This is a genomic window from Albibacillus kandeliae, assembly GCF_003116585.1.
Taxonomy (GTDB): Bacteria; Pseudomonadota; Alphaproteobacteria; order Rhodobacterales; family Rhodobacteraceae; genus Albibacillus; species Albibacillus kandeliae.
In genome coordinates, this window is the sequence record NZ_QEHM01000010.1 from 169,623 (window position 1) to 224,080 (window position 54,458).

Here is a 54,458-nt window from a genome sequence, read left to right on the forward strand (position 1 = left end):
TCTACGTGATGGGGCTGGTGCTGAACGTGGGCATGGGCCTCAGCAACCGGGTGATGCCCTCGCTGCCGGTGTTCTTCGTCGCCGGACCGCTGCTGATGGCGGCGGGTATCTTCGTTCTCGTCCTCTCCTCGCCCTACATGCTAAAGACCTGGCTGGACCACTTTGCCAACTGGGTCGGCCAGCTGACTTTCTGAGGGGCCGGGGATGGCGGAAGATACCGAGGACAAGCACTCAAAGACCGAAGACCCGACCCCGCGAAAGCTGAAGAAAGCGCGGGAACAGGGCGACGTCCCTTCGTCCAAGGAAGCCGGCACCGCAATGACCTTTCTGGTCATGCTGGCCCTGACCCTCCTGCTGCTTCCCACGGTCATTCCGCCGCTTGTCGGGGTCCTGTCCCGCGTGATCCAGGCGTCAGGGACCGCGACCATCGGCGAGGAAATGGCAGGTCTCCGCGACATAGCCCTCGTGGCCGGACCGCTCATGGGGGGCATCGGCACCGTCATGGCGCCGGTTCTGGGCGCCCTCATCGTCAGCGCCCTTGTCGCCGTCGCGATCCAGGGCGACACCGTGGTCGCGGCGGAACGCATCCGTCCGAAGCTGTCCAAGCTCGACCCGCTCCAGGGTCTCAAGCGCATGTTCTCGCTCGATTCCCTCGTCGAGTTCGCCAAGAGCGTCTTGAAGGTTCTCGTGGTCGGCAGTGTGGCGGTCTGGATTTCCTACCACGCGGTCGCCGGAATCTGGCAGAGCGAGTCCTTCCTGCCGGAATTCATCGTCGGCTACCTCCAGCACTACGTCGCCCTGCTGCTGGGTATCGCAGCCGTCTTCGCCACGGCGGTGGCCCTCGCCGACATCATCTACAAGCGCATGCGCTGGATGGCGAAACAGCGGATGACGATCAAGGAAGTCCGCGACGAACTGAAGGAGAGCGAGGGCAACCCCCTGATCAAGGGCAAACGGATGGAGATCCGCCGCCGCCGCGCCCGCCAGCGCCTGCGGCAGGCCGTGCCAGAGGCAACGGTGGTTCTCACCAACCCGACCCACTATGCCGTGGTGCTGCGGTATGAGCCGGGCGAGGACATGGCGCCGATCTGTACCGCCAAGGGTGCCGACCTGATGGCGGCCCAGATCCGTAAGCTTGCCCATGACTCCGAGGTGCCGGTCGTCGAGAACCGCCCGCTGGCGCGCGCGCTGTTCGATGTGGCCGAGATCGACAAGGCGATCCCGACCGAACACTGGCAAGCCGTCGCCGAAATCATCCGCTACATCCTCGACCTGCGCGACAACATCAGCCGTGACGCGCCCGCCGGATCCAGCCTGCGCGACGACTGATCGCCGGGCGGTCCGGCCCAAACGAAAACAGCGCCCCGTAGGGCGCTGCTTCGGATCACGAGGCCAATCGTGGATCAGAGTTTCAGGTTGTCGAGCCTCTGGTCGCCCGGCAGTTTCGAGCGCTCGAGGATGATGCGAGAGATCGCGCGGGCCCGGGTCGGGTTCAGCTTGGCGAGGATCGGCGCCGCGTCCCGTTCCGGCATCGTCCCCAGCACCATGACGGAAACCTCGATGTCGAGATCGTCCATGATCGCCGCGGCTTCCTTCGGTTTCATCGCCGAATAAAGCGCGACCAGCCGGTCGACGTCGTCGGTCTGCGCCTTCTTGACCTTCGCGAGGAGGTCTTCCAGCTCACCCTTCAGGTCCGAAAGCTGCGTCTGGTCCATCTGCAGCTTCTCTTCGGCCAGCTCGATCTCGGCCTGCCGCTCGGAAAGCCGGGTCTTCTGCTGGTCAAGCAGCTCCCGTTCCTCCCGCATCGCGTCCAGCATCGCCTCCGGCGTCTGTTCGCATTGCTGCGGGGCAGGGGCCTCGGCTGCCGGAGCTGCGGGGGCCGCAGGCGCGGCGTTCCCGGCAGCGCTGGCTGCCGAAACAAAGAGCGAATCCGGGTCGACCGGGGCCTCGGGCGAAAGCAGCGAAGTCGCCGTCTTGGCCGCGCCGGCAAGGACCAGCGCACCCAGCATCAGCGTGATGGGACGGGGCCGGATCATGCCTCACGGCTCCGCACGGTGTCGAAGAAGCTGCGCACCAGGTCCGCCTTGCCGCTGACCGAGGCAACCCCGGCGGGGCGTGCAGAAGGGTGACGCGAGCTCCGGAAGGCCGGTGCCGGGTCTTCGCGCAGCATGCTGGAGCGATGGAACTCCGGCTTGCGCTGGCCCATCGTCTCGAGCGAGTCGGCGACCGATTTCATGGCGCTGACCGAGTCTTCCGACTTGTCCACCGCGGCAGAGAAGGCGCCGACGACCGGCTCCAGGTCACGCAGCAGGGCGACGAGGCGGCGGACGCGTCGATCGACCAGCCATGCATAGGCAAGTACACCGGCAAGAAGGGCGAGAATCGAGAAATCAATCAAAAGCGACATCTTGGGGGTCTTCCTTTTCGCTGTAATCGCGTGTGATCCGCAGGGCCACCGCACCGTTGCGGCGCCGGCCCACGGCGGCAGTGAACATCTTGAGGTCGGTACAGGTGACCGTCACTTCGTGGTCGGTTTCGATACCGAGGTCGATGACCTGTCCGGGCTGCCATGCCAGCACCTCGGTCAGCGACAGCTTGGGTTCCGTCAGCAGCGCGTCGATGGTGACGCTGGTGCCCTGCAGCGTGTTCGTCAGCAGTTCGCGCCACGAGCTGTCCCCGCCAAGCTGGCCGCCGCGGAAGGGTTGGGCAAGGACGGGGCGTACTTCTTCGAAGGCGGAATGCGGGATCAGGAAGGTGATGTCGCCGCTGCGATCTTCCAGCGAGATGTTCATGGTGATCCGGGCGCAGGGCGAGGTCGGCGGCGCAAGCACCAGCGCCTGCGGGCTGCCCTCGATCCGCTCGATCTCGAAGCTGACCTCGCAGAGCTGGGCAAAGGCATCGACGAGCGAGTTCAGCACGGTCTGGCAAAGCCGCTGACCCAGGCGCTTCTCGATGGCGGAGTAGGCGCGCGGATTCCATGTCGACTGGGTCGCGCCGCGCCCGCCCAGCATGATCTCCAGCGTCGCGAACAAAAGGTTGGGGTCCAGCACCACGCCGATGGAGCTTTCCCACGGCAGCACCTTCGACACCATGGCCAGACCGCTCGGCGGCAGGCTGTCCTGGGCCTCGCCGCAGGACATGTACTCGAAGGCGCCAAGCGTGGCTTCCGCCGTCGCACCCGAGCAATAACTCTTCATCACCGGGCCGAGGTCCAGCGCAAAGCGATCGAACATGACCTCCATCAGCGGCAGCCGCTGGTGATTGCTGCGTGCGCTGCGGATGATCTGCTCTTCGATCCGGTCCGACAGCGGGCTCTCGGCGATGTCGTCCACGGCAGGAGAAAGGGATGTGTCGGTTTCGGTCATGGCGTCACTGTACGATGAGGTCTGAGACCAGCATTTCCTGCGGCGCGTCGCTCTCCGTGATGGTACGGGCGCGGCGCAGCAACTCCTGTTTCACGGTGATCAGTCCCAGCGAGCCCTGCAGGTCGCGCTCGCTCAGCTGGCGCAGGTAGTCCTGGAAACTGTCGCGCAGGAACAGGCGGCGCTCTTCCACGCGTTCGGCTCCCTCGGCACGTTCGTCGTAGACCAGCGCGATGTTCAGTTTCATGAACCGGCTGGTGGTGCGGCCTGTCGCGGTGGTCGAGTTGATGTTGACGATGATTTCCTTGAACGGCGTCACGGCCATCTCGTTGGGGTCGGTCGCAGGCGCCGCACCGTGCCCGCCGCCATGATCGCCCCCTTCGGCCGAGTCCGAGTCCGCCTCGTCATGGCCCGCGCCATCCAGGCTGACCTGTTCTGTCTGGCCCGCTCCGAGTCCGAAGGCCGCAAGGGCGCCGTCGACTCCCAGTGACATCACCAGGCCGCCAGCCACGCCACCCACGCACAGCAACGCGAGAACGCCGCCCAGGGCAATCTTGATGCCGAGGGACATGCCGCGTTTTTCGTCGTTGTCTGGCTCCTGTGCCATCCGGACTCCGTTCACATGATTAAGTTATGAATAATATCGCAACCGGAGCTTGAATTAGCAAGTATAAATTTGCGTTCTTTGCTTGATTTCCAAGAATAGTTTGGGTTAACTAAACATGAAATCTATTGGCGGTACGCGAACTGGGGCCGGGCACATTGAAGTCTTTGCTGAATAATCTGAAATCCTTGGGGCAGGCCCGCTTGATGATGCTCGGCGGAACCGGCTTTGCCCTGCTCCTTGCGCTATTCTTTGGGATGCGGCTGGTCATGGCGCCGGATTTCGTTCAGCTTTACGGGGGGTTGTCCCCTTCGGCCGCCAGCAGCGTCGTGGATACGCTCGAGCAGTCGGGCTTCAACGTCAAGCTCAGCGACAACGGCGCGACAGTCAGCGTCCCTCGCGAATCGCTGCCCCGGGCCCGCATGGCATTGGCCGATGCGGGGCTTCCCTCCGACGGCACCCCCGGCTGGGAGCTCTTCGACGAATCGAGCGGGCTGGGCATGAACTCCTTCCTGCAGCGGGTGAACCGCCTGCGTGCTCTCGAGGGCGAGCTGTCGCGCTCGATCCAGACCATCGACGGCGTCGCGGCGGCCCGCGTGCACCTGGTCCTGCCCGAGCGTGAGGCCTTCTCGCGTCAGCGCCCCGAGCCGAGCGCCTCGGTCATCGTGCGCGGAACCGCCAGCCACCAGATCAGCCGGCGCCAGGGCAATGCCATCCGCGCCCTCGTCGCAGCGGCGGTGCCCGACCTCTCGGCGAATCGTGTGACCGTGCTCTCGGCCAGCGGGGAAACCATCCTCTCCGAGGAGGGCGACGGGGCAGGCGAGACCACCCTGCAGTCCGTGCGCGCCGGTATGGAAGAACGCATGGCGCAAAGCATCGCCGCGATCCTTCAGGCCCGCGTCGGCGCGGGCAACGCGCGGGTGCAGGTCAACGTCAATCTCGACTCCGAGCGCAAGGTGGTCCGGCAGGAGAGCTACGATCCGTCTCAGCGTGTCGTCCGCTCGACCGAAACGCAGGAAGAGTCCCGCGACGACCGCGATCTCGCCTCTGGTGAAGTCGGTGTGAACCAGAACATTCCGGCCGAACTGGCGAACGACGGCGGCGACCTGGCGGGCGAGCGCAAGTCGAGCGAACGGACCCGCGAGATCGTGAACTACGAGATCGGCAAGACCGAGAGCGAAACCGTCCGCGAGCCGGGCGAGGTGCAGCGCATCTCGGTGGCCGTCCTCGTCAACGGCATCTACAACGTCGCCGACAACGGCACCGTCTCCTACGAAGAGCGCAGCCCGGAAGAGCTGGCCCGCCTCGAAGAATTGGTGAAATCCGCCGTCGGCTTCGACGAGGCGCGCGGCGACAGCGTCTCGGTCGACAGCCTCCGCTTCATGGACTACTCGATGGACGTGGGCGACCCGGTCGGGCAGAGCTTCTCGCAGCTCGTTGCCGACAACTTCACCTCCATCCTTCGCGGCATCATGGCGCTTGCCGTGATCGGCACGGTCGTCGGCTTCGGCGTGCGACCCCTGATGCGCCAGGTGCAGTCGCTCGGGCCCGAACCGCAACTTGCAGGGGCAGGCGGCCCGGCCGGGCTCCTCGGCTCCGGTGCGCTCGAGGCAGGGCAGGCGGCCCAGCTGGCCGACATGTCCCAACCTCAGGCGATCCAGCAGGCCGCGCCGCAGGTGCTCCAGCCGCAGCGCACGACGCAGGTGCTGCCGGTGGCACGCCCGTCGCACGAACTGGTTCACCTCTCCTCGGTGCAGGGCGGGGTCGAACGTGGCTGGATCGACACCGTGACCGCGACTCTGGAAAGCCATCCGGAAGAGTCGCTGCGGGTCATCAAGTCCTGGCTGGCTGAGGACCTGTAAGAAATGGGCGTGGTATTCGACCGCGATTTCGACACCGAGATCGAACAGGAGCGGGCAGAGCGGCGCCGCCTCGAGCGCGCCTGCTACACGCCCGAAGACCTCGAGGCCGCGATGGTCCGCGCCCGGCAGGAAGGCTTCGATGCCGGCCGCCGCGTTGGCAAGGCCGAGGCCGAAGCCACCGCGGCCGAAAGCGATCAGCGCCGCCAGTCCGAGGCGGTGGAGGCGGTTGCGACGCATGTCGACGACCTGATGCGCGGCATGGACCGTCACGTGGCAACGCTGGAGCGGCAGGTCCTGACCTTCGTTCTCGCGGTCTTCGAAAAGATCTTTCCCGAGGTCATGTCGGGCCGGGGTGCCGCCCGCGCCGAAGCCGAGGCGCAATCGGCGCTGGAACTCGCACTCGGAACGTCGAGCCTGCAGATCTTCCTCCCCCCCGAAGAGCGCGAGGGCATGGGTCAGCGGCTCGAACAGGCCGCCCGCGAGCTTGGCCACGAAGGCCGCGTCGAGGTTCTTGGCGATCCCTCCCTCAAGCCCGGAGATGCCCGGATCGAGTGGGACAACGGCTTCATGCAGTACAGCTTCGACCTGATCTGCAACCGCATCCTGACCGCGCTGCGCGCAGCATCGCTTCTGCCCGAAGCACATGACGACGACCCTGCCGAGACCCAGGCGCAGATTTCCCACGAGGAGTGAGCAGCATGACTGACGAACCCGAAGACAACAAAACCAACGGCGCGGGCACTTCCGACAACGAGGCTTACGGCGACATGACCGAAGTAATTGATCCCGAGGCTGCTTCGCAGTCCGAGGGAGGTGAACACCGCTCGGAAGGGCGCAACATCGACGCGATGCTGAACGTCGGCCTGCAGGTGCAGATCATCCTCGGCCGCAGCCGGATGCCGATCTCGCAGCTGCTCAAGCTGTCGCGTGGCTCGATCATCGAACTGGACAAGAAGATCGGTGAACCGGTCGAGGTAATGATCAACGACCGGCTCGTGGCCAAGGGCGATCTCGTCAAGATCGCGGGCGACCGGCTCGGCGTATCGCTGACCGAGATCGTCAAAGACTACATGCCCGGCGAGTGACCTGAATGCTCCGGACCGGCCCTGCGATGCGCTCTTGCCTGACAGTCATGCTGCTGTCGGCCCTTGTGCTGTGGGCCGCGCCTGCCGGGGCGCAGGAAGGGGGCGCAAGCCTGCTCTCGACCATCACCGGCGCGCTCAGCAACGCTCCGGCGGGGTCCGACGAACGCGCATCGCTCTCGGGGCGCATCATCCAGCTGATCGCGGTGATGACCGTCCTCTCGATCGCGCCGGGCCTGCTGGTGGTGATGACCAGCTTTACCCGTTTCGTGATCGTCTTCTCGATCCTGCGCACCGCCCTCGGCCTGAACCAGACCCCGCCGAACATGGTGCTGTCCTCGATGGCACTGTTCATGACCTTCTTCGTCATGCAGCCCGTTCTCGAGGACGCGTGGGAGGGTGGCATCCAGCCGCTGCTGAACAACTCGATTACCGAGGAGCAGGCGGTCGAGCGGATCGGCGAACCGTTCAAGCGGTTCATGTTCGTCAATACCCGCGAAAAGGACATCAGCCTTTTCAATGACATCGCGGCACGGAGCGATCAGGCGGCCCCGCCGACAGCGGCGCCCGAGTCCGCCGAGGATGTCAGCTGGCGCGTGCTGGTCCCGGCCTTCGTGATCTCGGAGCTGCGCCGCGCCTTCTCGATCGGCTTCCTGCTCTACCTGCCGTTCATCGCCATCGACCTGATCATCGCCTCGATCCTGATGAGCGCGGGCATGATGATGCTGCCGCCGGTCATGGTCTCGCTGCCGTTCAAGGTCATCTTCTTCGTGCTGATCGACGGCTGGTACATGCTCGCCGGCAGCCTGATGGAAAGCTACGTGCCCACGGGGCTAAACTGACAGATTTCGACAGGCCGGCGTCGGACCGGGCCGGAACAACAAGGAGGGAAGGGACATGGCGGTAGCAAGTCTGAAGCGGAATACCGATATGACGGAAGCCCCGCGCCGCAAGCGCCTGAAGGGGCCCGAAAAGGCGGCAATTCTCTTCCTCTGCCTCGGCGAGAGCCGCGGGTCCGAACTGATGCAGAAGCTCGACGAGGTGGAGATCCAGAAGATCACCCGCGCCATGTCTCGCCTCGGGGTCATCGACTCTCCTCAGGTCGAGAAGGTGATGGCCGAATTCGTCGAGAGCGCGGCCAACGGCGGCGCCATCGTCGGCTCCTTCTCGGTGGCCGAGCGTCTGCTGCGGAACTTCCTGCCCGAGGACCAGGTCAATTCGATCCTCAAGGATATCTCTGGCCCGCTCAAGGAACGCGATCTCTGGGACCGCTTCAGCGGCATCAACGAGAACGTCATCGCCAGCTACCTCAAGGGCGAACACGTGCAGACCGCCGCCGCGATCCTTTCGAACGTCAAACCGGATGTCGCCGCCCGCGTTCTTCCCCTGCTGGAACCGGAAAAGATGCAGGACGTGATCGAGCGCATGATCAAGATGGAGACGGTGCCCGGCGACCTGATGCACGAGATCGAGGAAACGCTGAAATCCGACCTGCTCGGTTCGGCGCTCGAGGCGTCGGATGCGGACAACCAGCAGCACATGGCCGAGCTGCTGAACAAGTTCGACCGCGACCTGTTCGAACAGATTTCGCCGGTGCTGGAAGAGCGGGTGCCCGACGCGTTCAACGCGATCAAGCAGAAGATGTTCACCTTCGACGATCTGGTCAAACTTGATGGCATGTCGCTGGCACGCGTCATGCGGGGTGTGCCGGGCAACACGCTTCCGCTCGCCCTGCGCGGGGCCAGCAAGGAAGTCCGCGATTACTTCCTCGAAGTGCTTCCCGGCCGTTCGCGCGACATGCTGGTGGACGAGATGGCCAACATGGGCCCCGTCCGTGGCAAGCAGGTCCGCGAGGCCCAGTCGGTCATGGTCGACTACGCCAAGGAGCTGGCCGAGGAAGAAGTCATCGCGCTGCCGTCGGATGACGAGGATGACGATTTCATCGATTGATCCGGAGTGCGGTTACTTTTCGTTAACCATCTGGAACAACATGATAAATTCGAATATGTGATTGTTTCGCGCGCGAAACATTTTTCCGGCAAGGCATTGATTTCGCGAGGGCGCAGGCTCTCGCGAAATTGCGTTAGCGGTAGACCTTGAAGGCGGAGAGATCGATCTCGGCCACGTCGATGATCGCCGAGAGCAGGCTGGTCGACGACGATGTGCCGGACAGCAGCTGCACGGCGGCGTTGTTCGAGGTCGCCGTTCCGTCCACCGCGTCGCGGATCACCACGTACTTCGTCACCAGCTTCTCGACATACTCCGGGTCCTGAAAATCCTCGAAGTTCAGTTTCTCGGCGATGATCTTTGCCTGCTTGTCGATGTCGAGCTGGGCAAATTCGTCGGGCAGGCTCAGGACGGTGCGGATGAACTCCGCCATGTCCTCGTCCTTGAGGATGTCATAGGCCGAGTCGATGTCGGCGGCTTTGTTCCGGAATTCGATCGCGGTGGCGAGAGTTTCGTTGTCCTCGGCCACAGTGTTGATGATCTGGTAGTCGACGTACTGCTCGGGCAGGTCGTCTTCGAGACTGTTGATCCGCGACTGGAGGGTGGCGAAGCCGCTCGTGCCGTTGCCGAGCAGCTGGTACATCGTCTGCAGTCGCTCGTCCTCGGTCGTGCTGATCGCCGATTCCTCGTCGCTCGCGTCGCTGGTCAGGAAATCGTAGAGATCCGAGGTGGAGAACTCACCCTCTTCCAGTGAGAAGGCGCTGCTGATGAAGGCGACGGCGAACTCGTCAGCAAGCAGATCTTCCAGCGAGTCCGCGTTGGCCCAGGATGCTTTGAAGGCCGTGATCGTCTCGGTGTATTCCGAAGAATTGTAGAGATAGTCGAGCGTGTCCTCGTCCAGCTCGTTGACATCGAAGCCGATGTACTGGGTCAGGAACTGGTTGATGACGTTTTTTTCAGTGGTTGCCTTGGCGGTGTAAAGGTTTCCGACACCATCGGTGCCAAAGCCCAAGGCATTGTAAAGAGACGTAAATCTCTCATCGTTCATCTTGTTGACGAGCGAACTGGAGTCATCCGCGTCACTCTTGAGGATCTTCTCGATCATCGCCTTGCCGTAGATGTAGTCCTCGAGATCGAAGGACTTCATGACAAAGCTGTAGACCTCGTAGTCGTCCAGCAGATCGTCCACGCTGGTGATGCTGGCGATCCGTTCCTCGAATGAACTGATGGCGCGGCTGTGCTGGGCCGTGTTCTCGATCACCGTCCGTTCGGACTGTTCAAGCGCATCGTAGATCTTGAGCGCCGTCAGGGAGGACATGCCGGAAATAGGGATCATGCTTCAGCTCTTTGAAAATCGGACGGCTCGCTGTCCTCGTCGGTGCCGGCCTGGTCGGAGTCTTCGTCGTCAACCGGCGCGATGTGCTTCAGCAGGACCTGTTCGTACTTCATGACCGGACGCAGCTCTCGCAGCGCCTTGTAGTAATCGCCCTTGCTGACGTAATTCGCCGCCTCGAAGACATGCTGGACATGCGGCGGTCCAAAGACCGTGGCGAGCCCTGCCATGTTTTTCTGGATTGCGGGGACCAGTTTTTCGCGCAGGTCGGCGCGGGTGAGGGCGGTCTGGACGAGGTAGTAGACCTTGGACACCACAGTTACGGCGGCCTTGGAGTCCAGCAGATCCTTGCCGCGGATCACGTCTGCCATCTCTTCGATGACGATGGTGTGGCGTCGGCCCGAGTTTCTCATCACGCAGCCGTTTACGACAAAGCGTTCGTAAGGTTTGAGCGTGAGTTTGAGAGCCATGGGTCAGACGCTTTCCCGGAAGACCTGTCCGCTGAGTGCTACGATGATGTTGTTGTTGACCGTGGTCAGGGCCCGAACACCGGCGCGGCCGCCGAGGATGCCCGAGGAAGTTTTCTCCACCCAGTTCGCCAGCGAGATCAGCGAGGCGCGAAGGTCGGCCGGCAGCTGGTTCTCGGGGAGGGTGAGGTCGTATTTCATGGCGGACCAGATTTTTTGATTTTCCGCGATAGCCTCGCGCAGACCGGAGGACAGGACCGTCAGTCTCACGAAAGAGCTTTCTGCGCTGTCATATTCTTCTGCGAACTGTTCCATCCGTCCGGTTATCGTTGTCAGGAGGCGCCTTTCGATTTGGCGTGGAGATTCTACCTCACGAAGCGTACGGCGATACGCGGTGATGCTCATAGTCAGCCCTTCCATACCGCAACATATTGTGCGGTTTATGTTTTTTGGCGCTCTCCGTTATTCGGAAAGTCGTTCCTGCCTCATTGTGAAAGGGCCCGAATGGTGGGCCCTCCCAAATTTTGTAGTGCTGAGCGGAGCATAAGCCCCGCCCAGGCCCCTGTCACTATTACTGGAACAGGCTGAGGATGTTTTGCGGGTTCGAGTTCGCAATAGACAGCGACTGGGTCGCCAGCTGTTGCTGAACCTGCAGCGACTGCAGTCGAGCCGCTTCCTCTTCCATGTCCGCGTCGACCATCGAACCAACACCCGAATCCAGGTTGTCGGTCAGAGTGCCGAGGAACTCTTTCTGGGTTTCGATTGCGGTTTCCGCGATACCCAGAGCCGTTGCCGAAGCGATGGCTGCGTTCAGTGCGGATTCTGCGGTCTGCAGAGCGACTTCCATCAGCGCGGTGGTCGAAGCGGCGGTCAGGTCGATCGACGCCAGGGTCGACATGATCGCACCCAGATCCTGTTCGTTGAACGTGATCGTGGTGGTCGAGATCGAACCGGTCGAGCTGCGGCTGATACCGGTCACGACGGTGACGGTACCCGAACCATCCACCAGGCTGTCGCCGTTGAAGCTGGACTGCGAGATGGTGGTGCTGATCGAAGCGATCAGCGAGTCGAGTTCTGCCTGAACGTCAGCGCGGGTTTCCGCGGTGCCGCCCTGAGCAAATGCAACGCGCTCGGCGAACTCAGTTGCCAGATCCTGAACGGTTTCTGCGCCCAGACGAGCGGTCGAAACGGAGTTCATCTGAAGCGTCAGAGCTTCGTCGATCGCCTTGTACATGGACGAGTCGCTGCTCATGGTCTCGGAGATCGAGTAATAAGCCGCGTTGTCCTTGCCCGAGGAGATCTTGAGACCCGAGCTGATACGGCTCTGGGTTTCGTCGAGTTGCTTGTTGATGTTGTTCAGGGTCTGCAGGGCGTTCATTGCAGACGTGTTCGTGAGAATAGAGGACATTTTCTGCTCCTACTTAAGTGTTCACGTAATCGTCTTTCTGACGAAAACGGGACTGGCCCGTGAAAGGGCAGATTGGAGCGGAAGGTTAAAGCCGGGTTAAAAACTAGATCGACTGATCGACCTGTTGCGGGCCGGCCACATCTCCTTTTCGGAGAGTGCCAGTCGATTCATACAACCCGCCGAGACCATGCCGTTCCCGGATGTTCGCCACTTCACGCGCGGCGCGGGCGGTGGCCTGGGTCATACGGTCGAGCAAACTGTGGTCTTTCTTCAGGAGAACGTGCAGTTCCTGGATTTGTTCCCGGAGCTTTCCCGCTTCCGTGCCGCCCTCGGCCAGCTTGTCCTCGACAAGGTCGTTGACCTCTTCGAGTTCCTCCAGCAGCGCGGCTTTCTCGGGATAGAGCTCGCGAACTTTTTCCAGCTTGCCGGCGGCGATGGCCGAAACTTCGTCATGCAGGAGACGCGTCAGACGTTCGATGATCTGGTTGGGGGCGCTCATTCCTTGGACTCCAAAAGGGCAGCTTGCGATTGGCGATAGGCTGCGATGGTGTTCTCGATGCTCTGGGCGATGCCGATGGTGCCTTGGCCGGCGATCTGGTCGGCATAGGCCCGCGCGAGGAAGCTGCGCCAGGTTTCTTCGGCATGGCCGCCGCCGAAATCCCCGATGTCGACACTGTTGAGCATGTCCTCGACGGTTTCGGTGAGGAAGACGGCTTCGAATTCGCGCGCCGCACTCTTGGCCGCGTCGGGGGCGATGGCGCCCGGCTGTGCGACCATCTTGGCGTTGACCTGGTGAACCACCATTGCCGTCTTGCCGCTGATATCCATGTCGCTGTCTCCGCGATCAGATGATTTCGAGGTCGGCGTGCAGGGCGCCGGCCGCCTTGATCGCCTGAAGGATCGAGATTGTCTGGGTGGCGCTCACGCCGATCGCGTTCAGACCATCCACCAGACGTTGCAGGCTGACGTCCCCCTCGAGGATCGAGAACTGGACTTCCTGCTGGTTCACCTCGACGGAGGTCTCGGGAACCACAACCGTGGTGCCGCCAATCGAGATCGGTTCCGGCTGACTGACTTGCATGTCTTCGCGAACAATGACCGTCAGGCCACCCTGACTGACCGCGACTTCATCAATGCGAACGTGAGACCCGATGACGATTGTTCCGGATCGGGCGTCGATCACCACCTTGGCGGCGGTATCGGGCTGAAGCTCGACATTCTCGACCACGGCCATCAACTGGGGCACGTTCTGCTTGTTGGTAAGGTTGATCTCGACGGTGCTCGGGTCCAGCGGCACCGCGCGGTTGCCTCCGAGCTCTTCGTTGATTGCGTCTGCCATGCGGACCGCGGTGGTGAAGTCCGGGTTGCGCAGGGCGATGCGGATCGAATTCATGTCGTTCAGATCAAAGTCGATCTCGTTTTCGACGGTGGCCCCGTTCTCGATGCGGGCGACCGTCGGCACGCCCTCGACGATGGAGGCGTTGATGCCCTGGGCGGCGAAACCGGCGACCGCGATGGGGCCCTGGGCCACGGCATAGACCTCGCCATCGGCGCCGGTCATGGGGGTTACGACGAGTGTGCCGCCGCGCAGAGAGGTCGCATCGCCGAGTGACGAAATGACCACGTCGATGGTCGAGCCGCGCCGGGCGAAGGGCGGCAGCATCGCGGTGACCATCACGGCAGCGGTGTTCTTGGTCTTGATGGTGTCTTCGGACAGGTTGCCGACCCCGAGGCGCTCGAGCATCCCCTCGATGCTCTTCTCGGTGAAGGGACTGTTGCGCAACGTATCACCGGTGCCGTTGAGGCCGACGACGAGGCCATAGCCGACCAGCTGGTTTTCCCGCACGCCCTCGAAATGGGCGATGTCCTTGACCCGCACGTCTGCGCGCACGCCGGTCGAAACGGCTGCGGCGAAGACGACAACGGTCAGAATGGACTTAAGGAAATGTCGCATGGGCAGGCCTGAGCGCTTTCTCGAGATCATAAACTCTTTCATGATTTAAACGATGAAAGAAGAAGGAAATCAAGCATAGACTTCTACATATTCAAATATAGCCATGATTAGTGTTGACTGCTATTCGAGTTTGTTCTTATGGTAACCATGATCCGCGCAGAACGGCGCGGCGACAGACGCAGGGGGTTCAATGCACGTCTACCTCTACTCAGCCAAGGGACGGCGGCAATCGCTTCTGGACGAGCTGAATTCCGTCCGCATGACGCCGGTGGAGATCGGTCCGCAGTTCTTTCGCGGTGACCTGCGGTTGCTGAACCGTGCCGGTGGCGACAGTCACGCCTTCCTGCTGTCGGCGGGGCCGGACCTGATCGGACAGATCCTCAAGCTGCGCCGTGCGGGCTGCGAGCATCCGATCCTGGTGCTGCGTGAAGCCGCGAATGCCGAGGATTCCGCCCATGCGTTGGACGCGGGTGCGGATGACGACGTGGTGATGCCGGTGAATGCGGTCGAGCTTCGGGCTCGTATCAATGCCGTTCTGCGCCGTGCGCACGGGCATTCGGCCGACAGCGTGACGCTGGGCGAGGTGACGGCCTATTTCGACGGGCGCGATCCCGAGGTGAGCGGTCAGCGGGTCAAGCTGTCACGCCGCGAGCATGCGATCTTCCAGCAGCTGGTGCTGAACGCGCGCAAGGTCATCTCGAAGGCGGCAATCTACGATGCGGTCTATGGCATGGCCGAGGACCAGCCGTTCGACAAGGTTATCGACGTCTACATCTGCAAGATCCGCAAGAAGATCGGGCAGGCCGCGGTCTCGGGGCATGATTACATCGAGACTGTGCATGGGCGCGGCTACAAGCTCGATCTGGACGATGACGCCGCGGTGACGGGCGCCATGTCCAGCAGCGTGGGGCTCGATCTGCCGCGCATGGCGGCGAACTGATCAGAGGTAGTTGAGCAGCGACAGGCTCGAGAGCCGGGACGTGACGGTGTAGCTCGTCTCCAGTTGAGTCTGGAGCTGCGTCAGACGCGTTGCCGCCTCGTACTCGTCCACCCCTTCGAGATCGTCGAGCTGGGTCGTGTAGATCGTGATCAGGTCCTCTTGCGAGGTGATCGTGCTCTCGACCCGCGCCTGCTGGGTGCCCAGCTTGGTTTCCGCGGCGAGCATGGCGTTGATGCCGTTGGACAGCGCATTGGCGGCCTCGGTCACGTAGGCCGAATAGGCTTCGCTGTCTTCGATCGTGGAGACGTCGATGCTGGCGAGCATCGCGAGCCCGCGGTAGATCTCGGTAAAGGCGGCATCGTTGGCCTGAACGCCGTAGCTGATCGTCTCTCCATCGTCGATCCGTGCCTGGACCCGGGTCGTCGGGTTGCCGGAACCGTCAAGCGCCTCTGCGCCGCCGTAGAAGGTCGACTCGTACTGCAGATTGGGGTCCGCGTTGGAGCTGTCGAAGACGGAGACGATCTGCGTGATCATCGAGCTTGCGTCGGCGGCGGAGGTCGGGCCGGTGCCAACGATGCCGGCGATCACGTCGGAGGGGGAGAGGCCGGTTTCGCTGCTGGTCTGGTTCCAGTAGTTCAGCGCGGTCTCGCCGTCCTCGATGCCGGTGAACAGCGACCCATCCTGATAGCTGGAGTTGGCAAGGCCGATGAACTGTTCGAGCGCGGCGAGGGCACTTGCCTGAAGCTCGGACGCGCTGGTCGTCTTGCTCTCGGTGTTGCTGACGACGACCGAGAGAAGGTCTTCGGTGATGCTGCGCATCTCTTTCATCGTGGTCGCCATCACGTCCATCTTGGCTGCGACCACGGTGTTCGAGTCCACGTAGGACTCGGTCCGGCTGATCTGGTTGCGCAGCATCAGCGAGTTGGAGGCCCGGGTGCCGAGGTCGGCGTAGATGTTGGCGCGTGTGCCGGTCGTCACTTCCTGCTCGGCCTTGGCCAGCGCCTGCGTCAGCGTGGCGGTGGAGCGGCGACGGGTCAGTGAGGACTGGAGTGTTGCTACGTTGGCGATCAGGTTGGTCATCGGCCGGATATTCCCGTCAGGTTGCCTCGAGGAGGGCGTCGAGCATGGCGACTAGCGTGCTGACGACCTGCGTGTTCGCGGCGTAACTTTGTTCGATCAGAAGCAGTTGCTGCAGTTCGTCGTCGATGTTGACGCCCTGCGCGTTCAGCCGGGCGGTGTCGATCGCGGCGGCGGAGGTTGCCAGTTCTTCGTAGGACGTTTCGGCTTCGGCAACGACGTTCTGCTGAGTGGCCACCATGAGCGAGGCGTACTCGACCAGCGTCGCGTTGGAGGTGATGCCGGCGGCGGTGTCGAACGACTGGTCCGTGCTCATCGCGTCGATGAAGGCGCCGATCTGGCTGGATTCCCCCGATGTGCCCTCGGTCGTTGCGCTCATGCCGTCACGGATGCGCCACAACTCGCCGCCCTCTTCGGGCACCACGGCGCTGTTGACCGAGATACGTGCCGCGAGTCCTGTGAGGTTGGACGAGTCGTAGGCGGCGCCGGCATCGGTGAACAGACCGGCATCGCCGGTCGAGAGCGAGGCGTCGGCCTGCTCGAAGGTCACGATGACGGCGCGGGCAAATTCATCGAGCTGGAGCTGCATCTGTGGCAGCGTTTCGTTCAACAGCTCGATGTTCCCCGCGATCTTGCCTTCGTTGATGCCTGCGCGATTGGGCGGGGTGATGTCTTGGCCATCGGCGGAAAGGGTGCCGGTGGTCTGGTCGAAGCTCAGTTCAAAGCTGGTCTCGCCTTCGACCAGGCGAAGTCCGCCGGTGGTGTAGACGCTGACCCGGCCGGAGCTGTCGGTCTTGGTCGAGAAATCCATGAACTCGGAAAGCTGGTTCAGCTTGCCGTCGAGCTGGTCCTGCAGCGTGGCGTAGGTGTCCGACCCTTCCTGTGCGAGCGCGATGCGCCGGTTCAGGTTGGCCACGTCTGCCAGCAGTTCGTTGGCGTCGGTGATGTCGGACTGGAGGTCCTTCGTCGCCGCCGCGGCAGTGTCCGAGATCGTCTCGGACAGTTCGTTGAGACCTTCCGCCAGATCCTGCGCCGCCTGCACGACCGAGGCCTGCAGGGTGGTGTCCGACGGGTCGTTGTAGAGCTGATCGAGGCTGGTCTGCAGATCGGTCAGCATCTGCACCGGCGAGCTGGCATCGTCGACCTCGCCCAGGGTGGCGCTGTAGACGGTGAGGCCGGAGGCGATGGTGTCCTGCTTCGACATCGCCGCGATCTCGTCGCGGTACATCGCGGAGAGCGAGGAATCGACGGCGCGGTTGACGCTGGTCGCCACCGCCGCGCCGGTCGACGTGGTGGTCACGCTCAGGCTGCGCCGGCCATAGTTCTCGCTGCCCGCGTTGGCGATGTTGGTCGAAACCGTCGACGCCTGCTGCGACGAGGTAATCAGCCCCGAACGGGCGATGTTGAACGCGCTGGTGATACTCATATTCGGCGGACTTTCCGGTTACCTGCCTCAGCGTTTCAGGTTGGTCGTCTCGTCCATCATCTCGTCGACGGTCGTGATGATCTTGGCGTTGGACGAATAGGCGCGCTGGGTCTGGATCAGCTGGGTCAGTTCCTCGGCGAGTTCGACGTTCGAGCTTTCCAGGGCGCCGGATTCGATGGTGCCGGCGGTGCCGCTGTTGGCCTGCTGCAGGTTGAAGTTGCCGGACGAGGCCGTGGTGATGTAGGCGTTGCCGTTCACCATCGCGAGGCCGTCGGGGTTGGTCACCACGGCCAGCGGAATGTTGTAGAGCAGGCGGCGCGAGCCGTTGTCGAAGATGCCGTAAAGGTCGCCGCTCTCGTCGATTTCGAAGCGGGTCATGGTGCCGGAGGCATAGCCGTCCACATCGGCGGAGACGGTCTGGTCGCCACCGGAGAACTGGGTGATCCCGTCGGATTCGCCGATCGAGCCGACGCTGATGGTGAGGGATTGCGGGGTCGTGCCATTGGCGACGGTGACCGATGCCACGCCGGTCGCGGTGTCGAAGGCAAAGGCGGCGGGGGCCGTCGCGTTCGAGGTCACGTTGGTATAGCTCAGCGGAGTGCCTGCGGTGCCGCTGCTGTCGGAGAAGGTGACGTCGACGGTGCCGAGGCTCTGGCCGTCGTAGGAGAGTTCCATCGTCCAGACGTTGTCGGTGGTGGTGGGGGTCCACGACACCGAGACTTTTTCTTCCGCGCCAAGCGAATTGTAGAAGGACAGGGACGAGGTGTAGGAGGTGCCGGTGTCGGCGCCGGTGCCGGTCAGTTCCGACGCGAGGTTGCCCGAGAGGCTCATCTCGGTGCTGGCCTGGCCAACGATGGAGGTGTTGGCGACGTTGACGGTAACCAGGTCGCTGGTTGTCGTCCGGTCCACGTTCCCGAGGCTGCCGTCGCTGTTGTAGGCGTAGCCTGCAAGGTAGTAGCCCGCCGCGTTCACGAGGTTCCCCTCGTCGTCGACGGTGAACGAGCCCGCGCGGGTCAGGTAATAGTTGCTGGCCGAAGTCTCATTGGCGCTGCGCGAGACCACGAAGAAGCCGTTGCCGCTGATCGCGAGATCAGAATCGCTGTCGGTGGAGCGGGTCGCGCCCTCGACGGAGATCTCGTTCTTGGTGACCGCGAGGACGCTGGCCGATCCGGGGCTGACGTTACCGGAGCTCGAAGCAGAGGTTACCATCTGCGAGAAGCTGCGGCGGTAACCGTCGGTATTCGCGTTGGCGATGTTCGACGAAATGTTCCCGACCGAGGCCGAATTCGCCAGTAGACCGCTGACCCCTGTCTGCATCGCGTTCGAAATACTCATGGTTCCCCCGTTGTCCGGTGTTACGACTTGGCAGGGGAAACATATGTTTCAATCTTTTCTTGGCGGTTAAAGAATTGGGAAAAGTTTGAAAAAGGCGAATCTTGTTCGCGACTTCGTCAATTCTTGTCGCTCTCGATCGTGTCCAAGCTGTCGAGGGTGCGCAGGGTTTCGTCCGCGCGTTCGACCCGCTGGTTGGCTGACGCTTCGCGCAGCGGCAGCAGCGCGGGCGCTTCTTCGGTGAAGCCGCGGGCGATGTAGAGCCACTGGGGGCTTTCGGTCAGGTCGGGGAAGCGGCGGACGAGTGCGTCTGCGGTCTGCTTGTCGCCCGAGCGGTGCGCGGCGAGCAGGAGCCGGATGGCGTCGCCAAAGCGGACATGCTCGGCGCTGCGGTCGAGGATCTCGGCGTAAGCCGTCTTGGCGCTGTCCCAGTCGCCCTCGCCGAAATAGGCCGAGGCGCGCAGGCGCAGGTAGTGCAGCGTGGGGGAGGCCAGTTCGGTGCCGACCACGTTCTTGGGTTCGTCCTGATCGGTGTAGAGCTTGGCCTTGAGCAGGTTGAGCCTGTCGTTCAGCTCGGCGTCGGTGGTCAGCAGGCCCTCGGCAAGGACATAGGCGACCTCGTCGAGCTGTCCGCCCTGATAGAGCGCTTCGGCCTGCTTGAGCTGGAGGAGGTCGAGCCGGTGGTCCTCCACCTCGGTCAGGCCGAGATCCCGGCCGACGAGAAGGTAGTCGCGGGTCTCGCGGAATTCGTCGGCGGCGACCACGGTGGCGCCCTTGTCGAGGAAGTAGTCGGCCAGACGCTCGGTCTGATCACCGAAGCCGGGTTCGAAGCGATAATCGGGCGAAATCTTCTGGTGTCCGTCGAGGAAAGCGGAGAGCGACATCCGACCGGCGGCGCCGTCGTCATAAAAGGTCGTCCACAGACTGCGCGATTGCTGCCGGGCCAGCGGTGCCGCGTCGCTGTCGGGATAGCGCGACATGATGGTGGCGAGCGCTTCGAGCGCGGCGACCTTGTCGCCCATTTCGAGGTCGAGCCCGACCATGAGCTGCAACAGCCGGATGGCATGAACATCACCGGTCCATGCGCGCCGGGCCTGGTCCATCAGCACGCGTGCCTCCTGCTGGGGCAGGGTGCCGGTGCTGAGTCCGAGCTCGATGATCGCGACCCGCGCGCGGTGCGCCCAGAGGTCCCAGCCGGTGCTGGCCTCGCGGTAATAGTCGAAAGCGGCCACGAGGTCGTCGCCGGTCTCGGCCACGCGGCCGAGCAGGTAGTTGTAGGAAGGCGATTTTTCGAGCGCGGGGAATTCCGAGAAGCGGCTGGCCAGGTCGCGGGCCACGGGCCAGTCGCGGGCTTCGACGGCGACATCGAGCAGATCGGGCAGGACGGTGCGCCGCAGTTCGGGCGAGAGGGTGTCGATCAGGCTGGCCGCCCGGTCGATGTGTCGCGCGGCAGCCTCGAAGTCATCGCGGCGGTGGTAGTAGAGCACTTCGAACAGCGGCTGGTCCTTCCAGTCGCCATGATCCTCGCCCAGCATGGCGGCGGCACGTTCGGGCATCTCGACATTCCGGGTGTCGAGCAGGGAGAGCGCAAGGGTCAGCCCGTCGCGTTGTGCCGCGTAGGCGGGGGGGAGGGTGTTGTCGAGCCCGGACAGGACCGAAAGCCCCTCGGGCGCCATCACGTAGGCGAGATAGAATTCGGCGAGGTCGAGCAGCGCCTTGATCTCGGCGTTCGACTGCTCGGGAACTGACATCGGATGCCGGCTGGCGCCTTCGCCGGCCTCGTCCCGGGCCGATGTGAGGTCATCCTGAAGACGGCGCCGGGCGTCAATGAACCCATCCTTGCCAAAGCGGGTGAGGCGCAGGACCGGTGCCGGCCCTGCGGTGCCGTGTTCCGCCGCGGCCTCGGCGTCATGCGCCCCGGACGATGCCCAGACGGGCAGCGCGGGTGCGGTCAGCGCGACGAAGGCAAAGAATATGCAAGTATTGATCCGCAAGACGCCACACTGTTCATTAAAGTTCTTGCGTTATTCTATGATAAAATTCATGATACACAAGAACAGATGTTGACTGATTTGCATTTGAGAGAGGCTGTGTATGGATAACTCGACCTATGTGGCGCTGTCGCTTGCGCAGGCCATGGAGCGCGAGCTGGACATGACGGCCAACAACATGGCCAACGCGAACACTGCCGGCTTCAAGGGCGAGCACATGATCTTCGAGAGCTATCTTCTGGATGGCGCCGGGGTTCAGGAGGGTGAGGACATCAGCTTTGTTCTCGACAAGGGATCGTTCCTCGACACCACGCAGGGGCCGGTCTCGCAGACGGCGAACCCACTGGATCTCGCGCTGCTGGGGCAGGGGTGGTTCTCGTACGAGACAACCGACGGGCAGCTTGCCTATGGACGGGACGGCCGGTTCACGCTGGACACGCAGGGCAACATCATCACGCTGAACGGATCGCGTCTGCTGGACGTGGGCGGCGGCTCGATCACGGTGCCGCAGGATGCTGGCGAGCTGACGATTGCCCGGGACGGAACCATTTCGAGCGCGACGAACGGTGTGCTTGGACAGATCGGCGTCTTCGACCTGCCGGACCTCCAGTCGCTGGAGCGGATCGGGGGCGGTATGTTCGTGCGCCCCGACGGGGCCAAGGCACCGCTGCAGGTCAGCTCGGTCAACACCGAGGTCGTGCAGGGCTCGATCGAGGGCAGCAACATCGAGCCGGTCATGGAGATGACCCGGCTGATGCAGGTGCAGCGCGCCTATGAGCGGGCCATCAACCTGATGAATGACGAAGACGATCTGCGGCAGACCACGCTGCAGCGTCTGAACAATGTAAGCTGAAGGAGTAGAGTGACATGAGAGCCCTTGGGATTGCCGCCACCGGCATGATGGCGCAGCAGACGAACGTCGATGTCATCTCGAACAACATCGCGAACTCGAACACGACCGGCTTCAAGTCCAGCCGGGCCGCGTTTCAGGACCTGATTTATGACAACCAGACCCGAGAGGGTGCGTTGACCGACGATCAGGGTTCGACCCGGCCGACCGGTGTGGACATCGGCCTCGGGGTGCGGACCGTCGGCACCGTGCGACTGAATGCGCAGGGCGGTCTGGCCAGCACCAACAACGAACTGGACCTTGCCATCGAGGGGCGCGGCTACTTTACCGTGAACCTGCCGGACGGCGGCCAGGCCTATACGCGCGACGGGTCTTTCCAGCTGTCGGCGGAAGGCGAGATCGTCACCCTTCAGGGCTACCAGGTGGACCCGGGCATCGTGGTGCCGGACGGGACCGTGAGCGTTGACATCAACGAGCAGGGTATCGTCAGCGCCTATATCGAGGATGATCCGGTTCCGGTCGAACTGGGGCAGCTCACGATGACCACCTTCATCAACGAGGCGGGCCTGCGGCCGCTGGGGAACAACATGCTGGAGGCGACCAACGCTTCGGGCGACCCGGTGCAGGCGCTGCCCGGCGATCCGGGGGTGGGCGAGATTCGTCAGGGGTACCTGGAGAATTCCAACGTCGACATCATCAAGCAGATCACCGACCTGATCTCGGCCCAGCGGGCCTACGAGATGAACTCGAAGGCAATCGAGACCGCCGACCAGATGATGTCCACCACCAACGAGATCAAGTAAGATGTGGATGCGCCGCCTGATCCTTCCCGTCCTGCTCGCCGTACTCTCCAATGGCGCCCTCGCCGAACCGGTGAAGGACCTTGTGATCGAGAAGGCGCGCGACACCTTCGGGGCAGAGCTGCCCGAAGGGGCCCAGTTCAGGGTAACGTTCCAGCGGGGCGGCGAGGTTGATGCCGTACTGCTCTCGGCCTTCTGGATGGACCCGTCGACCGGCCAGTTCCTTGCCAACGCGGTGACCGAGGACGGCATCGTGGAGCGGTTGCAGGGCCTTGCGATCCTTGGGCTGAGCGTGCCGGTGCCGGTGCGCCGGATCCTGCCGGGTGAAGTTCTGACCAAGGCGGACCTCAAGGACGTCGACATGCCCTACGCGCGCATCAGCGCCTATGCGGTAACCGATGCCAAGGACCTCGTCGGCAAGGAAGTGCGGCGGATCCTGTCGGCGGGGCGGCCCGTGATTTCGCAGTCGGTGATCGAACCGCTGGTGATCACGCGGGGCGACCAGGTGTCGATCCGCTATCAGGACGGGCGGCTGGCGCTGACGGCGCCGGGGCGGGCGATGGATGATGCCCATCGCGGCCAGGAGATCCGCATCGTCAACCTCGTGAGCAACAAGTTAGTTACCGGCGTCGCAAAAGACGGCGGAGTTGTGGAGATCATCCGATGAACATGCGCATGACCCCCCGGCCGGCCCTGTCCGTCCTGGCCCTGTCCGTTGCCCTTGCTGGCTGCGGGCCGGATCCGTTTAACCAGAACCCCGAAGTCTCGGGGATCCAGATGGACTCGAGCACGATGCCCGAGGCCAGCCGTGTCAGTGTTCCGATGCCGGTGCCCGAGCCGCCGCGCATTCTCAAGCGGGCCGAGCGGGCGTCGCTCTGGGCGCCGGGATCCGACGGGTTCTTTGCCGACCAGCGTGCGAGCAAGGTCGGGGACATCCTGACCATCGAGATCGAGATCGACGACAACGCCACGCTCAAGAACGCCTCCGAGCGGTCGCGCACCGGGGCGACGAATGTCGGGTTCCCGTCCTTCTTTGGCTATGGCACGCAGATCGATAAGATCCTGCCGGGTGTGGACGAGGACGATCTTCCGTCCGGCGATATCGTCGATATCACCTCGACGACCGGCGCATCGGGATCGGGCCAGATCGACCGCGAGGAAGCGATCAGCCTGAAGGTCGCCGCGCTGGTGGTGCAGGAGCTGCCGAACGGCAACCTCGTCGTCGCGGGCCGGCAGGAGGTGAAGGTGAACCAGGAACTGCGTGAGTTGCGGGTCGCGGGGATCATCCGGCCGCAGGACGTGCAGACGGACAACACGATTCCCTATGAAAAGATCGCCGAAGCGCGGATTACCTATGGTGGTCGCGGTCAGCTGACGCGGCAGCAGAAGAGTGGCTATGGCGAAGGCGCCTTGGACATTATTTTGCCTTATTAAGACGAAATTTCTGCCGAAATAATCAGTCATTAGCCATCCTTAACAAGATATTTGGGTGGCGAAATGAAGAAGATCCTGATTCTCGCGGCAGCGATTCCGGTCCTTGGGCTGGGAGTTGGCTATGGCCTTGGCTTTGCGTTTGCAGACAAGGCCGAGGCTGCCCTGGCCCAGGCCGAAGCCCTCGAGAAGGTTGCCACGGCGGAGCCTGCGAAGTCTGGCACCGAACTGCTGCTCGACGCGGCAGAGGCGAATGCCGAACCGGTTCATGCAGAGGCCCCGGCGGCACATGGCGAGGACAGCCACGGTGCGGCTCCGAAGACCGCCGAAGCCCCCAAGGCGCATATGTCGAACCAGAAGAACGCGATGACCTCGCGCGACGTGGTTCAGCTCGGCTCGATGATGGTTCCGGTCTACAAGGCGCGCAGCGTGACCTACGTGGTCGCCGACTTTGGCGTCGCGATGCCCGATGCGCAGACCGCCGCGCACTACCGGATCGCCGAGAATTCCGCGCGCCTGCGCGACGCGATCTTCGCCTCTTTCCGCAGCGCGGCCGAGAATCCCCGGATGCGCCGCGCGGCGCTGGATTCGGACTGGCTCTCGTCGCAGATCACCGCCGACCTGAAGGCCGAGTTCGACGATGCCCAGGAAGTGCTGTTCCTCTCGCTCTACAAGAAGGACGTGCCGCGCAGCTGAGACGCGGACGCCCCGACCGATGAAAAAGGCCCCGGCAGCGATGCCGGGGCCTTCTTGATTTCAGCGAGTGGTCGTTCAGCGGACTGCGATGACCTGGCCCGAGGACACGATGCTGCCGTTGCGGAGCACCAGCAGCGAGGCGCTGGTGTCGTAGTTGACCTCGTTCACCATGGTGGTGACGTAGGTCGCGGCCGAGACGTCGTCGCCCTCGGCGTCGGTCGCTTCGACCTTCAGCGTGTAGGTGCCGTCGGCGAGCTGTTCGCCGTTGTCGTCGGTGCCGTCCCAGGTGACGGTGTAGGGTGTGTCGCCGGTGCCGGCGAGGCCGGAGAGTTCGCGTACGACGTTGCCGTCGCTGTCGAGGATCTGGGCGGTGACCGTGTCGGCGTTGTCGTCCAGCTGATATTGGAACACCGAGGAGCCGTCGATCAGCTCGATGGCGTCATCGGCGAGGGTCACCTCGTAGCCGATCAGCTTGAGGTCGGAGAGTGCGCCGGAGGCGGCGAGCTTGGCGTTGATTTCCTCGAGGTTCGAGTTGGTCACGATTGACTGCTCGACCTGTGACAGCTGCGCCAGCTGGGACACGAAGGTGGTGGAGTCCATCGGTTCCAGCGGGTCCTGGTTCTGGACCTGTGCGGTCAGAAGCTGGAGGAAGCTGTCATAGTCGACGGTCAGCGCCTCGGAGGCTGTGGCGCTGGTCGAACTGTTCGATGACACGGCGAGGGAGGTGGTGGATTCGATTGTCATGGCGCGGCTCTCGGCGGATGTGGGTCAGGTCAGGATATCGACGCCGCCATCGGCGGTCGTCGTGGTGCTGGCGGACAGGGTTTCGGCGATCAGGTCGTCCTCGTCGTCGCTCGCGGAGGAGACCTGCAGATCTCCCCGCTCGGCGGTTTGCTGGCGGGAGCCGTCCTGACCGAAGCTCTCGAATTCGAGGTTTGCACTGCCGACGGTGGTGCCGTTCTGGTGCAGCATGTTCAGCAGCATCTCGCGGTTGTCGCGCAGGGCGCTGAGGACGCTGGTGTTCTCGGCCCGGATGGTCACCTGCATGTCGCCCGAGGCATTGCGGGCGATGTCTATCTCGATCCCGCCCAGCCCGCGCGGGGCCAGTTCGATCCGGGTGGTCCCCTCGTTGAGCTGGGCGCTCTTGATCTGCGAGGTCAGGTTGCTGGCGAAGCCGGAGGATTGCGACTGGTTCTGCTGGGCCGCCTGCGGTTGCGCGGTGTCGCTTACGTGTGTCGGGCGGGCCTGCAGGAGGTCCTGGAAGGCGACTGGCGTCCGTGCGTCGGCCTGCGGCTGAAGCTGGGTGGTCGAGGTGGTGCCGGTATCGGAGGAGACGGTCTTGGTTGTGGCCTCGGGCTTGGTCCCGAGTGTCTCTTCGACGGGCATGTCGACGTCGGCAGCCATGTCGTTCGCGGTTTCGAGGTCGAACAGCTGGGGCGTGGATTGCGGGGCTGCCGCGACTGGCTGGTCTGGCAGGCTGGTTTTGGTGCCGACGCCAAGGAGGTCGCTCGCCATGCCGAGGAACTCGGACGTGGCATTTCCGGTTTCGCCGGTCACGACGAGGCCGGGCAGGGCCGCTGCATTGGTGGTCAGGACCTCGAGCGTGTTGGTGCCGTAGGTGGCGTCGAAATCTTCCAGCAGGTCGGTCAGTTGGCCCGCCACGTCGTCGAGCGGGGTGGTCTCGGTGGCGGGAGCGGCATCCGCTTGCGCCGTGGTGTCCGTGGTTCCGGCGAGCTGTGCCGCGAGCGCTTCCAGCGCCTCGGCCAGAGCGTCGAGAACGTCTTCCGGGGCCGGGTCGCCGTTTTCGAGCGTGATGACGTCGAGGTCTACTTCGGGCGTCTGTGTCGGTGCCTTGGCGGTGGTGTCAGCGGGTTTGGCTGCTCCGGCCTGGCCGAGCAGTTGGGCAAAGGTGCTTGCGGCATCATCTTCGCCGGTCTGGGCGCCGTTGGAGGAAGTCGGGGTAGGGCGTGCGGTTGCGGTATCCGCCGAAATCATTTCAATCATCTCCCCTCCTCAGGTGAGCGCGCCGAGGCGGAACCCGCCTTCGATCAGACGTTTGCGGAGACGCAGCAGGGCGCGTCCCTCGATCTGCCGCAGTCGGTCCCGCGACATTCCATATTCCTGCGACAGGCTTTCGACGGTTTCCGGCGGGTCCTCGAGCTTGAGGCGGCGGATCACGTCGGCGTCGAGCGGGTCGAGCTGCGCCAGTGCGGCATCGAGCATGCGGCGCTGTTCCGCCTTGTCCGAGCGCAGCGTGGCCTCTTCCTCGGGTGTGAGGTTGGGGCAGGCGATGGAGGCGTCCGTATCGCTCCCGAAGCCGAGGTCGACGGCCCCCTGCATGGCCATCTGCGCCAGTTCCTGCGTATCGCCTTCGAGCCGACCGACGCTGGCGTCGAGATAGGTGCGGACGGGGATGTCGATTACCGTCTTGATCCGGACGAGCGCCGCCGAGACGCCGTTCAACACCCACCAGCCCGCGTAGGTCGAAAAGCGGACCTCCTGGTTGAGGTCGAAGTTGTCTGCCGCCCGCATCAGGCCGATCATTCCTTCTGCAACGAGATCCTCGCGGTGCGAGGGGTTGTCGGTCCAGCGGGCGGCCTGCGAGTAGACCTGCCGCGCATGAGACCGCAGTAACCGTTCCAGGGCCGACCGATCGCCTTCCTGTTGCCAGCTGCGCACCGCTTGCCGTTCTTCCTCGACCGAGAGCATTGGCTCGTTCATCGCCGCTTGTCGGGTGATAAACATCATGGGAGGCGCTCGATAGTCCTGATTACGCAAGAACAGATAAGCACAAACCATGCCTGACTGAAAGATTTGTTTGATTTACAAAAGGTTAAATACTTGAAAATCCGGGGTCGGATCTCAGCCGTTTATGAGCCGTGTCTTGCGTTGGCTCATGAGACCGGACACCGCCTGGTCGACCAGTTCGAGCCAGTCGCCAAAGTTGTAGGTGCCGCCGGAAAAGGCGAGCAATCCCCGGGGGATACGGTTGTACTCGGGCGCGTTGAATCCCGCATCGAGCGAGGTCAGGTACTGACGCAGGCCCGAGCTGGCGAGGCAGTGCGTGCCGAGGAACAGGCCGCTCTGCTCGGTCCGGGACAGGCGCGAGCCGGACCAGTATGCGCCGAGGATGCCGGCGAGGCCCTTGGAGAATTCGCCGGGGACGAGGCCGAGATGCTGCATGCCGGTGGTATGCGCCATGCGGTCGAAGGCGCAGGCCATGATGTAGAGCGCTTCGTTCTCCCGTTCTAGCGGGAAGGTGCCGCGGCGCAGGACCGTCAGCAGGGTCTGGCCCACGGCGATGCCGAGGTCGTAGGAGAGCGTGGCGTTCTCGATCGGGCCGGCGATGACGTCGTCGTCACAGAACATCAGCAGCGCGCCGTAGGGCACGTCGACCGAGAGCTCCTCGACCACCACGTCCCCAAGCGGCAGGGCGGGCATCACTTCGATCTCGTCTGGCAGAACGGAGATTCGGTCGATTCCGGTGGAGGCTGCGAGGCAGATGATGCGCATGGGGAGCATGGCCTGCAGGACGCGCTTGAGCCGGTTTGCTTCGGTGCCGTGCATGGGGCGGATGGCGCCTTGCCAGAGAAGTTCCAGTACCGATGTGCGCATATCATTCCCCCGAATTCCGATGCCCTGGGAGATCTTAACCCGGCGTTCACAATTCGAGCCAGCGAGGGAATGTTAAGCGGATCGCAATATGTCTGCGGCGGGGAGCTAGTCACACACCACATATTGTAGAGTTATGCACATTATGTGGACTACTGCGGGCGGCGATACCGGGAGTCGTGGCCCACGAAGGGCGTCAAGAGCCGTTGAACTGCAAGGAAATTTCCGGCGGAGCGGCGCCGACGTTTGGGCCGGTTTCCGCGCAACTGGCCCGGGTAGGTGTTTTAACCCACACGAAAACATTGTTTAGGCGCGTTAACAATATGGTGGGTTGACAGCATTATCTTGTGGATAAGGTGGGTGTTGACCCCTAGATGCTTTCGCCTCTGGCGTGTGCCGCCCGGTTACGGGCCAGAAGGCGCCGGTAGCTTGAGCGCCGGATCGGGGTAGGCGAGGAGGATGTCGATCCTGCGGTTCTGGGGTGCATCGGGCGCTTCGGGCGTCAGCGGTTCGGTATCGGCAAGGCCCGAGATACGTTCCAGCCTGGACGGGTTGACGCCCGTTCCGACGAGCACCCGCCGGGTGGCATTGGCGCGGTCGGCCGACAGTTCCCAGTTGGAATAGCCCGAGGACCGGTTGAAGGGCAGGCTGTCGGTGTGCCCGGTGATGGTGACAGGATAGGTCATCGGCGCGATGGCCTGGCCGATAATCTCGATCAACTCGCGCGTGTGGTCCTGGATTCGGGAGGAGCCGAGGCTGAACATCGACCGCCCCTCCTGGTCGATGATTTGTACGGTCAGGCCCTGTGGCGTACGGACAAAGCGGATATTCGCCGTGAAGTCTTCCAGCGTCGGGTCCTGCTTGATCGCGTTGGTGATTTCCTGCTCCAGCGCGTCGAGCTGGCCTTCACGCAGTTCGCGGGCCTGCGCCAGTTCGGTCATCTCGGGCGGCACCGGCTGGTCGCCTGTCGATTCGACGTTGGGCTGGGTCTCGGTCGTCTCGTCCGCGTTGGGGCGGGGGTCCTCGGGGCTCGGTTCGTACTCCACCACCGCGCGGGGCTGGTTCTCGATCCGGCTGTCGAACATGGCGAGCGGATTTTCCTGCCCGAAACTGGGCAGCTGGATTTCGCTCTTGGGCCCTTCGGTCCCGCTCAGCACGCCCTGCGGCCCCAGAACCTCACCATTGAGGATGCCGTCTCCTCGTCCGCCCTGTTCAGAGAGCGAAGGGGTGAAGTAGTCGGCAAGGCCGCGCAGCTTCTCCTCGTCGGAGGCGGCCAGAATCCAGAGCAGGAGGAAGAAGGCCATCATTGCGGTCATGAAGTCCGCATAGGCGACTTTCCAGCCGCCGCCGTGGTGGCCGGCCTCGCCCTCGTCTTCGACGCGCTTGATGATGATGGGTCTGTTCGTCATGCCCGTTCCGTCCTTGCCTCATGCCAGGCCGGTCTCTGCGAACCGTTCCCTGTCGTCGTCCAGTCGCGGGGTCAGGACACCTTGGCGTCGTTGTCCGCTGCCGGGCGGCCCGTGCGGGCGTATTTCCCGAAGCCGGCCGACTTGGCGTAATCCGCTTTTTTCTTGGAGTAGCTCGGGGCCACCAGCGGCATGTCCTCCGGCAGGCCGAACATGGCGCGATACTCGGCCTCGCTCAGCCCGTGTTCGGCGCCGAGGTGCCGTTTGAGCATCTTGAAGCCCTTGCCGCAGCACAGGCAGTAGACCTTGTCCTTGGTCATGGCCTTGTCGATCGGAACGGCCGGCTCGGCGACGGGTTCCGCTGCGTGCGCCTCGCTCGTCGAGGGGGCCGCGGACTCGTCACCCATTTCGCGCCGCAGGCGGGCGAGGAGCGCGACGATGTCGTCGGCCGCCACGTCGGGACGGCTGGCGTAAGCTGCGACGATCTTGGCGATCATGTCTTCTTTCGATTGCGATTTGGTCATCTCGCCCCCGAGATTTCTTGCGACTTGTCTTCTTGTATTTCGACTATTGAATACATCTGCCGCAATAATCCTGATTTGTCTTTGTTGTCTATACCACAAGTTCATCAGTTTTGCTTGTGGTCATTGCTTCTTCTCGTGGTCTTCGCCGGATCTTGCCGATCACGCCTCCTCCCTAATTTCGTCGCGCCGGACGAGGTAGTTCTGTGCGACCATCGGGTAGTCTGCCGGAAGGCGCCACCGCCTGCGGTATTCGGCCGGGGTCATGCGCAGCGTTTCCTGCAGGTGCCGGGTCAGAGTGACGTGACGCGTACCGGTTTCGAGACAAACGAGAAAATTGGCAGTCACGCTGTCCTCGACGGGGAGGGCCGGCTCGGGGCGCGGCGCCCGTTGGGACCACAGGCGCCCGGCAACGTAGCCCGTCGCGTTCCGCCAGAGGTTCCAGAGTTGCGTGGCCGCCATGTATCGTTCTCCCCCGGGGCGATTCGGCCAAGGCGAAGGCCGTTTATTTTTGCTTTTCATGAAGAATTTAGGGCGCACTGGTTAAGGACAGTTGAAAACTTGGATAATTTGTACATCCGATGCACAAAAACTGGTTGGAGGCCGGTCGATTACACCTTATCGCTGAGCATGCAGTGTTTTTGACTCCCTCTAGAGGCGAATGATGACCGGCCCCTGTGTCGTAGTGGACCCGGATGACAAACGCCGGGCCCAGATTACAAGGGTTCTGGCCGAGGCCGGAGTCAGCGGGCTTGTCGAAACGGCGGACGTCGCGCGGCTGGCGCGGGTGATCGACCCGGCCCTGCCGCTGAGGCTGGCGGTGGTGGCGGTCTGTCCGCCCGCCGACGGCGCGCTGGCGCTGCTGTCGCGGCTGCGGCTGGATCATCCCCATTGCCTTGTGCTGGCCATCGACGGAGTTGACAGCGAGACCAGCGCCGCATGGACCCTGTCGGCCGGGGCCCATGATGTCCTGCGGCTGCCATTCCGGAGCGCCGAGTTCGAAGTCCGGCTGGCGCGCGGCCTTGCCGGCGCGCCGCTGTCCGAGAGCGCGGGAATCGCCGAGGCGCTGGTGGCGGGCATGACCTTGACCCAGGCCGAGGAGCGGGTGCTGCGTGTTCTCGCGGCGCACCAGGGCCGGATCGTGACCCGCAACGAGCTGTCGCAGCACCTCTACGGAACCGACTGGGAGTATGGCGACCGCCGCTTTGACGTGCACATCACCCGCATCCGCCGCAAGCTGCGCGACGTGATGGGCGGGCTCTATACCGTTCGTACGGTGCGGTCCGCCGGTTATGTGCTTGAAGTTCAAGACGCCCCCCGGGAATTGAACTAGGGCGCGAGCCGGGCGCGAACCTCGGCCAGAGGCTCCGACCAGTCGCCGATTGCTTGCTGGCGGTGCAGGGTCAGCGCCCCGTACCACGGATCGGCCTCGCCCGAGCGACCCCAGTACCACATGCACTCCGAGCCCGCCGGAATGAGCGCGTGGGCGGACCCGTGTCCGAGGGCGCCTGCCATGTGCGCCGTGGTGTTGTCGATCGTCACCACGTGGTCCATCGCGGCGATCTGGGCGGCGAACCCGGCGAGGTCGGCCATCTGGTCGATCTCGAAGTCGTTGACGAAGGTCAGGTCGGGACGGCCGAGCATGGCCTCGGTGACCTCGCGGCTGGTGTCGCCGTATTGCAGGTTAACCACCAGAGCGCCCTCGGGCAGGGCGGTCAGCATTTCGGCCAGCGCGACCGAGCGCAGGCGGCCGATCAGGCTGGCGCTGTTCCATGCGAGCCCGATGACCGGGGCGCCCTTGCCCGCGCTGACGTACTTTTCGCGCAGGGCTGCGACGCGGGCTGCGTCCGGGCGCAGATAGGCGCCGTGCTTGGCCGAGGGCTCGCGGCCTTCGAGGTAGCGGCTGAGATCGCCGAGATAGACGAGCTGGTTCAGTGCCAGTTGCTGCGGCGCAGAGGTAAAGGCGCTGCGGTCGCGGTGTGCGATGCCGAGGGTGTTGCCTGCCAGCAGGGGGCCGAAGCGGTCGTCGGCGACGAAGGTCACCTGGGCGCCGGGATCGAGCGGGGCGAGCCGCAACAGGGGCAGCATGGCAAGCTGGTCACCCACGCCCTGTTCACCCATCAGCAGCATGTGCTGCAGCTTCTCGAGGTTCTCGGGCGCGGCGTTGTGGAGCGGGATTCGTCCGCGCTGTGCCTGGTCGAAGCGCTCGGCGAAATGGGGCGCGCCCTCGCCATAGGCGCCGTCGCGGAACAGGAAGACCCCGTAGGCCTTGGCTAGCCTGCCGCCATGCCCGGTCACGTGGATCGCTTCCTGATAGGAGTCGCGCGCGGCGTCGTAGTTGCCCCGGTCCTGATGGATGTTCGCCATCAGGCCAAGCGCCTGCGCGTAGCCCTCGGGTGTAGTGAAATCGGTGTCCTGGATCAGTTTCTCGGCTTCGTCCCGGCGACCGGTGACGCGCAGCATCAGCAGGTAGATGTTGACGACGCCGTCGTGATCTTCGGCGGTCTGCAGAAGGTCTTGCGCGAACGGTTCCGCTTCGTCGAACCGGCATTCGACGAGCAGCGCCCGCAGGTGCCCGATCCGGTGCGCCTCGGGCTTTGGGTCGAGTGCGTAGGCGGCGTGGTACCAGCGGGCGGCCTTGCCCGGTTCATCGGCATCCAGCAGCATGTTGCCAAGCGTATGGCACAGCTCGGCGTCGTTCAGTTTTTCGACCACCGGAGACAGCACGTCGACGGCGGCGAGGCGACGCCCCAGCCGCGACATCAGGTCCATATACATGGTGACGAGGCCGCGCTCCTCGGCGCCTGCCTCGAAGGCGAGGCGGGCGGTCGCGACGCTCTCTTCCACCTCGGCCGAGAGGAGATGCGCCTTGGACATCCCGGTCAGCGCCACGGGATCGTCCGAGCGTGCCTGCAGCGCCTGCCCGAAGAAGGCCTTGGCGGTCTTGCCCTCGCGCTGGGTCAGCGCGGCCCCGCCCATGACGATCCAGGCGTGGCGGTTGGCCGGGTGACTCTTGGTGATCGGCAGGGCGAGCTGAACGGCCTTGCCGATCTCGTTGCGCGCCAACGCGTTGTAGGCCTCGTGAAGGTCCACCGACTCCTGGCCCTTGATTCCATAGATCTTGGCCGTCTTGGCGGCGAGCACGCGGCGGTCCTTGCGGCTGGTCGCGGTGGTCATTCTCAGCTCCTCGGCATGGCGAAATAATCGACGGTGTTCAGGTAGGCGGTGCTGTCGACCACCCGGTAGTTGGCCTTGCGGCACCAGCCCTGGACGAAGGCCATCATGTTGGGCCGCAGCACCTCGATCCAGATCAGCGGCTTGTCCCGCGCGATCAGGTCGGCGGCCCCGTCGAGCACGTCCATCTCCATGCCTTCGGCGTCGATCTTGATGAAATCCACCCGGTCCTCGCCCAGCAGGGCGTCGAGACTGCGGGTTTCGATGCCGCCTTCCTCGGCGGCGACAAGGCGCGTCGCACCGAGGTTGTCGGCGTTGTCGGTGACGGCAGTGAAGCGCCCCTCGCCGCGTCCGGCGCCAAGGCCAAGTCCGCGCCGGTCGATCCGGTCGGAAATGCCGTTCGCCTCGATGTTCTGCTCGAGCAGGGTCAGCGCCTCGGGGTTCGGCTCGACCGGGTAGATGCGGGCCGGGTCCAGATGGCGCGCGTACCAGACGACGTGGTTGCCGATGTTCGCGCCGACCTCGACGATGGTGGGGTTCGGGCGGTTCAGCAGCTTCTTCAGCTTCTGGAGCGACGAGTCTTCGAAGAAGGCGCCCTGCAGGTGCGTCGCCTGGATCAGGTCGCGCGGATTGGTGATGCGCATGCGGGCCGGGCTGCCGTTGCCGTCGGCGATCTGTGCCCAGACCGGGACCTCGGCCAGCTGGGTCGTCCAGAGACCCGTCACCGCTTCGGACCAGTCTGCCCCCGTTGCGCCGCGAGGGCCGGTCGAATGCTGGCCGCGCCGGTTGACGAAGAAGATCTCAGGGCGCTTGGCGCAGCGGCAGTTGGCCCAGAGCTGGTAGTAGAACTTGAAGTCTTCGCCGGTATCCATGTCCGGGTCGAACCCGAAACGGGCAGCGCAGCCGGTCCGAATGAAGGCGCCGATCTGGAGCGACAGATAGGGCGGGCAGGACAGCAGATCGGCGCGGGTGTCGATGCGCTCGGGCTGGCCATCGCGCAGTTCCGGCTGGCCGAGGTCGTTGAAGGTACAGATGAGACCCCAGACGGCGTCAAGCTCCGGCTCGGATGCGAGCACCCGCCCGAATGCCTCGAAGGCGTTGGGGGTCATGACGTCATCGGCATCGAGAAAGAAGACCCAGTCAAAGCCCTCGTCGCGGGCTTGTTGCAGCGCGTCGTTGCGGCGGTTGGAGCGTCCGTGGCGGCCCTCGGTGTCGTCCATCACGAGGTGTTCGACCACGTCGAAGGGGCCCTTGTCGAACGCGAGGGCGCGCGCCACGGAGGGTGCGCAGCTGTCGTTCAGCAGCGATTGGTGGCCGGGCCCGACCGGCGTGATGACCGCGCATTTCATCGCTCGGCGATCTCCAGCGCGGAGAGAACGGAGGTGACCGGTGCGTCGCCGACGAAGGCGCCGATGCTCCCGGCGGTGATCAGGGCGGCGACGAGGCCAACGCCGGCGATGGCCGCGGCGCGGCCAGACATGCGCCAGCGTTTCCTGGGTTCGGCGGTGGGAATGTCCTCGGAGACAACCTCTGCCTCGGCTTCGGGCGCGATGGGGAGGCCGGGGGTGAGAAAGACGCCTTCGGCGGTGACCGTGGCGTCCACTTGGAACCAACGATCCGCCATCACCTTGCGCAGGCCCTCGGGGAAGGCTTCGGGGGCGATGTCGATGATCGCGGGGCGGCTGGCGCGCCAGTCGCCGAGCGCCTTGCGGGGCAGGTAGAAATGGCGGAAGTCGGAGCTGAAGCCGACCTCTTCGACCTTGACCGGTGTGGTGTGGATGCTGACGCGATCGGGAGTGAGGATCACCCGGATGCCCTTGCCGTAGCCGCCGATGCGACCGGTCCCGAACTGACAGTCGCGGCGCGACGGTGCGGTGCAGGCGGCAAAGCCCGGCGGCATGCCGAAGCTGTCGCCGCGCTGCGGACGGCTGGGCAGGTCCTCAGCTTCGCCGCGGTCGGTCAGTGCCTTGGCCACGCGCTCGCCCACGGCGAGACCAAGGTGCAGACGGCGGCGCACCTGCTCGCCCACTTTGGTTGCGGGCTTGTCGGCGCGCGGGGCGCGCTGTGGGGCGCGGCCGCTGACGACCTCGTCGGGGTTCAGGCCCTCGTCCTTGGCAAAGCGATAGTTGATCGCATAATCCGCCGCCAGCTCGCTCAGCTGGTCGGCCCCGGCGATCAGCTTGAGCATGTCCTGCTCTTCCGAGAAGCGAACGCGGCGCGTCGGCCAGCCGTCGACCTCGGGGGTCACTGCAAAGCTGCGCTCGGGCATGTCCATTGCCTGCGCCACGCGCCGCAGGACGCGATGACCTTCTTCAATGTGACCCACGACGGTCTTGCAGTCGCCATCGGCGCGCAGGCAGAGAACCGCGATCATGCCCTGGGGCCAATCCGGCAGAGCGCTGCGGATCAGGTCCTCCTCGAAGACGTAGGCGAATACATCGTCGTTGTTCATGGCTCTTCTGCTTCAAGTCAAAAATTACTCTGCAACCTATTCTTGTTTATGCTTGTACGTAAGTCAATTATGTTTATTCTGTTCATGAAAATCTTGTCAGTACACACCCTGGAACACCCAAGAACGGAATGCGATAATGACTCTGATCATCGGCCTGGCCCTTGTTTTCGGTCTCGTCTTCGGCGGGTTCATGCTCTCGGGCGGCAAGCTCGACATCGTGCTGCACGCCCTGCCATTCGAAGGCATGATGATCGTTGGCGCAGCCGTAGGCGCCTTTGTGATCGCCAACTCTTTCGCCGTGGTGAAGAGCAGCATGGGCGGCATCCTCAAGGTCATCAAAGGGCCGAAGTGGAAGGCCCGTGACTACGAAGACCTGCTGAACCTGCTTTACGAATTCGCCCGTATCTACAAGCAGAAGGGTATCCTTGCGCTCGACGAGCACATCGAGAAGCCGCAGGAGAGCGAGATCTTCAAGCGCTATCCCAAGATCCTCAAGGATCACTTCGCGACCGAACTGATCACCGACAGTTTCCGCATGCTGTCGATGCAGTTCGACGACCGCTACCAGACCGAGGACGTGATCAACCGCAAGATCAAGAAGCATCACCATGAATCGCTGCATGCGGCGCATGCGATCCAGACCATGGCGGACGGTCTGCCGGCGATCGGGATCGTCGCGGCCGTTCTGGGTGTGATCAAGACGATGTCGTCCATCGACCAGCCGCCCGAAGTTCTGGGCGGGATGATCGGCGGCGCGCTTGTCGGGACGTTTCTTGGCGTGTTTCTGGCCTACTGCATGGTGCAGCCGGTTTCGGGTCGGCTGAAGCAGATCGAGGACGAGGACGCGGCCTTCTACCACGTGATCCGGGACGTGTTCGTTGCCATCGTCGCGAACTATCCTCCGAACATCTGCATCGAGATGGGCCGCGGCAACATCCCCACGCGGATGCAGCCCGACTTCTACAAGGTTGAGGCGGGGCAGAAGGAGCTGGCGCCGCTATGATCCGGCTGTTTTGCCTGTTGGCCCTGCTGATCGCCCCGGCCGTGCCGGGTTTCGCGGCTGGCGCCCCGAAGCCCGCCGAGGAGCCGTCGGCGTCCGAAGATCAGGACGCCTCGGCTCCGCCGGAGTTCACCATGCCGGTCTGGCATGCGACCATGCCGACCGCGCGCAACAGCTTTCCCGATGACATCATGACCCGGATGCGCGATGCGCTGCTGGCCAAGACGGGGCAGGCAGCGGAGGAGAGCCCGGAAGAGGCGGCCCCGGACGTCTCGGCGGGGCATTAGGCGACGATGCAGGCCGGTCGGATCCGGGCGCTTGAGCTGATGGAAAAGCTGAAGCGGCAGGCCATCGAGAGCGATGCGCAGGAACTGAACGATCTGCGGGCCGAGGCGCTGCGGCTGGACCAGCGGCGCGAACGCCTGGAGCGGGAGATGACCGAGGGGGCGCAGACGGACGATCCGGCGATGCGGACCTACCTTGGCGACTACCTGCGATCCATGCGCTCGGAGATCGCGCGGGTGGAGCGCGACCGCAAGCGCATCGAGCCGGGGCTGAACAGGCTGGAGCAGCGTGTCGCGACGGCCTTTCGCGAAATGAAGACCTATGAATCGGTGCGCGTGGCAGGAATGGCGCTGGCGAAGGACGAGGCCCAGCGGGCCGAGGATGCGGCGGAGGCCGAGATGGCGGTGATGCGCTGGTGGCGCGCGCGGCAGGGGGCCGGCAGAACTTGAAGTGCGCCCATTGGGTGTGTATCTTGAATGCACACTCTGATGGAGCAAATGCATGTCCGCCACTGTCTCTGCCAAGCGCCGCACGAATGTGACCATCGACAGCGATGTCCTCGACGCGGCGCGCGAGCTTGGGCTCAACGTGTCGGCGATCAGCGAGGCGGCCCTCGCTGAATCGGTGCGCGAGGCCCGTGCGCGGGCATGGGCTGCAGAGAACCGCGAGGCAATCAGCCAGCGCCGCGCCTGGGTCGACCGGAACGGGATGCCCCTGGCGCGATGGCAGGTGTGGACGCCCGAGTAATGGCGCAGTTTCATGTATATCGCCTGCCGGACGGGACGCTGGTGCTCGACCTGCAGTCCGACCTGATACGTACCGGGACGAGGGTGGTGGCGCCCCTGTTGCCCGTGACCGAGGATCTGAGGCCAATCACGCGGTTGGAGCCGGTGTTTCACATCGAAGGCGAGCCGATGGCGCTGCACACGGGCGAGATGGCGGCGATCCCCGAGCGGCTGGTGTCGTCCGGCCCGGTCATGGACCTGACGAGCGAGGACTACACCATCCGGCGCGCGCTGGATCTGGTCTTCGTGGGGTTCTAGGGCGCTACTTCGCTGCCGGTGGCGGGCCGGAGCTGCCACGGGTAATGAATTCCACCTCGATCACCTCGGACGGGCCGTCGATCCGGCCTTCGGCGATCATGTCCAGCAGCAGTTCGGCCGCGCGCACGCCGATCTGCGTGCGCGGCTGGCGGATGGTGGTCAGGCCCGGGCTGAGATGCTGGGAGATCTCGATGTTGTCGAAGCCGACCACCGAGACGTCCTGCGGCACCTGTACGCCACGGCGTTGCACCTGACCCATGAAGCCTGTCGCCATCTCGTCCGAGGAGAGGAACAGCGCCGTCGGCTTGTCCTGCATAGCCAGCCAGGCGCGGCCGGCCGAGGCGCCGGAATCCATGCTGAAGTCGCCCTCGATGATCCAGTCGTCGCGCATCGGCAGGCCAAGCTGGGACAGCGCGCTGCGGAATCCTTCGAGCCGGGTTTCGGTCAGGACGTTGCCGCGCGGGCCGGTGACATGGCCGATGTGGCGGTGGCCGAGCTTGGCAAGGTGGCCGACCGCAAGCGCGGCGCCGCGCTGGTTCTCGACACGGACGGAGGGCAGGGCGCTGCCCATCCACTCGCAGGCCAGCACGACAGGGGGGCGGGCCGGGGTTCTGAGCGCCTCGGGGGACAGGGTCCCGTCGAGCAGGATCAGCCCGTCGGCCTGGCCCGAGGTCAGGTAGTGCTGGAGCCGTTCTTCGGGGTCGGGGCCGAACTGGGTGTCGGCGATGAGCATGCCGTATTGCGCCGGGGTCAGCACTGACGAGAGCCCCGCGAGGATCTGCGAGAAGAAGGGGTTTGCGATGTTCGGAAGCAGGATGATCACCGACCCGGTGCGCTGCCGCCGCAGGTTCGACGCGGTGGCATTCACGCGGTATCCGGTCTCGGCAACGGCGGTCAAAACGGCCTCGCGAGTCGCCTTTGCGACCACCGAAGGCTTGGACAGGGTACGGCTGACCGTGGCGGTCGACACCCCCGCGCTGCGGGCAACATCCTGAATCGTTGCGATTTTCCGGTCCATCGAACTCCCTTTCAGGGGCTTAGATTGGACTGAAAATTAACTCTTGTAAACGATTGCACTCTTTGTCAGGCTCACATGCAAACGATTACATACGCGACGAGAGGAGAAGTCGCGCATGGGAGGATGCACGTGAAGACGATCAAGGGCCCTGCGCTGTTCCTGGCGCAGTTCGCAGGCGACGACGCTCCCTTCGACAGCTGGGGCGGCATTACCCGCTGGGCGGCGGATTGCGGCTATGCCGGGGTGCAGGTTCCGAGCTGGGACAAGCGGCTGATCGATCTCGACCAGGCCGCCGAGAGCCGGGACTATTGCGAGGAGTGGCTTGGGCAAGCCGAAGAGAACGGGATCACCGTGACAGAGCTGGCCTGCCATCTTCAGGGCCAGCTTGTTGCCGTGCATCCCGCCTATGACGTCGCCTTCGACGGGTTCGCGGATGCCTCGGTGCATGGCGATCCGGCGGCGCGGCAGGCCTGGGCGGTAGAACAGGTGAAAAAGGCCATCCGTGCCTCGGCCAACCTTGGGCTGACCGCGCTTCCGACCTTTTCGGGCGCGCTGGCCTGGCCCTACATCTACCCATGGCCGCAGCGCCCGGCAGGGCTGGTCGAGATGGCCTTTGACGAATTGGCGAAACGCTGGCGTCCGCTGCTGGACCTCGCGGATGAGCACGGGGTTAACCTCTGCTACGAGATCCACCCGGGCGAGGACCTGCACGATGGGGCAAGCTTCGAGATGTTCCTCGAGCGGGTGAACGACCATCCTCGCGCGATGATGCTCTACGATCCGAGCCACTACGTTCTGCAGTGCCTCGACTACCTCGATCATCTGGACATCTACGCCGAACGGATCGGGGCGTTTCACGTCAAGGACGCCGAGTTCAATCCGACCGGGCGGCAGGGCGTCTATGGCGGCTACCAGAGCTGGGTGAACCGGGCAGGGCGGTTCCGCTCGCTTGGGGACGGGCAGGTGGATTTCGGCGCGGTGTTCTCCAAGTTCGCGGCGATGGATTTCGACGGCTGGGCGGTGGTCGAATGGGAATGTGCGCTGAAGCATCCTGAGGATGGCGCGCGCGAGGGCGCGCAGTTCGTCAAGGACCACATCATCCGGGTCACGCCGCATGCCTTTGACGATTTCGCCAACGCGGGGACCGACGAGGCCGCGAACCGCAGAATGCTGGGGCTCGAGCGATGAGCCGTTTCGCCGGACGCACGGGACCGATCCGGCTGGGGATGGTCGGCGGGGGACAGGGGGCCATGATCGGCTCGGTCCATCGCATCGCTGCGCGTCTGGACGGGCAATTCGAACTGGTGGCGGGTGCGCTGTCCTCGACAGAGGACAAGGCGCGGGCCTCGGCGGCCGAGGTCGGGCTTGCGGCAGACCGGACCTATACCGACTACGTGGAGATGGCCAAGCGCGAGGCGCGGCTGAAAGACGGGATCGAGGCGGTGTCGGTCGTGGTGCCCAACCACATGCATTTGCCGGTCGCACGCGAGTTCCTGAAGCGCGGGATCCACGTGATCTGCGACAAGCCGCTGACCGGAACGCTGCCGGATGCGAAGAAGCTGCAGGCCGCGGCCGAGAAATCGCAGGCGCTGTTCGTGCTGACCCACAACTACACGGGCTACCCCTTGGTGCGCGAAGCGCGGTCGCGGGTTCAGCGCGGGGATCTCGGCGAGATCCGGCTGGTTCAGGTCGAGTATGCGCAGGACTGGCTGGCCGAGGTGCCGGAGCCGGACAACAAGCAGGCGGCATGGCGCACCGACCCGGAGCGTAGTGGTGCCGGGGGCGCCACCGGGGACATCGGGACACATGCCTGGAACCTGCTGCGCCATGTCACCGGGCTGGAGCCCGAAGCCATCGCAGCCGATCTGCAAAGCTTTGTTCCCGGGCGATTGCTGGACGACAACGCCCACGTGATGCTGCGCTTCAAGGGCGGCGCGCGCGGTACGCTCTGGTGCAGCCAGGTCGCGGCGGGCGAGGAGAACGGTCTGCGGCTGCGGGTCTATGGAACCAAGGCCGGGCTGGAATGGCGGCAGGAAAACCCCAATGAACTGCGGGTGACTCCGTTGGGCGGGTCGACACAGATCGTGACGCGTGCCTCGGCCGATACTGGCCCGGGCTCGCGGGGGATGACACGGATCCCGCCGGGGCATCCCGAGGGGTTTTTCGAAGCCTTTGCAAATATCTACGGTGCAGCGGCCGAGGCCATCCGGGCCGCGCGGAACGGCGATGGCCTGCCGGAGGGCATGTTGTTCCCGACGGTGGCCGACGGGGTTGAAGGTGTCGCCTTTGTCGATGCCTGCGTCCGCTCCTCGCGGCGCAACGCCGCGTGGGTGTCGTTTTGACCGCCGTGCTTGAAGCCCGTGGGGTAACCCGCCGCTTTGGCCCCATCGAGGTGCTGCACGGGATCGACTTTGCGCTGGTGCCCGGCGAAGTGCATGCGCTGATCGGTGAGAATGGCGCCGGCAAGTCGACGATGATGAAGATCCTCGGCGGCTACCTGTCGCCCTCGACGGGCGAGCTGCTGCTTGACGGGCAATCGGTGAGCTTTGCCGATCAGCGTGCGGCGGAGGATGCCGGGATCCTGATGATCCATCAGGAATTCAACCTCGCTCTGCAGCTAACGGTTGAAGAGAACCTGTTCCTTGGCCGCGAGAAGCGGCGCGGTCTGTTCCTCGATCAGAAGGCGATGCGCGCGGAGGCGCGGGAGCTGCTGGCGCGGCTGGATTGTCATGTCGATCCGCGGGTGCGTATCCGTGACCTTTCGGTCCCGAACCGGCAGATGGTCGAGATCGCCCGTGCGCTGGGGCGCAAGGCGCGGGTCCTGATCATGGATGAACCGACCGCCGTGCTGACCGGGCGCGAGACGGATGTCTTGCTGAAACAGATCGAACGTCTGCGGGCGCAGGGCACCGCGATCCTCTACACCTCGCACAAGCTGGACGAGGTCGCGCGGATCGCTGACCGGGTGACGGTTCTGCGCGACGGGACCCATATCACGACGCGCCCGGCGGCAGGGTTTACCGAGCACGCGATGGCCGAGGCGATGGTCGGGCGCGAACTGTCCGACCTGTTTCCGGCGAAGCCCCGGGCAGGCGATGACGTGGTTCTGGAGGTCGAGGGGCTGACGGTTCCGGGCCATGTGCGCGACGCGTCGTTCAGGCTCCGGCGTGGCGAGGTGCTGGGTTTCGCCGGGCTGGTGGGGGCCGGGCGGACCGAACTGATGGAAGGCATCGTCGGGCTTCGGCCTTCGCAGGGGACCGTGCGGGTCAATGGCGCGGAGCTGAGCGGCGGCTCGGTGCTGGAGGCGCGGCGGGCGGGGCTGGTCTATCTGACCGAGGACCGCAAGGAAAAGGGCCTGTTGCTGGGCAAGTCGCTGACCGAGAACCTGACGCTTCTGGCGCTGGACCGCTTCGGGCGGGTGGCGATCGACAAGCGCGCCGAGGACCGGGCATTGACCGACGCCATCGCCGAGTTCGACATTCGCGTGAAGGACAGGGCCATGACCGCCGGGAACCTCTCGGGCGGGAACCAGCAGAAGCTGTTGCTGGCCAAGACCATGCTTGCCGAGCCGCAGATCGTCATCATCGACGAGCCGACTCGCGGTATCGACATCGGCACCAAGCAACAGATCTACGATTTCATCGCGGCGCTGGCCGCCAAGGGCAAGAGCGTGATCGTCGTTTCCTCTGAGCTGCCTGAAGTGATCGGGCTGGCCTCGCGCGTTGTCGTGATGGGGCGCGGCCATATCGCGGGCGAGCTGGAAGGCGAGGCGATCACCGAAGACGCGATCCTGCGCCGCGCCATGGGCGTGAGCGAAATGGCCGGAGCACAGGCATGACCGACACGACCACCCAGACCAACGAAACAGGCGCCCGGCGGCATGGCATTTCGCTGCATGTTCTCGGCCCGCTGCTGGCCCTGATCGTGCTGATCGTGCTGGGCGCCTCGCTCAACTCGAACTTCCTGAGCTATGGCAACGTGACCAACGTGCTCGCGCGCTCGGCCTTCATCGGGATCATTGCCGTCGGCATGACCTTTGTCATCACGGCAGGGGGAATCGACCTGTCGGTGGGGTCCATGGCCGCGTTCATCGCGGGGGTGATGATCATGGCGATGAACGCCATGATCCCGACCCTCGGCATCGGGGTGCCGCTGGTTCTGGCGGGTATGGCGGTGGCGCTGGTCACCGGGTTGGCCGCCGGGCTGCTGAACGGGTTCCTGATTGCGAAGGTCGGCATCGAGGCCTTCATCGTCACGCTCGGGTCGATGGGCATCTACCGTTCGCTGACCACCTGGCTGGCGGATGGCGGGACGCTCTCGCTGAACTACGATGCGCGCAGCTTCTATCGCCCGGTCTATTACGACGGCATCCTCGGGGTCGCCTGGCCGATCATCGTCTTCGCGCTCGTCGCGATCCTGGGCGAGCTGGCCATGCGCAAGACGCCGTTTGGCCGGCACTGCGCCGCGCTGGGTGCCAACGAACAGGTCGCCAAGTATTCGGCGGTCAAGGTCGACCGCGTGCGGATGGCCACCTACGTCCTGCTGGGGATGCTGGTGGGCGTTGCGACGATCATGTACGTCCCGCGCCTCGGTTCCGCTTCCGGCTCGACCGGGGTGCTCTGGGAGCTGGAGGCCATCGCGGCTGTGATCATCGGGGGCACCGTGCTCAAGGGCGGCTACGGCCGGGTCTGGGGCACCGTTGTGGGTGTCCTGATCCTGAGCCTCATCGACAATATTCTGAACCTCGCCTCGATCGTCAGCCCCTACCTGAACGGCGCGATCCAAGGCGTGATCGTCATCCTTGCTGTGGTCTTGCAGCGGGAAGGAAAGCCCGCCGAGTGAGCGGCAATTTTGGGAGGAAAGACATGAAACGCAGAGATATTTTCAAGGGCGCGGTACTTGGCCTCGCCCTTGTCGGCGCGGGCCCCGCGCTGGCGCAGGACACCAAGGTGATCGGCGTTGCGATCCCCTCGGCCACCCACGGCTTCATGGGCGGGCTGAACTACCACGCACAGGCCGCGATCGAACGCCTCGAGGCGACTTATCCGCAGCTGGACTTCGTGCTGGCGACGGCAGGCGACGCGGGCAAGATGGTCAACGATATCGAGGACATGGTCGCCACGCGCAACATCAGCGCGCTGGTCGTGCTGCCGTTCGAATCCGAGCCGCTGACCGCGCCGGTGCAGGCGGTGAAGGACGCCGGCATCTGGGTAACGGTCGTTGACCGGGGCCTCTCGGTTCCGAACATCGAGGACCTTTATGTCGCCGGGGACAACACCGGCTTTGGCCGCGTGGCGGGCGAGTACTTTGCCGAGAACCTGAAGTCGGGCGACAACGTCGTCGTTCTGCGCGGGATCCCGACAACGCTCGACAACGAGCGGGTCGATGCCTTTACGGCGGCAATCGAAGGGACCGGGATCAACGTGCTCGACATGCAGCACGGCAACTGGAACCGCGACGACGCGTTCAACGTGATGCAGGACTTCCTGTCGAAGTACGATGACATCGACGCGGTCTGGGCGGCCGATGACGACATGGCTGTCGGCGTGCTGGAAGCCATCGACCAGGCGGGCCGGAACGACGAGATGTGGGTCGTCGGCGGCGCGGGCATGAAGGAAATCATCAAGCGCATGATGGATGGCGACCCGATGCTGCCGGTGAACGTGACCTATCCTCCGGCGCAGATCGCAACCGCGATCGAGCTGACGGCGCTTGGTCAGGTCTCGCCCACCCCTGTCTCGGGACGATTCATCATTGGCAGCCAGCGGATCACGCCGGAGAATGCCGAACAGTACTACTTCCCCGACAGCCCGTTCTGATCAGGGACGAGGGCCGGAAACGACAACGCCGAGCGGATAGTCCGCTCGGCGTTTTGCGTTCTTCGGGGCCACGTCGCGCATGGCCCCGCTTGGGGATCAGTTGCGCTTGAGCTGGCTCACGTCCCGTACCGCGCCGCGCGCGGCCGAGGTGGTCAGGGCGGCATAGGCCTGCAGCGCGCTCGATACCTTGCGGGTGCGCTTCTCTTCCGGGAACCAGCCCTTGGCCTCGCGCGCAGCGCGGCGCTCGGCGAGGACGGCATCGTCCACGGCGAGGTGGATCTTGCGGTTCGGGATGTCGATCTCGATCAGGTCGCCTTCTTCCACCAGCCCGATGGTGCCGCCTTCTGCGGCTTCCGGGGACACGTGGCCGATGGACAGACCCGAGGAGCCGCCGGAGAAGCGCCCGTCGGTGACCAGCGCGCAGGCTTTACCGAGGCCCTTCGACTTGAGGTAGGAGGTCGGGTAGAGCATCTCCTGCATCCCCGGACCGCCGCGCGGGCCTTCGTAGCGGATCAGAACGATGTCGCCTTCCTTGACCTTGCCGGTGAGGATCGAGCTGACCGCGCTGTCCTGGCTCTCGAAGATGCGGGCCGGGCCGGTGAAGGTCAGGATCGACTCGTCGACGCCTGCGGTCTTCACGATGCAGCCATCCTCGGCGAGGTTGCCGTAGAGCACGGCGAGGCCGCCGTCCTTGCTGAAGGCATTCTCGGCATTGCGGATGACCCCGCTCGTGCGGTCGAGATCCAGCGTGTCATACCGGCGCGCCTGCGAAAACGCGGTCTGGGTCGGAACGCCGCCCGGCGCCGCGCGGAAGAAGTCGTGCACGGACTCGGAATTGGTGCGGGTGATGTCCCAGCGGTCGAGCGCCTGCGCGAGGCTCTCGGAATGGACGCTGCCGACCGAGGTGTCGAGCAGGCCGACGCGGTCCAGTTCACCGAGGATGGACATGATGCCGCCGGCACGGTGGACGTCTTCCATGTGGACGTCGTTCTTGGCCGGAGCCACCTTGCACAGTACCGGAACGTTGCGGGACAGCTGGTCGATGTCGGACATGTCGAAATCGACCTCGCCCTCGACCGCCGCCGCCAGCAGGTGCAGAACCGTGTTGGTCGAACCGCCCATCGCGATGTCGAGCGTCATCGCGTTCTTGAACGCCGGGACCGTCGCGATGGAGCGCGGCAGGACCGAGGCATCGTCCTGTTCGTAGTAGCGGCGCGCGAGGTCGACGACGAGGTGACCGGCCTCGACGAATAGGCGCTCGCGGTCGGCATGGGTCGCGAGGGTCGAGCCGTTGCCCGGCAGCGAGAGGCCAAGCGCCTCGGTCAGGCAGTTCATGGAGTTCGCGGTGAACATGCCCGAGCAGGAGCCACAGGTGGGGCAGGCAGCGCGCTCGATCGCGGCAACCTGTTCGTCGGAATAGCTGTCGTCGGCGGCGGCAACCATCGCGTCGACGAGGTCAAGCGCGGTTTCCTTGCCTTCCCACACGACCTTGCCGGCTTCCATCGGGCCGCCCGAGACGAAGACGACGGGAATGTTCAGTCGCATGGCGGCCATGAGCATACCCGGGGTGATCTTGTCGCAGTTCGAGATGCAGACCATGGCATCGGCGCAATGGGCGTTGACCATGTACTCGACGCTGTCGGCGATGATCTCGCGCGAGGGCAGGGAGTAGAGCATCCCGTCGTGACCCATCGCGATGCCGTCGTCGACCGCGATGGTGTTGAATTCCTTCGCCACACCGCCGGCCTTCTCGACCTCGCGGGCCACGAGTTGGCCGAGGTCCTTGAGGTGGACGTGTCCGGGCACGAACTGGGTAAAGGAGTTGACGATGGCGATGATCGGCTTGCCGAAATCGTCATCCTTCATTCCGGTTGCACGCCACAGGCCACGGGCGCCGGCCATGTTGCGGCCGTGGGTACTGGTTCTCGATCGATAACGGGGCATCGAACCCTCCCTGAATTGCGAATCGCGCGTCAAACTACCTGCCTCGTGTTTGAGACGGAAATATATTATAAAGGGGCTATTAGGTCGCTGGAGATATAAGAAATGCAAGTCCGTCAGTTGAGGCACTTCCTTGCCGTCGCCGAGACACTGCATTTCGGCAGGGCCGCCGAACAGCTTGGCATGACGCAGCCGCCCCTCAGCCAATCGGTGCAGGCGCTGGAACGCGACCTCGGTGCGCCACTGTTCGAACGGACCCGGCGCAGTGTTGCCCTGACGGCCTTTGGTGCCCAGTGGCTGCCGCATGTGCGCGCGGTTCTCGACGACCTGTCGCACCTCGAAGTCACAGCCGACCGGTTGATCAACGGTCATGCGGGGCGCCTGTCGCTCTCTTTCGTCAGCACTGCCGACTACAGCGTTCTGCCGTCACTGGTGCACCGGTTCCGCCAGCTCTATCCCGACGTGGACCTGTCGCTGACCGAAGCCACCAGCGATACGCAGATCGCCTCGCTGCTGAGGGGGGACGGGCATGTGGGGATCATCATCCCGCCCAGCGAGGAGCGGTTGCATCCGAGTTTCGGCTATCGCGGTCTGGTCCGCGAACCGCTGGTCGCCGCGGTGCCCGACAGCTGGGTCACCGAGGGGCGCTTGCGGCCGACGGGCGGGCGCATCAGCCCGGCGGAGGTGATCTCGTCGCCGCTGATCGTGTTTCCGCGAAGCGCGGCACCTGCGTTCTACGATCTTGTCACGGACTACTATGTTGCCTGTGGCGGGACGGCCGAGATCGTGCAGAACGCGATCCAGATGCAGACCATCATCAGCCTTGTCTCCGCCGGGATGGGGGTTGCGCTGGTGCCGGAGTCGCTGCGCCATCTCGCGCGCTCCGGTGTCCGGTATCTCGATCTGGACGGCACTCCGCCGCTGCTGGAGACCGGGGTGATCTGGCGGCGCGACGACCGGTCGCCGATCCTTCGCAACTTCCTCGACGTGACCGAGCAGATCACGGTGGCCGAGGAGCCGGTTCGGGCCGGTTGACCGGGCCCGAACCGGAGGGCTTCAGCGCTCGGCGAGATCGCCGGGCAGCAGGGCGTCGGGCAGGTTCTGGTAGCAGACCGGGCGCAGGAAGCGGCGGATCGAGAGCGTGCCCACCGAGGTTGCGCCGAAGTTGGTCGAGGCGGGGTAGGGTCCGCCATGCACCATGCTGTCTGCCACTTCGACCCCGGTCGGGAAGCCGTTGACGAGCAGACGCCCGGCCTTGCGTTCGAGGACTGGCAGAAGCCTTGCGGCGACCGGCGTGTCCTCGGCATCCATCTGGAGGGTCGCGGTCAACTGGCCTTCGAACCCGCGTGCCAGGGTCAGCATTTCCTCGGGGCCTGACACCCGGATGACGAGGCCGAGCGGGCCGAAGACTTCTTCGCCAAGCGCATGGTCCTGCAGGTAGGTCGCGGCGTCGGTTTCGAAGAGGTTCGGGCTGGCCTGCCGTCCTTCATCCTCGGTCACGAGGACGGGTTGCACGGCATTGCGCCCGGCGAAGCGGTCGCGCCCGCTGCGGTAGGCGGCGGCGATACCGTCCGTCAGCATGGCCTGCGCCCCGACCTTGCCGAGAGCAGCCCCGGCGGCGGCGACAAAGGCGTCGCCCGCCGGACCGTGGGAGACTACGGCGATGCCCGGGTTGGTGCAGAATTGTCCCGCGCCCATAGTCAGCGACCCGGCCCAGCCCTCGCCGATCTGCGCTGCGCGCGCCTCTGCGGCGGCAGGCAGAACGAACATAGGGTTGACCGACCCCAGCTCGCCGAAGAAGGGGATGGGTTCGGGCCGCTGCGCGCAGAGGTCGAAGAGGGCGCGCCCTGCGCCAAGCGAGCCGGTGAAGCCCACGGCGCGGATAAGCGGATGCTGGACAAGGGCCTGCGCATAGTCGCGCCCGTCACCCTGGATCAGGGAGAAGACACCGGGGTGAACGCCGCAGCTCTCGATGGCGGCCTTGATCGCCTCGGCGATGATCTCGCCTGTGCCGGGGTGGGCGGGGTGGCCCTTGACCACCACGGGGCATCCGGCCGCGAGTGCGGCGGCGGTATCGCCCCCGGCGGTCGAGAAGGCGAGGGGGAAGTTCGACGCGCCGAAGACGGCCACCGGACCGATCGGGCGCTGCACCATCTTCAGATCGGGACGGGGCAGGGGCTGACGGTCGGGCAGGGCCGGATCGTGCCGGATGTCGAGATAGTTGCCCTTCTGGATATGGTCCGCGAACAGGCGAAGCTGACCCGTGGTGCGCCCGCGTTCGCCCTCGAGCCGCGCGGCGGGCAGACCGCTCTCTGCCGTACCGATGGCGGTAATGGCGGCGCCCCGCGCCTCGATCTCGTCGGCGATGGTCCGCAGGAAGGCCGCGCGCTCGGCGCGCGAGGAATAGCCGTAGCTCCAGAAGGCTTCCTCGGCGGCCTCGACCGCAGCGTTGACATCCTCGGTCGTGCCGCGCGCAACATCGAAGCCTTCGCCGGTCAGCGGAGACGAGCGGAAGGTATCCTGTCCAGAGACCCATGCACCCGCGATCAGGTGCTGGCCCCGGGGCTGGAAGGTACTGTCGTTCATCGTGGTTCTCCTCAGGTCCTGTGGATCGGTTCCGCGGTGAACTTGCCGCCCTGGTAGAGGCTTTCCGGCGCATCCGCTGCGGGCCGGGGGGCTGCCGCTTCCACCTCGGCTCGGTACGCCTCGGAGTTATCCCTTGGCCGCCAGCCGATCAACCTTGCGGTCTCGGTGTTCCACCAGCCCTCGTCATTGTCGGAGACGCCCCAGATGGTCGGGCAGCCCAGCATCGGGACGCGGAAGACGCATTCGACCAGCGAGATGAAGTCGTCGGGAGACATCCATGTGGCCAGCATGCGCCGGTCGCGCGGCTTCTCGAAGCAGGAGCCGATGCGGATCAGCGCGGTCTCTTGCCCGAACTTGGAGTGATAGAGCGAGGCCATCGCCTCGCCAAAGCACTTGGAGACGCCGTAGAGCCCGTCGGGCCTGGTCGGCATGGTGGTGTCGATCACCTGGTCCTGCTGGTAGTAGCCGATGGTGTGGTTCGACGACGCGAAGAAGATGCGCGGCATCCCGTGCGCCCGCGCGGCCTCGTAAAGGTTGTAGACCCCGGTGATGTTGCCGCGCTGGATCATGTCCCAGGGCCGCTCGACCGAGACTCCGCCGAGATGAAGGATACCGTCGCAATCCTTCACGAGGTCGAAGACGGCCTGTTCGTCGCCGAGGTCGCAGGGCACGACCTCTTCGTTGGCGCCCGCGGGCTCCATGTCGGCGATATCGGAGAGGCGCAGTACCTCGGCCAGATGGCCCAGCCGGGCCCGGGCCAGTTTGCCGAGGTTCCCGGCGGCGCCGGTGATGAGCAGTCGTTTCAAGGCGTCAGCTCCTATTTCAGAAGGTTGGGGAGGGTCATGGAGAAGGCGGGTACGTAGGTGACCAGCATCAGCGCGACGAGGATGGCCGCGTAGAAGGGCCAGATCGTCCTGACCGCCTGTTCGATCCGGATGCCGCCGACGACGCAGCCGACGAAGAGGCAGGCGCCGACGGGCGGGGTGCAGAGACCAAGGCCGAGGTTCATCATCATGATTACGCCGAACTGAACCGGGTCCATGCCGAGGCCGACGACCACGGGAAGGAAGATCGGGGTGCAGATCAGGATCAGGGCCGCCATGTCCATGATCATGCCCAGCACCAGCAGGGTGAGGTTGAGCAGGAGCAGGATGATGAAGGGGTTGGACGAGATCGAGGTGACGAAGGTGGCGAGGTTGTCGGGCACCCGGTAGAGCGCGAGCAGGTAGGCGAAGGACGAGGCCGTCGCGACCAGCAGCATCACCAGTGCGGTGGTGCGCACGGCGGCCACCACCGCGCGCTTGAACCCGGCCCAGGTGAGCTCTCGGTAGACGAAGACAGTTACCGCGATCGCCCAGATTGCCCCGAAGGCGCCGGACTCGGTGACCGTCATCACGCCCGAGAGGACGCCGCCGACGATGATGACAGCGGTCAGCAGCCCGGGTACGGCCACGACAAAGCTCAGGAGCAGGGCGCGCCAGCCGGGAAACTCCTCGGACGGATAGCCGCGCTTGACGGCGATGTACCAGGCCACGATGCCGAGGCAGAGGCACATCAGGATGCCGGGGATCACCCCAGCGATGAAGAGCTGCGAGACCGAGACGCCGCCCGCCGCGACCGCGTAGAGGATCATGTTGTGGGAGGGCGGGATCACCACCCCGGCGACAGAAGAGGTGACGGTGACGTTGACCGCATAGTCGGCGTCGTAGCCCTTTTCCTTCATCACCGGCATGAGGATGGCGCCAAGGGCGGAGGTGTCGGCGACCGCAGACCCCGAGATGCCGCCGAACAGCATGGACGAGGCCACGTTGACCACGCCGAGCCCGCCGCGCGACTTGCCCACGGCAGAGGCGGCGAGACGGACCAGCCGGGCAGCGATGCCACCCTGCATCATCAGTTCGCCGGCAAAGATGAAGAAGGGGATCGCCAGCAGCGAGAAGACCGAGATGCCAGAGAGGATGCGCTGGAATCCGATGAACATCGGCAGCCCTTCGTAGAGAAAGCCACCCACCGTCGCGAGGCCGAGCGCGAAGGCGACGGGCATGCCCGAGATGAGCCCCAGGGCGAAGACGCCAAAGAGAATTGCGAGGCCCATTCAGTGCTCCAGAGGGTCTTGGCCACGGGCGAGCGTGACGAGGTGATAGAGGGAAAACAGCACGCTGAGGACGCCGCAGATGGCCATGGGCACAGCCCGCCAGCCTTCGGCGATGCCCAGCATCGGGATACGGCGGCGCCATGTCTTGTCGCTCAGTTCGTAGCCCTGCCATGCGAGATAGCAGCCGAAGATGATGACGCCGATCACCGCGATCCAGCGCAACGGCACGCGGATCGGGAGGGGCATCATCTCGCGCAGGAAGTCGATGGACAGGTGCGCCTTGTTCCAGACCCCGGCGGCGCCCCCGAGGAACGTGATCCAGACCACCAGCAGAAGGGCGGCCTGTTCGACCCATGTCGGGGTGTCGTTCAGCACGTAGCGGCCGAAGACCAGCCAGCCGAAGATCGCGATGAGGGTGACGAGCTGGATGCCGGCGACGGTGATGCAAAGCCGCGAGGCGAGGTCGAGCGCGCGATAGACGGGGCCGCGGGTCGCGGGCGCCGGGGAGAGGTCGTTCATCTGGGACTCCTGCGCAAAGGAAATGCCCCGGCGCACACCGGGGCATTTCAAACCTAGGCGATCATTCGGTCGCCTGGATATCCTTGATCAGGCTCTCCAGATCGGGGTTCGCCTTGATGAAGTTGGCGTAGACCGGGCCCATCTTGTCCTGGAAGGCCTTGGGGTCCTTGACCTCGTTGATCTCCACGCCTGCGGCCTCGACCTTTTCACGGCTGGCCTTTTCACGCTCGGCCCAGAGCTGGCGCTGTTCCTCGGCGGCGTGTACCGCCGCTTCCTTGACGATCGCCTTGTCCTCGTCCGAGAGCGGGTCCCAGGTGGCCGTCGAAACGCAGAGGCATTCCGGGATGATGAGGTGGTTGGTGATCGAGTAGTACTTGGCCACTTCGAAGTGGTTCGAGCTGTCGTAGGAGGGATAGTTGTTCTCCGCCCCGTCGATCACCCCGGTCTTGAGCGATTGGTAGACTTCGCCATAGGCCATCGGGGTCGCGTTGCCGCCAAGCTGGTCGACCATGTCGACGTAGAGGTCGTTGTTCATGACGCGGAACTTCATGCCCTTGACGTCATCCGGCGTCTCGATCGGGTGCTTGGTGTTGTAGAAGCTGCGCGAGCCGCTGTCGAACCACGAGAGGGCGACAAGGCCTTCGGCGGCCAGTGCGTCCGAGAACTGCTGCCCGATGGGGCCGTCCATCACGTGGTGCATCTGCTCGACATCCTTGAAGATGAAGGGCAGCGAAAGGACGTTGGTGGCCGGGACGATCTGGCCCATCGGACCCATGTTGAAGTTTGCGAAGTCCAGGCCGCCGTTGCGCACCTGTTCGATGGCGTCGGGCTGATCGCCGAGAACGGCGTTGTGGTAAACCTCGGGCTCGATCCGGCCACCCGTTTTGTCCGCCACTTCCTTGGCGAAGGATTCGAGCGCGATGGAGTTCGGGTAATCCTCGGGGTGAATGTTCCAGCCACGCCACTGGTCGGCCAGGGCCGGAGCGGCGATCAGGGCGGCGACGGCGCCTGAGAGCGCGATTCTGGTGAAAGTCATATGGTATCCTCCCATTTGTCTCGGGCGGTTGGGCCGCCGACATGGCATGGTATGATGAATCATAATATAAGTTGTCAATACATATGATGCATTTTGGGTGTATTTGACAAATTCGTCTGAATACCGCTTAAGTCCTCGGGAAAGGATCGCTCTCATGGCTCAGGTATCGACAGGCAAGGCAACTCCGCGCGCGCGGCGCAATCTGGTCGCCGAAGTGGTGGCGCGCCTGCGCGAGAAGATCGAAGGCGGAGAGTTCGCCGTTGGCGACCGGCTGCCGTCCGAGGCCCAGCTGACCGAGGCCTTTTCCGTCTCGCGCACGGTGGTGCGCGAAGCGATTGCCACCCTGCGGGCAGACGGCCTCGTCGAGCCGCGTCAGGGTGCTGGCGTCTTCGTGCTGGAGCCAGCCGCGACTGTTCTGCGGCCCTTCCAGATTGTCGACGTGGACAAGATTTCCTCGATCATCGAGGTGCTGGAGCTGCGGACTGCCCTTGAAATGGAGGCTGCGGCACTCGCGGCGGCACGACGCTCTCCTGCGCAGGAAGAGGAGATATATCAGGCAGAAGCAGAGATTCGGGCGCTGGCGGAGCGGGGGGAGCCGACGACCGAGGCCGACTTCAGGTTTCACCGGGCTATTGCGCTGGCCACCAACAACCCGCGCTTTGTCGAATTCCTCGATGTTCTGGGCCTGACGGTGATTCCACGCTCGAACCTGGGACCCTCGGGCCGCGAGCGGAGTTCGGACAGCTACATCGCGCTGATCTCGTCCGAACACCGTGCCATTGCCGATGCCATTGCCCACGGCGATGCCGAGGCCGCGCGCGACGCGGTGCGCCATCACCTGAAGGGCAGCCAGCAAAGATATCGCAGTCTTCTCCGCGACTCGTCCAAATAGATCATACAAGTAATTGACACTTGTCTGTCATGTCGGATAGCTCTGGGGCAATTCAGCTTATCGGAGCGCGATATGAACCCGAATGATCTCAAGACTGCCCTAGGTTCGGGGCTACTCTCCTTTCCCGTCACGCCGTTCGGGGCCGATGGTGCCTTTAACCGCCCGGTCTACGAGGAACACGTGGGCTGGCTCGCGCAGTATCCGGCGGCCACGCTCTTTGCCGCTGGCGGCACCGGCGAGTTCTTTTCGCTGAAGCCCTCCGAGATTCCGGAGATCGTCAAGGCGGCCAAGGCGGCCTCTGGCGATATCCCGATCGTGTCGGGCTGCGGCTATGGCACGGAGATCGCGGTCGATATCGCGCAGGCGGCGGAAAAGGCTGGTGCGGATGGCATCCTGCTGATTCCCCACTACCTGATCGACGCTCCGCAGGAGGGCCTGTACGCCCACGTGAAGAAGGTGTGCCAGTCTGTCGGGTTCGGCGTCATGGTCTACAACCG

59 protein-coding genes (2 of these 59 cut by a window edge) are annotated in these 54,458 nt (G+C 64.4%); 27 read left to right on the top strand and 32 right to left on the bottom strand.

What is annotated here, in order from left to right:
* Positions 1-194, top strand: partial view of a flagellar biosynthetic protein FliR gene (locus DDT93_RS21960; protein WP_109468038.1) — the 3' end only. The gene continues 565 nt to the left of window position 1, outside the view; only the last 194 of its 759 coding nucleotides appear in the window; its start codon lies off the left edge, out of view; it ends in the stop codon at positions 192-194.
* Between the two features lie 10 nt (positions 195-204).
* Positions 205-1,329 (top strand): EscU/YscU/HrcU family type III secretion system export apparatus switch protein, encoded by a 1,125-nt coding sequence (locus DDT93_RS21965; RefSeq protein ID WP_109468039.1) that lies wholly within the window; start codon positions 205-207, stop codon positions 1,327-1,329.
* Positions 1,330-1,403: 74 nt separating this feature from the next.
* On the opposite strand, the gene DDT93_RS21970 is transcribed toward DDT93_RS21965, so the two are convergent.
* Genes DDT93_RS21970 through DDT93_RS21985 form a run of 4 tightly spaced genes read right to left on the bottom strand, consistent with a single transcriptional unit; the run spans position 1,404 to position 3,969 of the window.
* Positions 1,404-2,036, bottom strand: coding sequence for a MotE family protein (locus DDT93_RS21970; protein WP_232825537.1), 633 nt, complete (start codon positions 2,034-2,036; stop codon positions 1,404-1,406).
* Positions 2,033-2,407, bottom strand: a complete 375-nt coding sequence (locus DDT93_RS21975) for a flagellar motor switch protein (RefSeq protein WP_109468040.1) — start codon at positions 2,405-2,407, stop codon at positions 2,033-2,035. The genes DDT93_RS21970 and DDT93_RS21975 overlap by 4 nt, the downstream gene beginning before the upstream one ends.
* Complete coding sequence (locus tag DDT93_RS21980; RefSeq protein WP_109468041.1) at positions 2,391-3,365, bottom strand: flagellar motor switch protein FliM; 975 nt, start codon at positions 3,363-3,365, stop codon at positions 2,391-2,393. The genes DDT93_RS21975 and DDT93_RS21980 overlap by 17 nt, the downstream gene beginning before the upstream one ends.
* Before the next feature lie 4 nt (positions 3,366-3,369).
* Complete coding sequence (locus DDT93_RS21985) at positions 3,370-3,969, bottom strand: flagellar basal body-associated FliL family protein (RefSeq protein ID WP_109468042.1); 600 nt, start codon at positions 3,967-3,969, stop codon at positions 3,370-3,372.
* A gap of 203 nt (positions 3,970-4,172) precedes the next feature.
* Between DDT93_RS21985 and fliF the strand changes: the two genes are divergently transcribed.
* From fliF to DDT93_RS22010, 5 genes are read left to right on the top strand one after another with little or no spacing between them, the layout of a single operon-like run.
* Complete coding sequence (fliF, locus tag DDT93_RS21990) at positions 4,173-5,828, top strand: flagellar basal-body MS-ring/collar protein FliF (protein ID WP_232825538.1); 1,656 nt, start codon at positions 4,173-4,175, stop codon at positions 5,826-5,828.
* Positions 5,829-5,831: 3 nt separating this feature from the next.
* A complete protein-coding gene (locus tag DDT93_RS21995; protein ID WP_109468043.1) occupies positions 5,832-6,521 on the top strand; it encodes a FliH/SctL family protein in 690 nt (229 codons plus the stop codon).
* A 5-nt stretch (positions 6,522-6,526) separates the two neighbouring features.
* Positions 6,527-6,913 carry a flagellar motor switch protein FliN gene (fliN, locus tag DDT93_RS22000; RefSeq protein WP_109468044.1) on the top strand — a complete coding sequence of 129 codons (387 nt, stop codon included), beginning with the start codon at positions 6,527-6,529 and terminating at the stop codon, positions 6,911-6,913.
* A gap of 5 nt (positions 6,914-6,918) precedes the next feature.
* Complete coding sequence (gene fliP, locus DDT93_RS22005) at positions 6,919-7,752, top strand: flagellar type III secretion system pore protein FliP (RefSeq protein WP_109468045.1); 834 nt, start codon at positions 6,919-6,921, stop codon at positions 7,750-7,752.
* 55 nt (positions 7,753-7,807) lie between these two features.
* Entirely contained in the window at positions 7,808-8,860 is a 1,053-nt protein-coding gene (locus DDT93_RS22010) for a flagellar motor switch protein FliG (RefSeq protein ID WP_109468046.1), read from the top strand.
* A 133-nt stretch (positions 8,861-8,993) separates the two neighbouring features.
* Here the strand turns inward: DDT93_RS22010 and DDT93_RS22015 are convergent, their stop codons facing one another.
* From DDT93_RS22015 to DDT93_RS22045, 7 genes are all read right to left on the bottom strand, one after another.
* On the bottom strand, positions 8,994-10,193 hold the full coding sequence (locus tag DDT93_RS22015; RefSeq protein ID WP_109468047.1) for a DUF1217 domain-containing protein: 1,200 nt from the start codon (positions 10,191-10,193) through the stop codon (positions 8,994-8,996).
* Positions 10,190-10,660, bottom strand: a complete 471-nt coding sequence (locus DDT93_RS22020) for a flagellar biosynthesis repressor FlbT (RefSeq protein WP_109468048.1) — start codon at positions 10,658-10,660, stop codon at positions 10,190-10,192. The genes DDT93_RS22015 and DDT93_RS22020 overlap by 4 nt, the downstream gene beginning before the upstream one ends.
* Positions 10,661-10,663: 3 nt before the next feature.
* The gene (locus DDT93_RS22025; protein ID WP_109468049.1) at positions 10,664-11,062 is read right to left on the bottom strand and encodes a flagellar biosynthesis regulator FlaF; all 399 of its coding nucleotides are present in this window, start codon (positions 11,060-11,062) and stop codon (positions 10,664-10,666) included.
* A gap of 166 nt (positions 11,063-11,228) precedes the next feature.
* Positions 11,229-12,065, bottom strand: a complete 837-nt coding sequence (locus DDT93_RS22030) for a flagellin N-terminal helical domain-containing protein (RefSeq protein WP_109468050.1) — start codon at positions 12,063-12,065, stop codon at positions 11,229-11,231.
* A 103-nt stretch (positions 12,066-12,168) separates the two neighbouring features.
* Positions 12,169-12,564 (bottom strand): hypothetical protein, encoded by a 396-nt coding sequence (locus tag DDT93_RS22035; RefSeq protein ID WP_109468051.1) that lies wholly within the window; start codon positions 12,562-12,564, stop codon positions 12,169-12,171.
* On the bottom strand, positions 12,561-12,893 hold the full coding sequence (locus DDT93_RS22040) for a rod-binding protein (protein WP_109468052.1): 333 nt from the start codon (positions 12,891-12,893) through the stop codon (positions 12,561-12,563). Before DDT93_RS22040 ends, DDT93_RS22035 begins: the two co-directional genes overlap by 4 nt.
* Before the next feature lie 16 nt (positions 12,894-12,909).
* Complete coding sequence (locus tag DDT93_RS22045) at positions 12,910-14,019, bottom strand: flagellar basal body P-ring protein FlgI (protein ID WP_109468053.1); 1,110 nt, start codon at positions 14,017-14,019, stop codon at positions 12,910-12,912.
* Between the two features lie 190 nt (positions 14,020-14,209).
* Between DDT93_RS22045 and DDT93_RS22050 the strand changes: the two genes are divergently transcribed.
* A complete protein-coding gene (locus DDT93_RS22050; RefSeq protein ID WP_109468054.1) occupies positions 14,210-14,959 on the top strand; it encodes a response regulator transcription factor in 750 nt (249 codons plus the stop codon).
* On the opposite strand, the gene DDT93_RS22055 is transcribed toward DDT93_RS22050, so the two are convergent.
* From DDT93_RS22055 to DDT93_RS22070, 4 genes are all read right to left on the bottom strand, one after another.
* The gene (locus DDT93_RS22055) at positions 14,960-16,039 is read right to left on the bottom strand and encodes a flagellin (protein ID WP_109468055.1); all 1,080 of its coding nucleotides are present in this window, start codon (positions 16,037-16,039) and stop codon (positions 14,960-14,962) included.
* Between the two features lie 16 nt (positions 16,040-16,055).
* Positions 16,056-17,462 (bottom strand): flagellar hook-associated protein FlgK, encoded by a 1,407-nt coding sequence (gene flgK / locus DDT93_RS22060; protein ID WP_109468056.1) that lies wholly within the window; start codon positions 17,460-17,462, stop codon positions 16,056-16,058.
* A 27-nt stretch (positions 17,463-17,489) separates the two neighbouring features.
* The gene (locus DDT93_RS22065; RefSeq protein ID WP_109468057.1) at positions 17,490-18,797 is read right to left on the bottom strand and encodes a flagellar hook protein FlgE; all 1,308 of its coding nucleotides are present in this window, start codon (positions 18,795-18,797) and stop codon (positions 17,490-17,492) included.
* A 116-nt stretch (positions 18,798-18,913) separates the two neighbouring features.
* Positions 18,914-20,788, bottom strand: coding sequence for a tetratricopeptide repeat protein (locus DDT93_RS22070; RefSeq protein ID WP_109468058.1), 1,875 nt, complete (start codon positions 20,786-20,788; stop codon positions 18,914-18,916).
* A 100-nt stretch (positions 20,789-20,888) separates the two neighbouring features.
* On the opposite strand from DDT93_RS22070, the gene flgF reads away from it, so the two are divergent.
* From flgF to DDT93_RS22095, 5 genes are all read left to right on the top strand, one after another.
* Positions 20,889-21,638 carry a flagellar basal-body rod protein FlgF gene (gene flgF, locus DDT93_RS22075; RefSeq protein WP_109468059.1) on the top strand — a complete coding sequence of 250 codons (750 nt, stop codon included), beginning with the start codon at positions 20,889-20,891 and terminating at the stop codon, positions 21,636-21,638.
* A 14-nt stretch (positions 21,639-21,652) separates the two neighbouring features.
* Complete coding sequence (gene flgG, locus DDT93_RS22080) at positions 21,653-22,438, top strand: flagellar basal-body rod protein FlgG (protein ID WP_109468060.1); 786 nt, start codon at positions 21,653-21,655, stop codon at positions 22,436-22,438.
* 1 nt (position 22,439) lies between these two features.
* Positions 22,440-23,102, top strand: coding sequence for a flagellar basal body P-ring formation chaperone FlgA (gene flgA, locus DDT93_RS22085; RefSeq protein WP_109468061.1), 663 nt, complete (start codon positions 22,440-22,442; stop codon positions 23,100-23,102).
* Entirely contained in the window at positions 23,099-23,869 is a 771-nt protein-coding gene (flgH, locus tag DDT93_RS22090; RefSeq protein ID WP_232825539.1) for a flagellar basal body L-ring protein FlgH, read from the top strand. The genes flgA and flgH overlap by 4 nt, the downstream gene beginning before the upstream one ends.
* Positions 23,870-23,932: 63 nt before the next feature.
* A complete protein-coding gene (locus tag DDT93_RS22095) occupies positions 23,933-24,562 on the top strand; it encodes a hypothetical protein (protein WP_109468062.1) in 630 nt (209 codons plus the stop codon).
* A 75-nt stretch (positions 24,563-24,637) separates the two neighbouring features.
* Here DDT93_RS22095 and DDT93_RS22100 read toward each other — a convergent pair whose 3' ends face one another.
* From DDT93_RS22100 to DDT93_RS22130, 7 genes are all read right to left on the bottom strand, one after another.
* Positions 24,638-25,306, bottom strand: coding sequence for a flagellar hook assembly protein FlgD (locus DDT93_RS22100; protein ID WP_109468063.1), 669 nt, complete (start codon positions 25,304-25,306; stop codon positions 24,638-24,640).
* A gap of 24 nt (positions 25,307-25,330) precedes the next feature.
* On the bottom strand, positions 25,331-26,566 hold the full coding sequence (locus DDT93_RS22105) for a flagellar hook-length control protein FliK (protein ID WP_109468064.1): 1,236 nt from the start codon (positions 26,564-26,566) through the stop codon (positions 25,331-25,333).
* A gap of 9 nt (positions 26,567-26,575) precedes the next feature.
* The gene (locus tag DDT93_RS22110) at positions 26,576-27,310 is read right to left on the bottom strand and encodes a sigma-70 family RNA polymerase sigma factor (protein WP_109468065.1); all 735 of its coding nucleotides are present in this window, start codon (positions 27,308-27,310) and stop codon (positions 26,576-26,578) included.
* Between the two features lie 114 nt (positions 27,311-27,424).
* On the bottom strand, positions 27,425-28,177 hold the full coding sequence (locus tag DDT93_RS22115; RefSeq protein WP_109468066.1) for a hypothetical protein: 753 nt from the start codon (positions 28,175-28,177) through the stop codon (positions 27,425-27,427).
* Positions 28,178-28,578: 401 nt separating this feature from the next.
* Complete coding sequence (locus DDT93_RS22120) at positions 28,579-29,583, bottom strand: flagellar motor protein MotB (RefSeq protein ID WP_109468067.1); 1,005 nt, start codon at positions 29,581-29,583, stop codon at positions 28,579-28,581.
* Positions 29,584-29,654: 71 nt separating this feature from the next.
* Positions 29,655-30,104 carry a MucR family transcriptional regulator gene (locus tag DDT93_RS22125; RefSeq protein ID WP_109468068.1) on the bottom strand — a complete coding sequence of 150 codons (450 nt, stop codon included), beginning with the start codon at positions 30,102-30,104 and terminating at the stop codon, positions 29,655-29,657.
* A 159-nt stretch (positions 30,105-30,263) separates the two neighbouring features.
* Positions 30,264-30,563: a MucR family transcriptional regulator gene (locus DDT93_RS22130; RefSeq protein WP_157960253.1), complete on the bottom strand. Its 300-nt coding sequence runs from the start codon at positions 30,561-30,563 to the stop codon at positions 30,264-30,266.
* A 202-nt stretch (positions 30,564-30,765) separates the two neighbouring features.
* Here DDT93_RS22130 and DDT93_RS22135 point away from each other — a divergent pair, with 202 nt between their 5' ends.
* A complete protein-coding gene (locus DDT93_RS22135; RefSeq protein WP_157960254.1) occupies positions 30,766-31,434 on the top strand; it encodes a winged helix-turn-helix domain-containing protein in 669 nt (222 codons plus the stop codon).
* Here DDT93_RS22135 and DDT93_RS22140 read toward each other — a convergent pair.
* Genes DDT93_RS22140 through DDT93_RS22150 form a run of 3 tightly spaced genes read right to left on the bottom strand, consistent with a single transcriptional unit; the run spans position 31,431 to position 35,727 of the window.
* The gene (locus tag DDT93_RS22140) at positions 31,431-33,278 is read right to left on the bottom strand and encodes a tetratricopeptide repeat protein (RefSeq protein ID WP_109468071.1); all 1,848 of its coding nucleotides are present in this window, start codon (positions 33,276-33,278) and stop codon (positions 31,431-31,433) included. The genes DDT93_RS22135 and DDT93_RS22140 overlap by 4 nt on opposite strands.
* A 2-nt stretch (positions 33,279-33,280) precedes the next feature.
* A complete protein-coding gene (locus tag DDT93_RS22145; RefSeq protein WP_109468072.1) occupies positions 33,281-34,624 on the bottom strand; it encodes an FkbM family methyltransferase in 1,344 nt (447 codons plus the stop codon).
* Complete coding sequence (locus DDT93_RS22150; protein WP_109468073.1) at positions 34,621-35,727, bottom strand: hypothetical protein; 1,107 nt, start codon at positions 35,725-35,727, stop codon at positions 34,621-34,623. Before DDT93_RS22150 ends, DDT93_RS22145 begins: the two co-directional genes overlap by 4 nt.
* A 136-nt stretch (positions 35,728-35,863) precedes the next feature.
* Here DDT93_RS22150 and motA point away from each other — a divergent pair, with 136 nt between their 5' ends.
* Genes motA through DDT93_RS22175 form a run of 5 tightly spaced genes read left to right on the top strand, consistent with a single transcriptional unit; the run spans position 35,864 to position 38,055 of the window.
* On the top strand, positions 35,864-36,730 hold the full coding sequence (gene motA, locus DDT93_RS22155) for a flagellar motor stator protein MotA (RefSeq protein ID WP_109468074.1): 867 nt from the start codon (positions 35,864-35,866) through the stop codon (positions 36,728-36,730).
* Complete coding sequence (locus DDT93_RS22160) at positions 36,727-37,014, top strand: hypothetical protein (protein ID WP_109468075.1); 288 nt, start codon at positions 36,727-36,729, stop codon at positions 37,012-37,014. The genes motA and DDT93_RS22160 overlap by 4 nt, the downstream gene beginning before the upstream one ends.
* A 39-nt stretch (positions 37,015-37,053) precedes the next feature.
* Entirely contained in the window at positions 37,054-37,461 is a 408-nt protein-coding gene (locus DDT93_RS22165) for a hypothetical protein (protein WP_157960255.1), read from the top strand.
* A gap of 52 nt (positions 37,462-37,513) precedes the next feature.
* The gene (locus DDT93_RS22170) at positions 37,514-37,759 is read left to right on the top strand and encodes a type II toxin-antitoxin system CcdA family antitoxin (protein WP_109468077.1); all 246 of its coding nucleotides are present in this window, start codon (positions 37,514-37,516) and stop codon (positions 37,757-37,759) included.
* Positions 37,759-38,055 (top strand): CcdB family protein, encoded by a 297-nt coding sequence (locus tag DDT93_RS22175; RefSeq protein WP_109468078.1) that lies wholly within the window; start codon positions 37,759-37,761, stop codon positions 38,053-38,055. Before DDT93_RS22170 ends, DDT93_RS22175 begins: the two co-directional genes overlap by 1 nt.
* A 4-nt stretch (positions 38,056-38,059) precedes the next feature.
* On the opposite strand, the gene DDT93_RS22180 is transcribed toward DDT93_RS22175, so the two are convergent.
* On the bottom strand, positions 38,060-39,073 hold the full coding sequence (locus DDT93_RS22180; protein ID WP_109468079.1) for a LacI family DNA-binding transcriptional regulator: 1,014 nt from the start codon (positions 39,071-39,073) through the stop codon (positions 38,060-38,062).
* Positions 39,074-39,202: 129 nt separating this feature from the next.
* On the opposite strand from DDT93_RS22180, the gene DDT93_RS22185 reads away from it, so the two are divergent.
* Genes DDT93_RS22185 through DDT93_RS22205 form a run of 5 tightly spaced genes read left to right on the top strand, consistent with a single transcriptional unit; the run spans position 39,203 to position 44,892 of the window.
* Positions 39,203-40,261 (top strand): sugar phosphate isomerase/epimerase family protein, encoded by a 1,059-nt coding sequence (locus DDT93_RS22185; RefSeq protein WP_109468123.1) that lies wholly within the window; start codon positions 39,203-39,205, stop codon positions 40,259-40,261.
* Entirely contained in the window at positions 40,258-41,415 is a 1,158-nt protein-coding gene (locus DDT93_RS22190) for a Gfo/Idh/MocA family protein (RefSeq protein ID WP_109468080.1), read from the top strand. Before DDT93_RS22185 ends, DDT93_RS22190 begins: the two co-directional genes overlap by 4 nt.
* Positions 41,412-42,911, top strand: coding sequence for a sugar ABC transporter ATP-binding protein (locus DDT93_RS22195; protein ID WP_232825540.1), 1,500 nt, complete (start codon positions 41,412-41,414; stop codon positions 42,909-42,911). Before DDT93_RS22190 ends, DDT93_RS22195 begins: the two co-directional genes overlap by 4 nt.
* A complete protein-coding gene (locus DDT93_RS22200) occupies positions 42,908-43,915 on the top strand; it encodes an ABC transporter permease (protein ID WP_109468082.1) in 1,008 nt (335 codons plus the stop codon). The genes DDT93_RS22195 and DDT93_RS22200 overlap by 4 nt, the downstream gene beginning before the upstream one ends.
* Positions 43,916-43,938: 23 nt before the next feature.
* Entirely contained in the window at positions 43,939-44,892 is a 954-nt protein-coding gene (locus DDT93_RS22205; RefSeq protein WP_109468083.1) for an ABC transporter substrate-binding protein, read from the top strand.
* Positions 44,893-44,988: 96 nt separating this feature from the next.
* On the opposite strand, the gene ilvD is transcribed toward DDT93_RS22205, so the two are convergent.
* A complete protein-coding gene (gene ilvD, locus DDT93_RS22210; protein ID WP_109468084.1) occupies positions 44,989-46,836 on the bottom strand; it encodes a dihydroxy-acid dehydratase in 1,848 nt (615 codons plus the stop codon).
* A 102-nt stretch (positions 46,837-46,938) separates the two neighbouring features.
* Between ilvD and DDT93_RS22215 the strand changes: the two genes are divergently transcribed.
* Positions 46,939-47,868: a LysR family transcriptional regulator gene (locus DDT93_RS22215; RefSeq protein ID WP_109468085.1), complete on the top strand. Its 930-nt coding sequence runs from the start codon at positions 46,939-46,941 to the stop codon at positions 47,866-47,868.
* Positions 47,869-47,889: 21 nt separating this feature from the next.
* On the opposite strand, the gene DDT93_RS22220 is transcribed toward DDT93_RS22215, so the two are convergent.
* The 5 genes from DDT93_RS22220 to DDT93_RS22240 form a co-directional block, all read right to left on the bottom strand.
* Positions 47,890-49,419 (bottom strand): aldehyde dehydrogenase (NADP(+)), encoded by a 1,530-nt coding sequence (locus tag DDT93_RS22220; RefSeq protein ID WP_109468086.1) that lies wholly within the window; start codon positions 49,417-49,419, stop codon positions 47,890-47,892.
* Between the two features lie 11 nt (positions 49,420-49,430).
* Positions 49,431-50,225: an NAD-dependent epimerase/dehydratase family protein gene (locus DDT93_RS22225; RefSeq protein WP_109468087.1), complete on the bottom strand. Its 795-nt coding sequence runs from the start codon at positions 50,223-50,225 to the stop codon at positions 49,431-49,433.
* A gap of 11 nt (positions 50,226-50,236) precedes the next feature.
* A complete protein-coding gene (locus tag DDT93_RS22230; RefSeq protein ID WP_109468088.1) occupies positions 50,237-51,514 on the bottom strand; it encodes a TRAP transporter large permease in 1,278 nt (425 codons plus the stop codon).
* Positions 51,515-52,033, bottom strand: coding sequence for a TRAP transporter small permease (locus tag DDT93_RS22235; RefSeq protein ID WP_109468089.1), 519 nt, complete (start codon positions 52,031-52,033; stop codon positions 51,515-51,517). It lies immediately after the preceding gene.
* A 61-nt stretch (positions 52,034-52,094) separates the two neighbouring features.
* Positions 52,095-53,069, bottom strand: a complete 975-nt coding sequence (locus tag DDT93_RS22240) for a TRAP transporter substrate-binding protein (protein WP_109468090.1) — start codon at positions 53,067-53,069, stop codon at positions 52,095-52,097.
* A gap of 154 nt (positions 53,070-53,223) precedes the next feature.
* Here DDT93_RS22240 and DDT93_RS22245 point away from each other — a divergent pair, with 154 nt between their 5' ends.
* Both DDT93_RS22245 and kdgD read left to right on the top strand, forming a co-directional pair.
* Complete coding sequence (locus DDT93_RS22245; RefSeq protein ID WP_109468091.1) at positions 53,224-53,961, top strand: FadR/GntR family transcriptional regulator; 738 nt, start codon at positions 53,224-53,226, stop codon at positions 53,959-53,961.
* A 72-nt stretch (positions 53,962-54,033) separates the two neighbouring features.
* Positions 54,034-54,458, top strand: the 5' portion of a protein-coding gene (kdgD, locus tag DDT93_RS22250; RefSeq protein ID WP_109468092.1) for a 5-dehydro-4-deoxyglucarate dehydratase. 481 nt of this gene lie beyond the right edge of the window; 425 of the gene's 906 nt are visible here — the first part of the coding sequence; it begins with the start codon at positions 54,034-54,036; its stop codon lies off the right edge, out of view.

Excerpts from the sequence above, each read along its gene's own strand:
- DDT93_RS21965 (WP_109468039.1), top strand. The coding sequence starts at position 205 with ATGGCGGAAGATACCGAGGACAAGCACTCAAAGACCGAAGACCCGACC.
- DDT93_RS21970 (WP_232825537.1), bottom strand. The coding sequence starts at position 2,036 with ATGATCCGGCCCCGTCCCATCACGCTGATGCTGGGTGCGCTGGTCCTT.
- DDT93_RS21975 (WP_109468040.1), bottom strand. The coding sequence starts at position 2,407 with ATGTCGCTTTTGATTGATTTCTCGATTCTCGCCCTTCTTGCCGGTGTA.
- DDT93_RS21980 (WP_109468041.1), bottom strand. The coding sequence starts at position 3,365 with ATGACCGAAACCGACACATCCCTTTCTCCTGCCGTGGACGACATCGCC.
- DDT93_RS21985 (WP_109468042.1), bottom strand. The coding sequence starts at position 3,969 with ATGGCACAGGAGCCAGACAACGACGAAAAACGCGGCATGTCCCTCGGC.
- fliF (WP_232825538.1), top strand. The coding sequence starts at position 4,173 with ATGATGCTCGGCGGAACCGGCTTTGCCCTGCTCCTTGCGCTATTCTTT.
- DDT93_RS21995 (WP_109468043.1), top strand. The coding sequence starts at position 5,832 with ATGGGCGTGGTATTCGACCGCGATTTCGACACCGAGATCGAACAGGAG.
- fliN (WP_109468044.1), top strand. The coding sequence starts at position 6,527 with ATGACTGACGAACCCGAAGACAACAAAACCAACGGCGCGGGCACTTCC.
- fliP (WP_109468045.1), top strand. The coding sequence starts at position 6,919 with ATGCTCCGGACCGGCCCTGCGATGCGCTCTTGCCTGACAGTCATGCTG.
- DDT93_RS22010 (WP_109468046.1), top strand. The coding sequence starts at position 7,808 with ATGGCGGTAGCAAGTCTGAAGCGGAATACCGATATGACGGAAGCCCCG.
- DDT93_RS22015 (WP_109468047.1), bottom strand. The coding sequence starts at position 10,193 with ATGATCCCTATTTCCGGCATGTCCTCCCTGACGGCGCTCAAGATCTAC.
- DDT93_RS22020 (WP_109468048.1), bottom strand. The coding sequence starts at position 10,660 with ATGGCTCTCAAACTCACGCTCAAACCTTACGAACGCTTTGTCGTAAAC.
- DDT93_RS22025 (WP_109468049.1), bottom strand. The coding sequence starts at position 11,062 with ATGAGCATCACCGCGTATCGCCGTACGCTTCGTGAGGTAGAATCTCCA.
- DDT93_RS22030 (WP_109468050.1), bottom strand. The coding sequence starts at position 12,065 with ATGTCCTCTATTCTCACGAACACGTCTGCAATGAACGCCCTGCAGACC.
- DDT93_RS22035 (WP_109468051.1), bottom strand. The coding sequence starts at position 12,564 with ATGAGCGCCCCCAACCAGATCATCGAACGTCTGACGCGTCTCCTGCAT.
- DDT93_RS22040 (WP_109468052.1), bottom strand. The coding sequence starts at position 12,893 with ATGGATATCAGCGGCAAGACGGCAATGGTGGTTCACCAGGTCAACGCC.
- DDT93_RS22045 (WP_109468053.1), bottom strand. The coding sequence starts at position 14,019 with ATGCGACATTTCCTTAAGTCCATTCTGACCGTTGTCGTCTTCGCCGCA.
- DDT93_RS22050 (WP_109468054.1), top strand. The coding sequence starts at position 14,210 with ATGCACGTCTACCTCTACTCAGCCAAGGGACGGCGGCAATCGCTTCTG.
- DDT93_RS22055 (WP_109468055.1), bottom strand. The coding sequence starts at position 16,039 with ATGACCAACCTGATCGCCAACGTAGCAACACTCCAGTCCTCACTGACC.
- flgK (WP_109468056.1), bottom strand. The coding sequence starts at position 17,462 with ATGAGTATCACCAGCGCGTTCAACATCGCCCGTTCGGGGCTGATTACC.
- DDT93_RS22065 (WP_109468057.1), bottom strand. The coding sequence starts at position 18,797 with ATGAGTATTTCGAACGCGATGCAGACAGGGGTCAGCGGTCTACTGGCG.
- flgF (WP_109468059.1), top strand. The coding sequence starts at position 20,889 with ATGGATAACTCGACCTATGTGGCGCTGTCGCTTGCGCAGGCCATGGAG.
- flgG (WP_109468060.1), top strand. The coding sequence starts at position 21,653 with ATGAGAGCCCTTGGGATTGCCGCCACCGGCATGATGGCGCAGCAGACG.
- flgA (WP_109468061.1), top strand. The coding sequence starts at position 22,440 with ATGTGGATGCGCCGCCTGATCCTTCCCGTCCTGCTCGCCGTACTCTCC.
- flgH (WP_232825539.1), top strand. The coding sequence starts at position 23,099 with ATGAACATGCGCATGACCCCCCGGCCGGCCCTGTCCGTCCTGGCCCTG.
- DDT93_RS22095 (WP_109468062.1), top strand. The coding sequence starts at position 23,933 with ATGAAGAAGATCCTGATTCTCGCGGCAGCGATTCCGGTCCTTGGGCTG.
- DDT93_RS22100 (WP_109468063.1), bottom strand. The coding sequence starts at position 25,306 with ATGACAATCGAATCCACCACCTCCCTCGCCGTGTCATCGAACAGTTCG.
- DDT93_RS22105 (WP_109468064.1), bottom strand. The coding sequence starts at position 26,566 with ATGATTGAAATGATTTCGGCGGATACCGCAACCGCACGCCCTACCCCG.
- DDT93_RS22110 (WP_109468065.1), bottom strand. The coding sequence starts at position 27,310 with ATGATGTTTATCACCCGACAAGCGGCGATGAACGAGCCAATGCTCTCG.
- DDT93_RS22115 (WP_109468066.1), bottom strand. The coding sequence starts at position 28,177 with ATGCGCACATCGGTACTGGAACTTCTCTGGCAAGGCGCCATCCGCCCC.
- DDT93_RS22120 (WP_109468067.1), bottom strand. The coding sequence starts at position 29,583 with ATGACGAACAGACCCATCATCATCAAGCGCGTCGAAGACGAGGGCGAG.
- DDT93_RS22125 (WP_109468068.1), bottom strand. The coding sequence starts at position 30,104 with ATGACCAAATCGCAATCGAAAGAAGACATGATCGCCAAGATCGTCGCA.
- DDT93_RS22130 (WP_157960253.1), bottom strand. The coding sequence starts at position 30,563 with ATGGCGGCCACGCAACTCTGGAACCTCTGGCGGAACGCGACGGGCTAC.
- DDT93_RS22135 (WP_157960254.1), top strand. The coding sequence starts at position 30,766 with ATGACCGGCCCCTGTGTCGTAGTGGACCCGGATGACAAACGCCGGGCC.
- DDT93_RS22140 (WP_109468071.1), bottom strand. The coding sequence starts at position 33,278 with ATGACCACCGCGACCAGCCGCAAGGACCGCCGCGTGCTCGCCGCCAAG.
- DDT93_RS22145 (WP_109468072.1), bottom strand. The coding sequence starts at position 34,624 with ATGAAATGCGCGGTCATCACGCCGGTCGGGCCCGGCCACCAATCGCTG.
- DDT93_RS22150 (WP_109468073.1), bottom strand. The coding sequence starts at position 35,727 with ATGAACAACGACGATGTATTCGCCTACGTCTTCGAGGAGGACCTGATC.
- motA (WP_109468074.1), top strand. The coding sequence starts at position 35,864 with ATGACTCTGATCATCGGCCTGGCCCTTGTTTTCGGTCTCGTCTTCGGC.
- DDT93_RS22160 (WP_109468075.1), top strand. The coding sequence starts at position 36,727 with ATGATCCGGCTGTTTTGCCTGTTGGCCCTGCTGATCGCCCCGGCCGTG.
- DDT93_RS22165 (WP_157960255.1), top strand. The coding sequence starts at position 37,054 with ATGGAAAAGCTGAAGCGGCAGGCCATCGAGAGCGATGCGCAGGAACTG.
- DDT93_RS22170 (WP_109468077.1), top strand. The coding sequence starts at position 37,514 with ATGTCCGCCACTGTCTCTGCCAAGCGCCGCACGAATGTGACCATCGAC.
- DDT93_RS22175 (WP_109468078.1), top strand. The coding sequence starts at position 37,759 with ATGGCGCAGTTTCATGTATATCGCCTGCCGGACGGGACGCTGGTGCTC.
- DDT93_RS22180 (WP_109468079.1), bottom strand. The coding sequence starts at position 39,073 with ATGGACCGGAAAATCGCAACGATTCAGGATGTTGCCCGCAGCGCGGGG.
- DDT93_RS22190 (WP_109468080.1), top strand. The coding sequence starts at position 40,258 with ATGAGCCGTTTCGCCGGACGCACGGGACCGATCCGGCTGGGGATGGTC.
- DDT93_RS22200 (WP_109468082.1), top strand. The coding sequence starts at position 42,908 with ATGACCGACACGACCACCCAGACCAACGAAACAGGCGCCCGGCGGCAT.
- DDT93_RS22205 (WP_109468083.1), top strand. The coding sequence starts at position 43,939 with ATGAAACGCAGAGATATTTTCAAGGGCGCGGTACTTGGCCTCGCCCTT.
- ilvD (WP_109468084.1), bottom strand. The coding sequence starts at position 46,836 with ATGCCCCGTTATCGATCGAGAACCAGTACCCACGGCCGCAACATGGCC.
- DDT93_RS22215 (WP_109468085.1), top strand. The coding sequence starts at position 46,939 with ATGCAAGTCCGTCAGTTGAGGCACTTCCTTGCCGTCGCCGAGACACTG.
- DDT93_RS22220 (WP_109468086.1), bottom strand. The coding sequence starts at position 49,419 with ATGAACGACAGTACCTTCCAGCCCCGGGGCCAGCACCTGATCGCGGGT.
- DDT93_RS22230 (WP_109468088.1), bottom strand. The coding sequence starts at position 51,514 with ATGGGCCTCGCAATTCTCTTTGGCGTCTTCGCCCTGGGGCTCATCTCG.
- DDT93_RS22235 (WP_109468089.1), bottom strand. The coding sequence starts at position 52,033 with ATGAACGACCTCTCCCCGGCGCCCGCGACCCGCGGCCCCGTCTATCGC.
- DDT93_RS22240 (WP_109468090.1), bottom strand. The coding sequence starts at position 53,069 with ATGACTTTCACCAGAATCGCGCTCTCAGGCGCCGTCGCCGCCCTGATC.
- DDT93_RS22245 (WP_109468091.1), top strand. The coding sequence starts at position 53,224 with ATGGCTCAGGTATCGACAGGCAAGGCAACTCCGCGCGCGCGGCGCAAT.